General features: G+C 69.4%; 50 protein-coding genes, 2 tRNA genes and 2 pseudogenes (1 of these 54 cut by a window edge). 28 read left to right on the top strand and 26 right to left on the bottom strand.

Translation table 11 applies throughout. The features are described from left to right. The 7 genes from SSPN_RS0100265 to SSPN_RS0100235 form a co-directional block, all read left to right on the top strand. Positions 1-3,439: the 3' portion of an ABC transporter transmembrane domain-containing protein gene (locus tag SSPN_RS0100265; RefSeq protein ID WP_010304882.1), read on the top strand. 236 nt of this gene lie to the left of the window's left edge; only the last 3,439 of its 3,675 coding nucleotides appear in the window; the start codon falls outside the window, past its left edge; the stop codon is at positions 3,437-3,439. A gap of 690 nt (positions 3,440-4,129) precedes the next feature. Next, the gene (locus SSPN_RS0100260; RefSeq protein WP_044573109.1) at positions 4,130-7,753 is read left to right on the top strand and encodes a multifunctional oxoglutarate decarboxylase/oxoglutarate dehydrogenase thiamine pyrophosphate-binding subunit/dihydrolipoyllysine-residue succinyltransferase subunit; all 3,624 of its coding nucleotides are present in this window, start codon (positions 4,130-4,132) and stop codon (positions 7,751-7,753) included. A 329-nt stretch (positions 7,754-8,082) separates the two neighbouring features. Further along, entirely contained in the window at positions 8,083-8,259 is a 177-nt protein-coding gene (locus SSPN_RS57460; RefSeq protein WP_010304877.1) for a DUF6104 family protein, read from the top strand. Between the two features lie 836 nt (positions 8,260-9,095). Next, entirely contained in the window at positions 9,096-9,401 is a 306-nt protein-coding gene (locus SSPN_RS0100250; protein ID WP_010304876.1) for a hypothetical protein, read from the top strand. 154 nt (positions 9,402-9,555) lie between these two features. Next, positions 9,556-10,596, top strand: a complete 1,041-nt coding sequence (tdh, locus tag SSPN_RS0100245) for an L-threonine 3-dehydrogenase (RefSeq protein WP_029534803.1) — start codon at positions 9,556-9,558, stop codon at positions 10,594-10,596. Continuing rightward, positions 10,596-11,783, top strand: coding sequence for a glycine C-acetyltransferase (locus SSPN_RS0100240; RefSeq protein ID WP_010304869.1), 1,188 nt, complete (start codon positions 10,596-10,598; stop codon positions 11,781-11,783). The genes tdh and SSPN_RS0100240 overlap by 1 nt, the downstream gene beginning before the upstream one ends. Beyond that, a complete protein-coding gene (locus SSPN_RS0100235) occupies positions 11,780-12,706 on the top strand; it encodes a LysR family transcriptional regulator (RefSeq protein WP_010304866.1) in 927 nt (308 codons plus the stop codon). Before SSPN_RS0100240 ends, SSPN_RS0100235 begins: the two co-directional genes overlap by 4 nt. A 100-nt stretch (positions 12,707-12,806) precedes the next feature. Here the strand turns inward: SSPN_RS0100235 and SSPN_RS0100230 are convergent, their stop codons facing one another. The 6 genes from SSPN_RS0100230 to hutH form a co-directional block, all read right to left on the bottom strand. Beyond that, positions 12,807-13,016 carry an HAD family hydrolase gene (locus SSPN_RS0100230; RefSeq protein ID WP_010304864.1) on the bottom strand — a complete coding sequence of 70 codons (210 nt, stop codon included), beginning with the start codon at positions 13,014-13,016 and terminating at the stop codon, positions 12,807-12,809. A gap of 636 nt (positions 13,017-13,652) precedes the next feature. Further along, positions 13,653-14,810 carry an imidazolonepropionase gene (gene hutI, locus SSPN_RS0100225; RefSeq protein WP_010304857.1) on the bottom strand — a complete coding sequence of 386 codons (1,158 nt, stop codon included), beginning with the start codon at positions 14,808-14,810 and terminating at the stop codon, positions 13,653-13,655. Positions 14,811-14,846: 36 nt separating this feature from the next. Continuing rightward, positions 14,847-16,163 (bottom strand): formimidoylglutamate deiminase, encoded by a 1,317-nt coding sequence (locus SSPN_RS0100220; protein WP_044573107.1) that lies wholly within the window; start codon positions 16,161-16,163, stop codon positions 14,847-14,849. A gap of 5 nt (positions 16,164-16,168) precedes the next feature. Continuing rightward, positions 16,169-17,350: an allantoate amidohydrolase gene (locus SSPN_RS0100215; RefSeq protein ID WP_044573105.1), complete on the bottom strand. Its 1,182-nt coding sequence runs from the start codon at positions 17,348-17,350 to the stop codon at positions 16,169-16,171. A 136-nt stretch (positions 17,351-17,486) separates the two neighbouring features. Then, positions 17,487-19,139: a urocanate hydratase gene (hutU, locus tag SSPN_RS0100210; RefSeq protein WP_010304850.1), complete on the bottom strand. Its 1,653-nt coding sequence runs from the start codon at positions 19,137-19,139 to the stop codon at positions 17,487-17,489. Further along, positions 19,136-20,695 carry a histidine ammonia-lyase gene (gene hutH / locus SSPN_RS0100205; RefSeq protein ID WP_010304847.1) on the bottom strand — a complete coding sequence of 520 codons (1,560 nt, stop codon included), beginning with the start codon at positions 20,693-20,695 and terminating at the stop codon, positions 19,136-19,138. Before hutH ends, hutU begins: the two co-directional genes overlap by 4 nt. A 92-nt stretch (positions 20,696-20,787) precedes the next feature. Here hutH and SSPN_RS0100200 point away from each other — a divergent pair, with 92 nt between their 5' ends. Next, positions 20,788-21,579, top strand: coding sequence for an IclR family transcriptional regulator (locus tag SSPN_RS0100200; RefSeq protein ID WP_010304846.1), 792 nt, complete (start codon positions 20,788-20,790; stop codon positions 21,577-21,579). Positions 21,580-21,659: 80 nt separating this feature from the next. Here SSPN_RS0100200 and SSPN_RS0100195 read toward each other — a convergent pair whose 3' ends face one another. The 4 genes from SSPN_RS0100195 to SSPN_RS0100180 are packed head-to-tail and all read right to left on the bottom strand — an operon-like array spanning position 21,660 to position 24,965. Next, positions 21,660-22,538: an ABC transporter substrate-binding protein gene (locus SSPN_RS0100195; protein ID WP_010304843.1), complete on the bottom strand. Its 879-nt coding sequence runs from the start codon at positions 22,536-22,538 to the stop codon at positions 21,660-21,662. Further along, on the bottom strand, positions 22,538-23,218 hold the full coding sequence (locus SSPN_RS0100190) for an ABC transporter permease (protein ID WP_029534802.1): 681 nt from the start codon (positions 23,216-23,218) through the stop codon (positions 22,538-22,540). Before SSPN_RS0100190 ends, SSPN_RS0100195 begins: the two co-directional genes overlap by 1 nt. Beyond that, positions 23,215-23,871, bottom strand: coding sequence for an ABC transporter permease (locus SSPN_RS0100185; protein WP_010304839.1), 657 nt, complete (start codon positions 23,869-23,871; stop codon positions 23,215-23,217). Before SSPN_RS0100185 ends, SSPN_RS0100190 begins: the two co-directional genes overlap by 4 nt. Further along, positions 23,868-24,965 carry an ABC transporter ATP-binding protein gene (locus SSPN_RS0100180; protein WP_010304835.1) on the bottom strand — a complete coding sequence of 366 codons (1,098 nt, stop codon included), beginning with the start codon at positions 24,963-24,965 and terminating at the stop codon, positions 23,868-23,870. Before SSPN_RS0100180 ends, SSPN_RS0100185 begins: the two co-directional genes overlap by 4 nt. A gap of 185 nt (positions 24,966-25,150) precedes the next feature. Between SSPN_RS0100180 and SSPN_RS0100175 the strand changes: the two genes are divergently transcribed. Then, positions 25,151-26,689 carry a bis-aminopropyl spermidine synthase family protein gene (locus tag SSPN_RS0100175; protein ID WP_010304832.1) on the top strand — a complete coding sequence of 513 codons (1,539 nt, stop codon included), beginning with the start codon at positions 25,151-25,153 and terminating at the stop codon, positions 26,687-26,689. Between the two features lie 316 nt (positions 26,690-27,005). Here the strand turns inward: SSPN_RS0100175 and SSPN_RS0100170 are convergent, their stop codons facing one another. Both SSPN_RS0100170 and SSPN_RS0100165 read right to left on the bottom strand, forming a co-directional pair. Continuing rightward, positions 27,006-29,819: a sensor domain-containing protein gene (locus tag SSPN_RS0100170; protein ID WP_010304830.1), complete on the bottom strand. Its 2,814-nt coding sequence runs from the start codon at positions 29,817-29,819 to the stop codon at positions 27,006-27,008. A gap of 315 nt (positions 29,820-30,134) precedes the next feature. Further along, positions 30,135-31,334 carry an NAD(P)-dependent malic enzyme gene (locus SSPN_RS0100165; RefSeq protein ID WP_010304827.1) on the bottom strand — a complete coding sequence of 400 codons (1,200 nt, stop codon included), beginning with the start codon at positions 31,332-31,334 and terminating at the stop codon, positions 30,135-30,137. Between the two features lie 437 nt (positions 31,335-31,771). Here SSPN_RS0100165 and SSPN_RS0100160 point away from each other — a divergent pair, with 437 nt between their 5' ends. Then, on the top strand, positions 31,772-32,380 hold the full coding sequence (locus SSPN_RS0100160; protein WP_010304825.1) for a dTDP-4-dehydrorhamnose 3,5-epimerase family protein: 609 nt from the start codon (positions 31,772-31,774) through the stop codon (positions 32,378-32,380). A gap of 4 nt (positions 32,381-32,384) precedes the next feature. Here the strand turns inward: SSPN_RS0100160 and SSPN_RS0100155 are convergent, their stop codons facing one another. Beyond that, positions 32,385-32,699, bottom strand: coding sequence for a S24/S26 family peptidase (locus SSPN_RS0100155; RefSeq protein ID WP_085982082.1), 315 nt, complete (start codon positions 32,697-32,699; stop codon positions 32,385-32,387). A gap of 78 nt (positions 32,700-32,777) precedes the next feature. Between SSPN_RS0100155 and sodN the strand changes: the two genes are divergently transcribed. Next, on the top strand, positions 32,778-33,185 hold the full coding sequence (sodN, locus tag SSPN_RS0100150; RefSeq protein WP_010304815.1) for a superoxide dismutase, Ni: 408 nt from the start codon (positions 32,778-32,780) through the stop codon (positions 33,183-33,185). A gap of 466 nt (positions 33,186-33,651) precedes the next feature. Further along, on the top strand, positions 33,652-33,966 hold the full coding sequence (locus SSPN_RS56325) for an ANTAR domain-containing protein (RefSeq protein ID WP_010304812.1): 315 nt from the start codon (positions 33,652-33,654) through the stop codon (positions 33,964-33,966). 193 nt (positions 33,967-34,159) lie between these two features. Here the strand turns inward: SSPN_RS56325 and SSPN_RS41845 are convergent, their stop codons facing one another. Beyond that, positions 34,160-35,035 carry an HD domain-containing protein gene (locus tag SSPN_RS41845; protein WP_158309516.1) on the bottom strand — a complete coding sequence of 292 codons (876 nt, stop codon included), beginning with the start codon at positions 35,033-35,035 and terminating at the stop codon, positions 34,160-34,162. Between the two features lie 145 nt (positions 35,036-35,180). Here SSPN_RS41845 and SSPN_RS0100135 point away from each other — a divergent pair, with 145 nt between their 5' ends. From SSPN_RS0100135 to SSPN_RS0100125, 3 genes are read left to right on the top strand one after another with little or no spacing between them, the layout of a single operon-like run. Beyond that, positions 35,181-35,627 carry a hypothetical protein gene (locus tag SSPN_RS0100135; protein WP_010304804.1) on the top strand — a complete coding sequence of 149 codons (447 nt, stop codon included), beginning with the start codon at positions 35,181-35,183 and terminating at the stop codon, positions 35,625-35,627. Next, on the top strand, positions 35,624-36,973 hold the full coding sequence (locus tag SSPN_RS0100130) for a replication initiator (protein WP_010304801.1): 1,350 nt from the start codon (positions 35,624-35,626) through the stop codon (positions 36,971-36,973). The genes SSPN_RS0100135 and SSPN_RS0100130 overlap by 4 nt, the downstream gene beginning before the upstream one ends. Further along, positions 36,966-38,090 (top strand): tyrosine-type recombinase/integrase, encoded by a 1,125-nt coding sequence (locus tag SSPN_RS0100125; RefSeq protein WP_010304798.1) that lies wholly within the window; start codon positions 36,966-36,968, stop codon positions 38,088-38,090. Before SSPN_RS0100130 ends, SSPN_RS0100125 begins: the two co-directional genes overlap by 8 nt. Before the next feature lie 41 nt (positions 38,091-38,131). Here the strand turns inward: SSPN_RS0100125 and SSPN_RS54155 are convergent. After that, positions 38,132-38,197, bottom strand: a tRNA-OTHER gene (locus tag SSPN_RS54155). 45 nt (positions 38,198-38,242) lie between these two features. Continuing rightward, a tRNA-OTHER gene (locus SSPN_RS54150) sits at positions 38,243-38,306 on the bottom strand. Positions 38,307-38,610: 304 nt separating this feature from the next. Between SSPN_RS54150 and SSPN_RS0100120 the strand changes: the two genes are divergently transcribed. The 4 genes from SSPN_RS0100120 to SSPN_RS0100105 all read left to right on the top strand — a co-directional run bounded on the left by SSPN_RS0100120 (position 38,611) and on the right by SSPN_RS0100105 (position 41,357). Then, entirely contained in the window at positions 38,611-39,561 is a 951-nt protein-coding gene (locus tag SSPN_RS0100120; RefSeq protein WP_010304796.1) for a GlxA family transcriptional regulator, read from the top strand. A gap of 12 nt (positions 39,562-39,573) precedes the next feature. Next, on the top strand, positions 39,574-40,188 hold the full coding sequence (locus SSPN_RS0100115) for a DJ-1/PfpI family protein (RefSeq protein WP_010304794.1): 615 nt from the start codon (positions 39,574-39,576) through the stop codon (positions 40,186-40,188). Between the two features lie 30 nt (positions 40,189-40,218). After that, positions 40,219-40,815, top strand: coding sequence for a histidine phosphatase family protein (locus tag SSPN_RS0100110; RefSeq protein WP_010304793.1), 597 nt, complete (start codon positions 40,219-40,221; stop codon positions 40,813-40,815). 74 nt (positions 40,816-40,889) lie between these two features. Further along, on the top strand, positions 40,890-41,357 hold the full coding sequence (locus SSPN_RS0100105; protein ID WP_010304791.1) for a GNAT family N-acetyltransferase: 468 nt from the start codon (positions 40,890-40,892) through the stop codon (positions 41,355-41,357). Positions 41,358-41,366: 9 nt separating this feature from the next. On the opposite strand, the gene SSPN_RS0100100 is transcribed toward SSPN_RS0100105, so the two are convergent. Further along, on the bottom strand, positions 41,367-41,804 hold the full coding sequence (locus tag SSPN_RS0100100) for a hypothetical protein (RefSeq protein WP_010304789.1): 438 nt from the start codon (positions 41,802-41,804) through the stop codon (positions 41,367-41,369). A gap of 420 nt (positions 41,805-42,224) precedes the next feature. On the opposite strand from SSPN_RS0100100, the gene SSPN_RS0100090 reads away from it, so the two are divergent. Together SSPN_RS0100090 and SSPN_RS0100085 are read left to right on the top strand one after the other, a co-directional pair. Then, entirely contained in the window at positions 42,225-43,151 is a 927-nt protein-coding gene (locus SSPN_RS0100090) for a diacylglycerol/lipid kinase family protein (protein WP_010304785.1), read from the top strand. Between the two features lie 219 nt (positions 43,152-43,370). Beyond that, positions 43,371-43,625: a WhiB family transcriptional regulator gene (locus SSPN_RS0100085; RefSeq protein ID WP_010304783.1), complete on the top strand. Its 255-nt coding sequence runs from the start codon at positions 43,371-43,373 to the stop codon at positions 43,623-43,625. Positions 43,626-43,910: 285 nt separating this feature from the next. On the opposite strand, the gene SSPN_RS0100080 is transcribed toward SSPN_RS0100085, so the two are convergent. Beyond that, the gene (locus SSPN_RS0100080; protein ID WP_010304781.1) at positions 43,911-45,404 is read right to left on the bottom strand and encodes a sensor histidine kinase; all 1,494 of its coding nucleotides are present in this window, start codon (positions 45,402-45,404) and stop codon (positions 43,911-43,913) included. A gap of 30 nt (positions 45,405-45,434) precedes the next feature. Continuing rightward, entirely contained in the window at positions 45,435-45,650 is a 216-nt protein-coding gene (locus tag SSPN_RS0100075) for a biotin/lipoyl-binding carrier protein (protein WP_010304778.1), read from the bottom strand. Between the two features lie 188 nt (positions 45,651-45,838). On the opposite strand from SSPN_RS0100075, the gene SSPN_RS62385 reads away from it, so the two are divergent. Next, positions 45,839-45,916, top strand: coding sequence for a 50S ribosomal protein bL37 (locus SSPN_RS62385; protein ID WP_371812874.1), 78 nt, complete (start codon positions 45,839-45,841; stop codon positions 45,914-45,916). Positions 45,917-45,990: 74 nt separating this feature from the next. On the opposite strand, the gene rsrA is transcribed toward SSPN_RS62385, so the two are convergent. Then, positions 45,991-46,323, bottom strand: a complete 333-nt coding sequence (gene rsrA / locus SSPN_RS0100065; RefSeq protein WP_010304774.1) for a mycothiol system anti-sigma-R factor — start codon at positions 46,321-46,323, stop codon at positions 45,991-45,993. Further along, positions 46,320-47,024 carry a sigma-70 family RNA polymerase sigma factor gene (locus SSPN_RS0100060; protein WP_010304771.1) on the bottom strand — a complete coding sequence of 235 codons (705 nt, stop codon included), beginning with the start codon at positions 47,022-47,024 and terminating at the stop codon, positions 46,320-46,322. Before SSPN_RS0100060 ends, rsrA begins: the two co-directional genes overlap by 4 nt. Positions 47,025-47,251: 227 nt before the next feature. Between SSPN_RS0100060 and ybaK the strand changes: the two genes are divergently transcribed. Beyond that, complete coding sequence (gene ybaK, locus SSPN_RS0100055) at positions 47,252-47,728, top strand: Cys-tRNA(Pro) deacylase (protein ID WP_010304764.1); 477 nt, start codon at positions 47,252-47,254, stop codon at positions 47,726-47,728. A 250-nt stretch (positions 47,729-47,978) separates the two neighbouring features. Here ybaK and SSPN_RS0100050 read toward each other — a convergent pair whose 3' ends face one another. Genes SSPN_RS0100050 through SSPN_RS0100040 form a run of 3 tightly spaced genes read right to left on the bottom strand, consistent with a single transcriptional unit; the run spans position 47,979 to position 50,106 of the window. Then, positions 47,979-48,590 (bottom strand): alpha/beta hydrolase family protein, encoded by a 612-nt coding sequence (locus tag SSPN_RS0100050; protein ID WP_010304760.1) that lies wholly within the window; start codon positions 48,588-48,590, stop codon positions 47,979-47,981. Continuing rightward, positions 48,587-49,303: an SOS response-associated peptidase gene (locus SSPN_RS0100045; RefSeq protein ID WP_010304756.1), complete on the bottom strand. Its 717-nt coding sequence runs from the start codon at positions 49,301-49,303 to the stop codon at positions 48,587-48,589. Before SSPN_RS0100045 ends, SSPN_RS0100050 begins: the two co-directional genes overlap by 4 nt. A gap of 38 nt (positions 49,304-49,341) precedes the next feature. After that, positions 49,342-50,106 carry an SOS response-associated peptidase gene (locus SSPN_RS0100040; RefSeq protein ID WP_010304753.1) on the bottom strand — a complete coding sequence of 255 codons (765 nt, stop codon included), beginning with the start codon at positions 50,104-50,106 and terminating at the stop codon, positions 49,342-49,344. 207 nt (positions 50,107-50,313) lie between these two features. Between SSPN_RS0100040 and aroA the strand changes: the two genes are divergently transcribed. The 4 genes and pseudogenes from aroA to SSPN_RS0100020 all read left to right on the top strand — a co-directional run bounded on the left by aroA (position 50,314) and on the right by SSPN_RS0100020 (position 54,506). Continuing rightward, positions 50,314-51,582, top strand: coding sequence for a 3-phosphoshikimate 1-carboxyvinyltransferase (gene aroA, locus SSPN_RS0100035; protein ID WP_010304749.1), 1,269 nt, complete (start codon positions 50,314-50,316; stop codon positions 51,580-51,582). A 19-nt stretch (positions 51,583-51,601) separates the two neighbouring features. Next, positions 51,602-52,608: pseudogene (gene rsgA, locus SSPN_RS41840) on the top strand (ribosome small subunit-dependent GTPase A). 158 nt (positions 52,609-52,766) lie between these two features. Continuing rightward, entirely contained in the window at positions 52,767-53,627 is an 861-nt protein-coding gene (locus tag SSPN_RS0100025; RefSeq protein WP_010304746.1) for an SCO4651 family lipoprotein, read from the top strand. 84 nt (positions 53,628-53,711) lie between these two features. Further along, the gene (locus SSPN_RS0100020; RefSeq protein ID WP_010304742.1) at positions 53,712-54,506 is read left to right on the top strand and encodes an SCO4651 family lipoprotein; all 795 of its coding nucleotides are present in this window, start codon (positions 53,712-53,714) and stop codon (positions 54,504-54,506) included. Between the two features lie 91 nt (positions 54,507-54,597). On the opposite strand, the gene SSPN_RS0100015 is transcribed toward SSPN_RS0100020, so the two are convergent. Together SSPN_RS0100015 and SSPN_RS41835 are read right to left on the bottom strand one after the other, a co-directional pair. Further along, entirely contained in the window at positions 54,598-55,101 is a 504-nt protein-coding gene (locus tag SSPN_RS0100015) for a DUF6912 family protein (protein WP_010304739.1), read from the bottom strand. After that, positions 55,098-56,514 (bottom strand): annotated as a pseudogene (locus tag SSPN_RS41835) (WS/DGAT/MGAT family O-acyltransferase). The gene SSPN_RS0100015 and the pseudogene SSPN_RS41835 overlap by 4 nt, the downstream one beginning before the upstream one ends. 69 nt (positions 56,515-56,583) lie before the next feature. Here SSPN_RS41835 and SSPN_RS0100005 point away from each other — a divergent pair. Continuing rightward, positions 56,584-57,363, top strand: a complete 780-nt coding sequence (locus SSPN_RS0100005) for a TrmH family RNA methyltransferase (protein ID WP_010304731.1) — start codon at positions 56,584-56,586, stop codon at positions 57,361-57,363. Positions 57,364-57,460 lie beyond the last annotated feature (97 nt).

The raw sequence follows: 57,460 nt of genomic DNA, 5'->3' as shown, positions 1-57,460 counted from the left end.
GCTGGACGGCGGAAAGCAGGATGCGCTGCGCACCGGGCAGGTCGTTTCCCGCTCCATCAGCGATCTGCAGATGGTGAACTCGCTGCTGTCGATGCTGCCGCTGGCGGCCGGAACCGCGGTGCTCGCGTTTTTCGCGATCGTGGCGATGTTGTGGCTGTCGCCGCTGCTCACGGTGGTGTCGCTGGTCGTGGCGCCGCTGATCGCGGTGGTTTCGGCGCGCAGCAAGAAGAGCCTGTTCCCGGCGACCTGGTCGGCGCAGCAGCGGGCCGCGGACATCGCGCAGCACGTCGAGGAAACCGTCACCGGTGTCCGGGTCGTGAAGGGCTTCGGCCAGGAAGACCGCGAGGTCGGGCGGCTGGAGCGCCGTGCTCGTCGGCTGTTCGGCGAGCGGCTGCGCGCGGCCCGGATGACTTCCACGCCCGCGGCGAGCTTGGCCGCGCTGCCCGCCGCCGGGCAGGTCGGGGTGCTCGGCCTGGGCGGCTGGATGGTGCTGCAGGACCAGGTGAGCCTCGGGACGTTCGTGGCGTTCGCCGGGTACGTGGCGATGTTGGCCGGTCCGGCCCGGATGTTGTCGAGCGTGATGATCCAGGCGCAGCTCGCGCGTGCCGGTGTCGAACGCATCCACGAGCTGATCGATTCGCAGCCCGAGGTGCAGGAGAAGCCCGGAGCGGCAACGCTGCCGGAAGGGCCGCTGCAGGTCCGGCTTGACGACGCGAGCTTCGGCTACACCCGTGATCAGCCGGTCCTCTGCAACGCGTCGTTGCAGGTCCGCCCAGGTGAGACGGTGGCCCTGGTCGGCCCCGCCGGATCGGGCAAGTCGACGGTGTCGCTGCTGCTGCCGCGCTTCTACGACCTGCACTCGGGGAGCATCAAGATCGGTCCCGCCGACGACGGCTCGGCGAGCCACGACATCCGCGACCTGAGGCTGGATTCGCTGCGCGCCGCGGTCGGTGTGGTGTTCGAGGAGGCGTTCCTGTTCTCCGACACCATTCGCGGCAACATCGCTTACGGCCGTCCTGACGCTTCGGAAGCCGACGTGATCACCGCTGCGAAAGCGGCCGAAGCACACGAGTTCATCACCACTCTCCCCGACGGATACGACACGACGGTCGGCGAGCGCGGCCTGACGCTGTCCGGCGGGCAACGCCAACGCGTGGCGCTCGCACGGGCGCTGCTTTCGAACCCGCGCATCCTGGTGCTCGACGACGCGACGTCGGCGGTGGATCCGGCGACGGAAGCGGCCATCCACGACACCCTCCGATCGGTCACCGCGCAGCGCACCACCCTGCTGATCGCGCACCGCCGGTCGACGCTGGCCCTGGCCGACCGGATCGCGGTGCTCGACGAAGGGCACGTCGTCGACATCGGCACCGAGGACGAGCTGAACCAGCGCTGCGAGCTGTTCCGGTCACTGCTAGCCGGGCCTGGGGAATCGATCGACAACCGCTGCGACGGCCGGGTCGTGCCCGGTTCGGAAGGCATCACGCCGGAGCTCTGGCCACCGGAGGACGACGCCGATCCGACGGTCACCGGCAACGCCGCCACGACGCCCGGATCGCGCGGCATGGGCGGCATGACGATGCCGCCCACACCCGAGTTGATCGAAGGCATCCGTAAGCTGCCGCCCGCGACCGACCGGCCCGATCTGCGCAGCGAAGACCCCCCGGCGCCGGACCCGGACTTCAAGCTCTCCCGGCTGCTGCGGCCGATCCGCTGGGGCCTGCTGCTGACAGTGCTGCTGGTAGCCGGGGACGCGCTGACGTCGATCGCGTTGCCGTCGCTGGTCCGCCACGGCATCGACGGCGGTGTGAGCACCGGCGACCTCGATGCGCTGTGGATTGCCACGGGCCTGGGCGCCGTGATCGTCGCCGGGGGTTGGCTGGTGGTCAAGCTGCAGACCATCATCGCCTCGCGAACCGGCGAGACCCTGCTCTACCTGCTGCGATTGCGCAGTTTCGGACACCTGCAGCGGCTCGGGCTGGACTACTACGAGCGCGAGCTCGCCGGCCGGATCATGACTCGGATGACCACCGACGTCGACGCGCTGTCGACGTTCCTGCAGACCGGGCTGGCGACCTTCGTGGTCAGCGTGCTGACGTTGTTCGGCATCGCGGGCGCACTGCTGATCACCGATGTTTCGCTGGCGCTGGTGGCGATGGCGGTGCTGCCGGTTCTGCTGGTGGCCACCTTGATCTTCCGCAAAGTCTCGGCGACCGCCTACGCCGAGGCGCGCGAGCGGGTGAGCACCGTCAACGCGGACCTGCAGGAGAACGTCTCCGGGATGCGGGTGGCGCAGGCGCACCGCCGCGAAGGGCACGCCGCGAAGGTGTTCGCGCAACGCAGCGACGCCTACCGGCGGTCCCGGCTGCGCGCCCAGCGCTACATCGCGACCTACTTCCCGTTCGTCGCGCTGCTGTCGGAGATCGCGCAGGCGGTGGTGCTGGGGGTAGGCGCGGCGCGAGTCGCGTCGGGCGACCTGACCGCCGGGGTGCTGGTCGCGTTCCTGCTCTACCTCGGTCTGTTCTTCTCGCCCGTGCAGCAGCTGTCCGGGGTTTTCGACGGCTACCAGCAGGCCAAGGTGGGGTTGCAGCGGATCGGGGAACTGCTGCGGACGCCCACCTCGGTGCCCGCCGCCGCCGACCCCACCCCGGTGCCGGAACGGTTCGAAGGCGGCATCGAGCTGCGGTCGGTGTCGTTCCGCTACCCCGGCACCGACCAGTTCGCGCTGCGCGACATCGCGCTGCGGGTGCGGCCCGGCGAGACCGTGGCGCTGGTCGGCGCGACCGGCGCCGGGAAGTCGACGCTGATCAAGTTGATCGCCCGGTTCTACGACGCCACCGACGGCGCGGTGCTGGTCGACGGGCAGGACATCCGAAGCTACGACCTGGCGGCGTTCCACCGTCGGCTCGCCGTGGTCCCGCAGGAAGGCCACCTGTTCACCGGGGACATCGCCACCAACATCGCCTACGCGCGCCCGGACGCCGACCCGGCCGAGGTCGAGACTGCGGCCCGGGCGGTGGGGGCGCTGCCGGGGATCGCCATGCTGCCGCGAGGCTTCCGGCAGCAGGTGGGAGAGCGCGGGCGCGGACTGTCTGCGGGCCAGCGGCAGCTGGTCGCGCTTGCGCGGGCGGAACTGGTCGACCCCGACGTCCTGCTGCTCGACGAGGCAACCGCGGCGCTCGACCCCGCGACGGAATCGATGGTGGTTGCGGCGAGCAACCAGGTCGCGGCTCAGCGCACGACGTTCGTCGTCGCGCACCGGCTCGCCACCGCCGCCCGCGCCGATCGCATCGTGGTCGTCGACGGAGGCCGGATCGTCGAGCAGGGCAGCCACGCCGAACTACTCGCGGACAACGGTCACTACGCGCGCCTGTGGCGGGCGTCGGACCGTGCGCCGAGCGAGGAGCCCCCGGACATCGGCGAGACCAACATCGCCTGACCGGACGCGAGCAGGAGAACCTTCCTGTCACGAGCCTGCGGTCACGCACGTGGCCCCTGTGACGAGAGAACCTTCCCGCCATCCACCCATCCACACCGGCCCGTGTGATGTGAGGAAGGCAACCTTCCCGTCATTCCACGCCCAAGCGTCTCGGCGTGGCGCTGGAGTGGTGGAAGGGAACCTTCCTGTCACCACCCCGCAGCGGACGGCAGAGACTCAGAGGCGCACGGAAGGGAACTTTTCGGACACGCTCCGCAACCGCGAGCGGGATTCGTCACACCGCCCCGGGGCGAGTGGGACTGGAGTGCCGCGCTGTCCGAAATGCGAGAAACCTCGCCCACAGGACAGGAACACAGCGTGTCGATGAAACGTCATACTGGTGTTGGACGAAAACCCAGATGGAGCAGTACCGAGCAAAGTCGACTTCGAGTGGGGCATTTCGAGTGCGGTCGATGATCATTGACGCGAGTGGACCGGGGCTCATTCCCCGCAAGCTGGTCTTTCCTGATCGATTTTGTGACCGACCTCGTCGAACGAACGGCCGTACTGTGTGTCAACCTCGCGAATCGGGCCGCTAGCCTGGTACCTGAGTGTGTCTGTAAATCACGAGCATATGGATCGAGGCGAACGCCAGCCGTGTCCAGCAGCCCTGCGTCACAGTTCGGCCCCAACGAGTGGTTGATCGAGGAGATGTACGAACAGTTCCTCCACGATCCCACCTCCGTAGACTCGGCGTGGCACGAATTCTTCGCCGACTACAAGCCGGGCCAGGCAGCAACCGAGAACACCGCTGCTGCGTCCGCCGCTGCAGCGGCTCCGACGACTACGGCCACGGCGACGCGCCCCAGTGCGACCAATGGTCAGGCCCCGCCAGCCACCGCCACGACCGCGCCCCCGGCGAGCAAGCCCGCGCCCAAGCCGTCGCCGCAGCAGGCTGCCAAGGCCGCTCCGGTGAAGGAGCCGCAGGCCGGCGGGGACGTCAAGACGCTTCGCGGGGCCGCTGCCGCGATCGCCAAGAACATGGATCAGTCGCTGACCGTGCCGACCGCGACGAGCGTGCGCGCGGTGCCGGCCAAGCTGCTGTTCGACAACCGCATCGTCATCAACAACCACCTCAAGCGGAACAAGGGCGGCAAGGTCTCCTTCACGCACCTGATCGGCTATGCGCTGATCCGGGCGGTCCGGGACTTCCCGAACATGAACCGCCACTACGGCGAGGACGCCAAGGGCAAGCCCGCTGCCGTCACGCCGGAGCACATCAACCTGGGCCTGGCGATCGACATGCCGGCCAAGGACGGGTCTCGCAACCTCGTGGTCGCCTCCATCAAGGGCTGCGAGGACATGACGTTCCACCAGTTCTGGCAGGCCTACGAGGACATCATCCGCAAGGCCCGCAGCAACGCCCTGACCGCCGACGACTTCGCCGGCACCACGGTCTCGCTGACCAACCCCGGCCCGTCCGGCACCAACCACTCGGTGCCGCGGCTGACCAAGGGTCAGAGCGCGATCATCGGCGTCGGCGCGATGGACTACCCGGCGGAGTTCCAGGGCGCCAGCGAGAAGACGCTGGTCGACATGGGCATCAGCAAGATCGTGACGCTGACGTCCACCTACGACCACCGGGTCATCCAGGGTGCGGAGTCCGGCGACTTCCTCCGCAAGATGCACCAGCTGCTGCTGGGCGAGGACGGGTTCTTCGACGACATCTTCGCCTCGCTGCGCATCCCGTACGAGCCGGTGCGCTGGACGCAGGACATCCCCGAGGGCGCGGTGGACAAGACCGCCCGCGTGCTTGAGCTGATCGACGCGTACCGCACCCGCGGCCACCTGATGGCCGACATCGACCCGCTGAACTACCGGCAGCGGCGGCACGAGGACCTCGACGTCCTCTCGCACAGCCTCACCCTGTGGGACCTGGACCGGGAGTTCGCCGTCGGCGGCTTCGCCGGCAAAGAGCACATGAAGCTCCGCGACGTACTGGGCGTGCTACGCGACTCCTACTGCCGCACTGTCGGCGTCGAGTACATGCACATCCTCGAACCCGACGAGCGCGAATGGCTGCAGCAGCGGGTCGAGAAGCCGCACACCAAGCCCGAGCCGTCCGAGCAGAAGTACATCCTGTCGAAGCTCAACGCGGCCGAGGCGTTCGAGACGTTCCTGCAGACCAAGTACGTCGGGCAGAAGCGGTTCTCGCTGGAAGGCGCCGAGACCGTGGTGCCGCTGCTGGACGCAGTGCTGGACACCTCGGCGGCGCACGAGCTCGACGAGGTCGTCATCGGCATGCCGCACCGCGGTCGGCTGAACGTGCTGGCCAACATCGTCGGCAAGCCGATCTCGCAGATCTTCCGGGAGTTCGAGGGCAACCTGGACCCCGGGCAGGCGCACGGTTCCGGCGACGTCAAGTACCACCTCGGTGCCGAGGGCAAGTACTTCCGGATGTTCGGCGACGGCGAGACGAAGGTGTCGCTGACGTCGAACCCGTCGCACCTGGAAGCCGTCGACCCGGTGCTCGAGGGCATCGTCCGCGCCAAGCAGGACATCCTGGACAAGGGCCAGGAGGGCTTCACCGTCTTGCCGGTGCTGCTGCACGGTGACGCCGCGTTCGCCGGTCAGGGCGTGGTCGCCGAGACGCTGAACCTGTCGCTGCTGCGGGGCTACCGCACCGGTGGCACGGTGCACGTGATCGTCAACAACCAGGTCGGTTACACCACTGCGCCGGAGCACTCGCGCTCCAGCAAGTACTGCACCGACGTGGCGAAGATGATCGGTGCCCCGGTGTTCCACGTCAACGGTGACGACCCGGAGGCCTGTGTCTGGGTCGCCAAGCTGGCCGTGGCGTACCGCCAGGCGTTCGGCAAGGACGTCGTGATCGACATGGTCTGCTACCGCCGCCGCGGGCACAACGAGGGCGACGACCCGTCGATGACGCAGCCGAAGATCTACGACGCGATCGACAAGATGCGCAGCGTCCGCAAGGTCTACACCGAGGCTCTGATCGGCCGCGGCGACATCACCGTCGAAGAGGCCGAGAAGGCTCTGAAGGACTACGCCGCTCAGCTGGAGCACGTGTTCAACGAGGTCCGCGAGTTGGAGAAGCACCCGCCGGCGCCGAGCCCGTCGGTTGAGTCCGAGCAGCTGGTGCCGCGTGGACTGACGACCGCGATCCCGCAGGAGACCTTGGAGCACATCGCTGATTCGCACATCAACCTGCCCGAGGGCTTCACCCCGCACCCGCGGGTCAAGCCGGTGCTGGAGCGGCGCGCGAAGATGGGCCGCGAGGGCGGCATCGACTGGGCCTTCGGCGAGCTGCTGGCGTTCGGCTCGCTGGTCATGGAGGGCCGCCAGGTCCGCCTGACGGGTCAGGACAGCCGGCGAGGCACGTTCGTCCAGCGGCACTCGGTGCTCATCGACCGCAAGGACAACTCCGAGTTCACTCCGTTGCAGAACCTGTCGGACGACCAGGCGAAGTTCCTGGTCTACGACTCGGCGCTGTCGGAGTTCGCGGCCGTGGGCTTCGAGTACGGCTACTCGGTCGGCAACCCCGACTCCTTGGTGCTGTGGGAAGCGCAGTTCGGCGACTTCTTCAACGGCGCCCAGTCGATCATCGACGAGTTCATCTCGTCCGGTGAGGCGAAGTGGGGCCAGCGGTCCGACGTGGTCATGCTGCTGCCGCACGGGCACGAGGGCCAGGGCCCGGACCACACTTCCGGTCGCATCGAGCGGTGGCTGCAGCTGTGCGCCGAGGGGTCGATGACGGTCGCGATGCCTTCGACTCCGGCGAACTACTTCCACCTGCTGCGCCGTCACGCGCTGGACGGCATCCACCGCCCGCTGGTGGTGTTCACGCCGAAGTCGATGCTGCGGTTGAAGGCCGCGACCAGCCCGGTCGAGGACTTCACCGAAGGCAAGTTCACCTCGGTGATCGACGACCCGACGCAGCCCGACCCGGCTGCGGTGCGAAACGTGGTGCTGTGCACCGGCAAGCTGTACTACGAGTTGGCGGCGCACCGGGACAAGCACGGCATCACCGACACCGCGATCGTCCGGCTGGAGCAGCTCTACCCGCTGCCGCACCGCAAGCTGGGCACGCTGTTCGAGCGGTACTCCAACGCCACGTCGATCCGGTGGACGCAGGAAGAGCCAGCCAACCAGGGTGCCTGGCCGTTCCTGGGCCTGGCCCTGCCGGATCTGTTCCCGCAGCTGGTCGGCAAGCTGCAGCGGGTCTCGCGCCGTCCGATGGCCGCCCCGGCCACCGGTCTTGCCAAGGTCCACGAGGTCGAGCAGGCCGAGGTCGTGCAGAACGCCTTCGCCTGATCCGCGGCTGGAGCGGGCCGCCGGTTCCACCCGGAACCGGCGGCCCGTTTTTGCGCTGTGCCACTGCCGAACCCGCGCCGCGGCGACTTGTGGGTTACAGGAAGGTTTCCATCTTCACTTCAGGCTCCCCGGCTGGGAGCAGTTCGGGGCGGCGGCATAGAGTTCGGCTCCCGGTCTCCGGCGGACAGGCCGGAAACGGCCGTGGAGCACGGGAACCTTCCACCGAACACTCGTGGTTCCAGTGCTGCGTCCATCGAGGCGTTTCGTACTCTGCTGTTCTGCCAACCCTGATCGCACCGGTCACGGACGAACAAAATTAGGAGGACACGGTGTACTTCACCGACCGCGGCATTGAGGAACTCGAAGATCGTCGCGGTGACGACGAGGTCACGTTGGCCTGGGTCGCCGACCGGATGCGGGCCTTCGTGGACCTCAACCCCGATTTCGAGGATGCCACCGAACGCCTCGCCACCTTTCTCGCCCGCGACGACGCCGACGACGAGTGACGGCGAAAGCCACAACTGGAAGAGCCCTGCCCCGACCACGCCCGTGGCAGCAGGGCTCGTCCCCTCTCGGCGCCGCGGCCACGAGGACGAATCCGAATGATCGCGCGCGAGGGCCTGCTAGCAGTTTTCGGCGCTGAGAACGTCGTCCACCTCGCCGCGCCGCCTGCGGGAACAAGATCCGCACGCCTTTCGCGCTCCTGAAGCCTGGTCGCTGATGCTGATCGCCGGCCATCGGCGGAGCAAAGCGGAGCAGGCACTCGTGAAGGCTGCCGGTCTGGACGTTTGCTCTCCGGGTGCGACCGGCCAGTTGGCGCGGCACATGCCGCCCCGCGCGCTTTGCAGCTCGACGTGGAATGGCCCGGTTTCCCGGGTTGCCCAGCGGGCTGCGGCCTCGCCTCGTCTGCCCATTCCTCGAGCTCGGGCGCGATCTGGCCGCACGCGTCGTCGGCCACCTGTCGCCGTCGCCGCAGGTCCGCCGGCAGCACCCACCACCCAGAACCCGTGACCGGCGCCGCGCACGACAGGAAGGTTCCCTTCCTCCAACCCGCCGCGCCCCGAACCGTGGCCGTAGACAGGAAGGTTCCCTTCCCCCACAGCCGCTTCCGCAGACTTGCTGTGCCAGGAAGGTTCCCTTGCTCGCGTCGCTCATGCGCGACCGTTGGCGACGGGAAGGTTCCCTTGCTCTGGACCGGCGCGGCGGATGAGTCGAGGGGTGCTCCCCTGGCCGGGTGGCTGGGCGGGGTGCTTGATCCACTACGGAGTGATGTGCGCGGCGAGCACGGCCGATGTGTGATCGCCTCGGCGCTGGCAATTCCAACGCACTTCGGAGGATTTTCATGCGACGTCTTCTCGCCGGCGCCCTGCTCACTGGTCTCGCCGCGCTGGGGGCTGCCGGAACGGCCGCGGCCAGCGACGCCCCGCAGCCGTCGACCCCGGACCAGATCCTCGCCGCTATCGCCGGTGCCGTCGACGGGCCGCAGGGGCCGACCAAGCACGGCCAGGTGAGCGTGAACGAGCAGCACAAGCACCAGAAAACGCAACAGCACCACACCCAGTCGTCCACCCCGCGCGGGCAGCAGCACTTCCAGTCGTCCACCCAGCAGGCACAGACGCTGCAGGGCGGGTCGTCCTGGAAGGGATGACCATCCGGCGGCGCCGCGCCCCACTCGTCGAAGGCGGGTGGGGCTCGTCGTGCTGTGCAGTGCCGCTAACCAGCCAGTGCAGAAAGTCGCGATGGACCTGCCCACCGCACCGGGACAGACTCCGTTGCGACAAGCCGTCGAGAGCGGAGGAACCTTGCGCGCTCTGGTGAAGACCTCACCCGCGCCCGGCCTGGAGCTGACCGAATTCCCCGACCCGGCGCCCGGCCCGGACGAGGTCGTGGTGCGGGTGATGCGCACCGGGATCTGTGGCACGGACCTGCACATCGCGTCGTGGGACGAGTGGGCGGCCCGCACCGTGCCGACCCCGCTTGTGGTGGGGCACGAATTCGCCGGTGAGGTGGTGGCCACCGGTGCTGCGGTCACCCGGGCAGCGGTCGGCGACTTCGTCAGCGGCGAGGGTCACCTGGTGTGCGGCATGTGCCGCAACTGCCTCGCCGGCCGTCGTCATCTGTGCGCGCACGCGGAAGGTCTCGGGGTGCACCGCAACGGCGCGTTCGCCGAGTTCGCGGTGCTGCCGGAGCAGAACGTCTGGGTTCATCGCGGCGAGGTCGATCCGGACGTGGCGGCGATCTTCGACCCGTTCGGCAACGCGGTGCACACCGCGCTCAGCTTCCCGGTCGTCGGCGAGGACGTGCTGATCACCGGTGCCGGACCGATCGGGTTGATGGCGGCGAGCGTGGCCAAGCACGCGGGCGCGCGGCACGTGGTGATCACCGACATCAGCGCGCACCGGTTGGAGCTGGCGCGCCGCGTCGGTGTGGATCTTGCCGTGGACGTTTCGCAGGCGCGGGTCGCCGACGCGCAGCAACAGCTCGGGCTGAGCGAGGGCTTCGACGTGGCGATGGAGGTTTCCGGGAAGCCCGAGGCGTTGCGGGAGGTCGTGGCGAACATGGCGCACGGCGGCCGGATCGCGATGCTGGGGCTGCCGGCCGAGGACTTCTCGCTGGACTGGAGCGCGGTGGTGTTCAAGATGCTCACCGTCAAGGGCATCTACGGGCGCGAGATGTTCGAGACCTGGTACTCGATGTCGGTGCTGCTGGAGTCCGGGCTGGACCTGACGCCGGTGATCACGCACCGCTTCCCGTACACGGAGCACGCCGAGGCGTTCGAGACGGCTCGCAGCGGTCGCTGCGGCAAGGTCATCCTTGACTGGACAACGAAGGGGTCCGCCTGATGTACACGATCGCTGACGACGTCCGGGCCGAGCTGGCCGAGATCCGGGCCGCCGGGCTGTACAAGGACGAGCGGGTGCTGGATTCGCCGCAAAGCGCGCGAGTGAGTGTCGGCGGCGCCGAGCTGCTGAACTTCTGCGCCAACAACTACCTGGGCTTGGCGGATCATCCCGCGCTGCTCGCCGCCGCCGAGGAGGCGCTGGCGAAGTGGGGTTTCGGGATGGCTTCGGTGCGATTCATCTGCGGCACGCAGGCCCCGCACAAAGAGTTGGAGCGGCGGCTCTCGAGGTTCCTCGGCACCGATGACACGATCCTGTACAGCTCGTGCTTCGACGCCAACGGCGGGGTTTTCGAGACCCTGCTCGACGATCGCGACGCGGTGATCTCCGATGAGCTCAACCACGCGAGCATCATCGACGGCATCCGGCTGTCCAAGGCCCGCCGCGGCCGGTACCGGAATCGCGACATGGCCGACCTGGAGCGGCTGTTGCAGGAGAACGCCGACGCGCGGCGCAAGCTCGTCGTCACCGATGGCGTGTTCTCGATGGACGGCTACCTGGCGCCGCTGGACGAAATCTGCGCGCTCGCCGAGAAGTACGGGGCGCTGGTGATGGTCGACGATTCGCACGCGGTCGGGTTCACCGGGCCGACCGGGGCGGGCACCCCGGACCTGTTCGGCGTCTCCGACCGGGTCGACGTCGTCACCGGGACGCTGGGCAAGGCGCTCGGCGGGGCCAGCGGCGGCTACGTGTCCGGGCGGGCCGAGATCGTCGAGCTGTTGCGGCAGCGCTCCCGGCCTTACCTGTTCTCGAACTCGCTCGCGCCGTCGATCGTGGCGGCTTCGCTGGCCGCGCTGGACTTGGTGGCCGCGCAGCCGGAGTTGCGGAAGCGGCTGCGGGACAACAGTGCGCTGTTCCGGCGCCGCATGGCGGAGGAGGGCTTCGACCTGCTGCCGGGTGAGCACCCGATCATTCCGGTGATGATCGGCGACGCTGCCGAGGCCGCGCAGATGGCGGACTTGCTGCTGGCGGAGGGCGTCTACGTCATCGGCTTTTCCTACCCGGTGGTGCCCGTGGGCAAGGCCCGCATCCGCACCCAGATGTCGGCCGCGCACCGTACCGACGACGTGGAACGCGCGGTTTCGGCGTTCGTCGCGGCCCGCGAACGGATGGGTACCATCGCCCAGTGATTGACCCGCGGCGGCTTCTGGTGCTCCGCGCGCTCGCCGACCACGGCACCGTGCGCGCTGCTGCGGAGAAGCTGTACCTGACGCCGTCGGCGGTGTCGCAGCAGCTCACCGCGTTCGAGAACGAGGTCGGGCAGTCTCTGCTGGTCCGGCAGGGTCGTCGTGTCCGGCTAACCGCGGCCGGTGAGCTGCTGGTCGAGCACGCCAAGGCGGTGCTGGCCGAGTTGGAGCGAGCGGAGGCGAGCTTGGCGGCCTGCGCGGCGGGCATCGTCGGCACGGTGGAGGTGGCGTCGTTCGCGTCGGCGATCACCCAGTTCGTGGCGCCGTCGATCGTCGCGTTGCGGCAGCAGGCACCCGATGTGCGGGTGCTGGTACGCGATGCCGAGGCACACAACAGCCTCATGATGCTGCTGGCCGGGGAGATCGACATCGCGATCTCGATGGAGTACACCTCGACGCTGCAGGCCGATGCCCGGCGGGTGAGCCGGTTTCCGCTCTACGCCGAGCCGTTCGACGTCGTGCTGCCACCGCAGCATCGGCTCAGCGCAGCGGACGCCGTCGCGCTCGACGAGCTCCGCGACGACGACTGGATCGCGCCGCTGCCGGGCAACCCGTGCCGGGCGGTAGCGCAGGTGTGCTGCGAGAACGCGGGTTTCGTCCCGAACATCGCGCACACTTCCGATGATTTCCACGCCGTGGTGGCGCTGGTCGCGGCGGGCACCGGTGTCGCGCTGGTACCCCGCACGGCCATCGCTGGTGGTCAGGGCGTGGTTGCGCTACCGGTCGTGGGCAGGCCGCCGACCCGCCGCGTCTTCGCCGCGGTCCAGTGTGGGCGGGAGGACCATCCGCTGGTCCGCGTCGTGCTGGATGCGCTGCTGGTGAACAGGGAACACGGGACCGCCCGTCGCGAGGAAGCGGTCCCCTAGCACGCGTTGACCAGGAAGTTTCGCCGAATGGCCGCTTACCGTGGTCCAGTGTGGACGGAGGTGTTACCCGCTGGCTGGATGTGCCGCGGGTAACGCGGATCTATTCGTCTGCCATGAGGAATCGGGCGATCCTGGCGATGGTGTCGGCCGAGCCTGTGTAGTGGTGCCCTGTCAGACGGAGTTCCTCGGCGGCGGCGACACGGCCGGCGGTGTCGCCGATGAACAGGGCATCGCCCGCGACGGCACCGAGGCGTTGCAGCACGATCCGGTAGGGATCGCCCGGGGCGTGGTGCCGAGACGAACGGCCCACGTGAATGAGGCGAACGGACCATCCACGCCACCAACCGACACAAACAGGCCGTTCGCTCCACACCACCACAGCACAAACCCGGTGCGGAAGGGATGAGGCGAACGGACCATCCACGCCACGCAGTTTGGGGATCGCCCGGGCGCTGTTGAACTCACCTACAGTTTTGTTGCTCGCAGACCCGACAGTTTGGTTGGATCCACGCCAACGTGCTGGTCTACGGGACGTGATCGTTGATTTGGCGCGGCGTCAGACGGTTCTGGTCAGCACACACCTCCCCAAGGACGTGGCTGCGGTGGCCGACCACGTCGCGGTGCTGGACCAAGGCCGCGTGGTGTTCGACGGGGATCTTGCGGAGATCATTTGGGACCTTCCGCGTGGGCGCTTGTTAACGCCCAAGCGAACGGACCATCCACGCCACCTACCGACACAAACGGGCCGTTCGCTCCACACCGCCACAGCACAAACCCCGTGCGGAACGGATGAAGCGAACGGACCGTTCACGCCACCTACCGGCGCGAACGGGCCGTTCGCTCCTCACCACACAACGAGGACGCACGGCTGCCGCACAATGAGATCCCGAACAGGCCCCCATAGCCCGCGGGGTCCTGAACAGGCGCAACCGTTCTCTGCCAGCGTTCAGCGGATCCGGTTGCCGCGGCGCCAGACGGCGTGGGTGAGGGGGACGCCGGGGCGGTAGGCGAGCCAGGTCGTGCTCGGGGCGTCGAGGATGTGGACGTCCGCTCGTGCGCCGGGCCGGAGCACTCCGACCGCGCCATCGCCGGACTCCCGGCGCAGCGCACGTGCGCCTCCCCAGGTCGCCGCGCGCACCGCTTCCTCGATGCTCATCCGCATCTGCAGCACAGCCGTCGTCACACAGAACGCCATCGACGACGTGTAGGAAGAACCGGGATTGCAGTTGGATGCCAAGGCAACCGTGGTGCCGGCGTCGATGAGCGCCCGGGCGTCCGGCAACGGCTGCCGCGTCGACAGGTCACAAGCGGGCAGCAGCGTCGCCACGGTTTCAGATCCGGCCAGTGCGTCCACATCGGACTCCGCGAGATAGGTGCAGTGGTCCACGCTCGCGGCACCCATCTCGACGGCCAACCGCGCGCCGGGCCCGGGCGCGAGCTGGTTGCCGTGCACGCGCAAGCCCAGCCCGCGTTCCTTGGCCGCTTCCAGGATCCGCGTGGACTGGTCGACGTCGAATGCGCCCGTCTCGCAGAACACGTCGCACCAACCGACGTGTGGGGCCACCGCATCGAGCATTTCCCCGCACACCAGGTCTACGTAGGCGTTGGCGTCCTCGTCCGCTGGCACGAGGTGCGCGCCGAGGAATGTGACCTCGTCGGCTTCGGCGGCGATCTTCGCCGACCGCAACTCGTCGGCGACCGTCAACCCGTAGCCGGTCTTGGTCTCTATGCACGTCGTGCCCTGCGCCACCGCTTCGGCGATGTGCGTGCGCAGGTTGGCGGCCAGTTCCTCGTCGGTGGCGCCCCGCGTCGCCTCTACCGTCACCGCGATTCCGCCCGCCTGGTAGGGTTTTCCGGCCATCCGGGCGGCGAACTCCGCGGTACGATCCCCGGCGAACACCAGGTGCGTGTGGCTGTCGACCCAGCCCGGCAGGACCGCTCGCCCGGCGGCGTCGAACCGCTCGTCAGCGTCCGGGGCGCGAGCCGCGGGCCCGGCCCAGACGACCCGGTCACCGCCGATGACCAGCGCGGCGTCGGTGAGCGTGCCGAGCTCGTCGTCGTTCGTCGTCAGCTCGCCGATTCCAGTAATAACAGTGCTTGTCATCGTTGTTTGCTTTCCGTTCTTGGTATCGCCCATTGCTCACGCGCGGAGCGCGCTGATCGCGTCGTGGAGTTCTTCCGCCGCGTCGATCGCCTGGTGCCGGCCGCCCTGCACGATGCGGCGGCCATCGGCGATCACGACCCGCACGTCGTCGGCCCGCGCTACCGCCGGGACGGCCTCCGGCGCGACGCCCGTCAGCCGGGTCGACCCGAGATCCACGGCGACGAAGTCGGCGCGGGCGCCGACGCCGAGCCAGCCCGCATCGGGCCAGCCGAGCGACCGGTGCCCGGCCGTGGTCGCCATCTCCAGCAACTCGTCGGCCGCGAAGTGCCCACGGGTCTCGGTGTTCAGCCGCGTGTACGACTCGACGGCCTGGACTTCCGCGAACGGGTCGATCACCGAATGCCCGTCGCTGCCGATCGCGAGCGGGCTTCCCACGACGCGCAACGCCGCCGCCGGACCGATCCCGTCGGCCAGGTCGGCCTCGGTCGTCGGGCACAGGCACACCCCGGTACCGCTGTCGCCCAGCAGCGCCACATCGGATGCGGCCAGGTGGGTGGCGTGCACCGCCGTCACATCCGCGCCCAGCGCGCCGTACGATTCCAGCAGTTGGGTCGGCGTGCAGCCATGCGCCGCCAGACATGCTTCGTTCTCGGCGCGCTGCTCGGAAAGGTGCAGGTGCAACGGTGCCTCGCTCTTGCGAGCCCAGCCCGCCACCTCCGGGATCTCCTCGGCTGGCACCGCGCGGACCGAATGCAGCGCGGCTCCGAGGCGAACCCGGTCGTTGTCCACAGTGAACTGATCGATCCGGTCGATCCAGCTCGTCGCAGCGCCGTCCGAGAAGCGCAGCTGCACGCCGTCCGGCGGCCTGCCGAAACCGCCTGCCAGGTAGCAGGTGTCGAGGAGCGTGAGCCTGATCCCCGCGTCCTGCGCTGCCTGCACGAGGGCGTGGCCCATCGCGTTCGGGTCGTCGTAGCGGGTTCCGCTCGCGGCGTGGTGCACGTAGTGGAACTCGCCGACGCAGGTGATCCCGGCAAGTGCCATCTCGGCGTAGACGCCGCGGGCGAGCCGGTAGTAGCTGTCCGGGTCCAGCGCCGCCGCTACCTGGTACATCTGGTCGCGCCAGGTCCAGAAGGTGCCGCGTGCGCCGTTGTGCCAGCCGCGCAGCGCCCGGTGGAAGGCGTGGGAATGCGCGTTCGCGAGCCCGGGCAGCGTCATTCCCGGCAGCCGTTCGGCATGCTCGGGCGGGGTTCGCGCCGAACTTGCGGCGCTGATGCGGCCGCCATCGACGTCGAAGAGCACGCCCCGCTCCGGGCCGCACGGCAGCCAGGCCCATTCGCACCAGTACGTGGCCATCCACGTCACCCCGCGAGGTTTTCCAGGACCCGGGTGAGCGCGTGTGCACCGGAATCGCAGTCGTCGGGCTCCGCGTGCTCTTCCGGGGCGTGGCTGATGCCGGTCGGGTTGCGCACGAAGAGCATCGCGGTCGGCACCTCGGCGGCGAGGATCCCCGCGTCGTGCCCGGCCCCGGTCGGCAACGCCGGTGCGTCGTCGAGCAGGCCGCTGAGCTGGTCGCGGAACGCGGTGTCGAAGTGCACCGTGTCCCCGTAGGATTCCTCGACCACCTCGACCTGGCAGCCCTCCGCGGCAGCGAACTCCGCCGCCGACCCGGACAGGTCCTCGACGATGGACCTCGTTGACCGGTCGTCCGGCGATCGCGCGTCCAACCATACGTCCACAGTGGATGCGATGACGTTGGTGCCGCCGGGGTTCGGGACCAGCCGCCCCACCGTCGCCCGTCCGCCGTCGACGCCTTCAGCGATCCGGCGCGCTTCGAGGACGAGCCGCGACGCGGGCAGCATCGGGTCGTGGCGGTCGGCGATCAGCGTCGCGCCGGCGTGGTTTCCCTGACCGCCGAACCGGAATCGCCACCTGCCGTGCGCCAGGATCGACGATGCGACCGCCACCGGCCGCCCCAGGTCGATCAGGCCGCGCCCCTGCTCGACGTGCAGCTCGACGAACCGCCCGATGCGCCGCAACGCCTCCTCGTCCCGCCCCAGCCGCGCCGGGTCCGCGCCGAAGGAGCTCATGGCCTCGGCGAACGTCACCCCGTTCGGGTCGCGGAGCGCGCGGGCCCGGTCCGCGTCGATGATCCCGGCCAGCAGCCTGGACCCCAGGCACGGCACGCCGAACCGGCCGCCCTCCTCCTCCGCGAAGACCACCACCGCGAGCGGTTTGCGGGGCGTGAAACCCTTGGCCCGCAACAGGTCCACCGCGCTCAACGAGCTGACCACCCCCAGTGGCCCGTCGAACGCCCCGCCGCCGGGCACCGAGTCGAGGTGGCTGCCGGTCACCACCGCGGCATTGCCCGGCTCGCCCCACCACGCCCAGATGTTGGCGTTCCGGTCGGTGGTGACCCGCAAGTCGCGCGCCTCGGCCTGCTCGACGAACCACTCCCGCAACTGCCGCTCGGCGTCGTCGAAGACGTGCCGGGAGTACCCACCCCGGCGCCGGTCCTCGCCGACATCGGCGATGGCCGCCATCAACTCATTCGGTCCCGCCACGCCCGCTCCTTCCCGAACACCCGCGTCACGGGCAGAACTGCCCACGCTGGCTCTACTGTCAGTTTCCGGGGCCGTGAGCGTTTTGGTTGCTATAGCGCAAAACGCTCACGGGTGCTCAGCCGACGAGCGGGGTTCGGATGCCGCGTTCGGCGGCGATCTCGTCCGCTCGCTCGTAGCCGGCGTCGACGTGCCGGATCACGCCCATGCCCGGGTCGTTGGTCAGCACCCGCGCCAGCTTCTGCGCGGCCAGCTCGGTGCCGTCGGCGACCGTGACCTGGCCCGCGTGCAGCGACCGCCCCATGCCGACCCCGCCGCCGTGGTGCAGCGACACCCACGTCGCGCCGGAGGCCGTGTTGACCAGGGCGTTCAGCAGCGGCCAGTCCGCGACCGCGTCCGAGGTGTCCGCCATCGCCTCGGTCTCCCGGTACGGCGAGGCCACCGACCCGCAATCCAGGTGGTCCCGCCCGAGCACCAGCGGCGCCTCGAGCTCGCCGGAGGCCACCATCTCGTTGAACCGCAGGCCCGCCTCGGCCCGCTCGCCGTAGCCGAGCCAGCAGATCCGCGCGGGCAGCCCTTGGAACGAAACCTTCTCGCCGGCCAGCCGGATCCACCGCGCCAGGTGCTCGTCGTCGCCGAACAGGTCGAGGATCGCCCGGTCGGTCTTGGCGATGTCGGCCGGGTCGCCGGACAGCGCCGCCCACCGGAACGGGCCCTTGCCCTCGCAAAACAGCGGCCGGATGTAGGCGGGTACGAAGCCCGGGTAGGCGAAGGCCCGCTCGTAGCCGCCGAGCTCGGCCTCGCCGCGCAGCGAATTGCCGTAGTCGAAGACCTCGGCGCCGCCGTCGAGGAACCCGACCATCGCCTCGACGTGCTTGGCCATCGAATCGCGCGCCCGCTCGGTGAACTCGTCGGGCTTCTTGGCCGCGCAGTCGTGCCAGTCGTCCAGGTCGACGCCCAGCGGGAGGTAGGACAGCGGGTCGTGCGCGGAGGTCTGGTCGGTCACGATGTCTGCGGGCACGCCGCGCCGCAGCATCTCGGGCAGCAGCTCGGCGGCGTTGCCGATCACGGCGACCGAGTAGGCGCGCCGGTCGTTCTTCGCGGCGACGGCCTTCTCGGTCGCGGCGTCTAGGTCGTCGGCGACTTCGTCGAGGTAGCCGTGCCGGACCCGGCGGTGCGCGCGCTCGGGGTCGCACTCGACGACCAGGGCGACGCCGTCGTTCATCGTCACCGCCAGCGGCTGCGCGCCGCCCATGCCGCCGAGACCGGCGGTGATGGTCAGGGTGCCCGCGAGGCTGCCGCCGAAGCGGCGGGCCGCGATCGCCGCGAACGTCTCGTAGGTGCCCTGCAGGATGCCTTGGGTGCCGATGTAGATCCACGACCCGGCGGTCATCTGCCCGTACATCATCAGGCCGAGCGCGTCGAGGCGGCGGAACTCCGTCCAGTTCGCCCAGTCGCCGACCAGGTTGGAGTTGGCGATGAGCACCCGCGGCGCCCACTCGTGGGTCTGCAGGACGCCGACCGGCTTGCCGGACTGCACCAGCAGCGTCTCGTCCTCGCGCAGCGTGGTCAGTTCCCGGACCATCGCGTCGAACGAAGCCCAGTTCCGGGCCGCTTTGCCGGTGCCGCCGTAGACGACGAGGTCGCCGGGCCGCTCAGCGACCTCCGGATCGAGGTTGTTCTGCAGCATCCGCAGCGGCGCTTCGGTGCTCCAGCTGCGCGCGGTCAGCGTCGTCCCGCGCGGGGCGCGCACGGGTCGGGCTTCGCTCATGACATCCTCCGGTCCACTGTGGAATTCGTGGCGTCGGCAACGGCTTCGCGCACCGCGCCGGAACGGATCAGTTCTTCGGCCGCGGTGATCTCCGGCGCGATGTGGCGGTCGGCTCCGGGGCCTTGGACCCGGGTACGCAGCAGGTCCCGCACCGCGCCGGTGGCCGGGCCCGGCTCCAGCGGGGCGCGCAGGTCCAGGGCTCGCGCGGCGGTCAGCAGCTCGATCGCGAGCACGGTCGTCAGGCCGTCGATGCCGCGGCGGAGCTTGCGCGCGGCGGACCAGCCCATCGACACGTGGTCCTCCTGCATCGCGCTCGTCGGGATCGAATCGACCGACGCCGGGACCGCGAGCCGCTTCAGCTCGGCGACCACCCCTGCCTGCGTGTAGTGCGCGATCATGTGCCCGGAATCGACGCCCGGGTCATCGGCGAGGAACGCGGGCAGCCCGTGTGAACGCGCGACGTCGAGCATCCGGTCGGTGCGGCGATCGGCCATGCTCGCGACGTCCGCCACCGGAATGGCGAGGAAGTCCAGCGCATGGGCCAACGGGGCGCCGTGGAAGTTGCCGTTGGACTCCACCCGGCCGTCGTCGAGCACGACCGGGTTGTCGATGGCGGCCGCGAGCTCCCGATCCGCCACGGTCTCGGCGTAGCCGACGGCGTCCCGGGCCGAGCCGTGCACCTGCGGTGCGCACCGCAGCGAATACGCGTCCTGCACGCGCGTGCAATCGGGCCCGCGGTGACTGGCCACGATCGGCGAATCCGCCAGTAGCGCCAGCATCCGCGCCGCGGAAACCGCCTGCCCCGGGTGCGGGCGCAGGCGCTGCAGGTCGGCGGCGAACACGCGGTCGGTGCCCAGCAGCGCCTCCACGCTCATCGCCGCCGTCACATCGGCCACGTCCAGCAGCGCGGACAGGTCGTCCAGCGCGAGCACCAGCATGCCGAGCATGCCGTCGGTGCCGTTGGTCAGCGCCAGGCCTTCCTTCTCCGCGAGCACCACGGGCTCGATCCCGGCCTCGGCCAGCGCCTCGGCGGCCGGGCGGAGCCGCCCCGACGCGTCGAAAACATCGCCTTCGCCGGTCAGGGCGAGCGCGACGGCCGCCAGTGGCGCGAGGTCTCCGGAGCAACCGAGCGAACCGAATTCGTGCACCACCGGCACGATGCCGGCGTTGAGCATCCCGGCCAGCGCGTGCGCGGTTTCCGGGCGGACGCCGGTGCGCCCGGTCGCGATCGTGTGCAGGCGCAGCAGCATCTGGGCGCGCACCACCTCCGGTTCGACGGCCGGGCCGGCGCCCGCCGCGTGCGAGCGCACGAAGGACTGCTGCAAGGCGGCGCGCCGGTCGCTGGGGATGTGCCGCACGGCTAGCGCACCGAACCCGGTCGACACCCCGTAGATGGGGCGCTGCTCGGCGGCCAGCGCTTCGATGTGCTTCCGCGTCGCGGCTATGCCGTGCTCCGCGAGCCGGGTCAGTTCCACGCGCGTGCCGCCGCGGGCGACGTCGACGACCTCGTCGCGGTCGAGCGGCTCCGGACCGACATTGAGCACGTTGTCCTGCATAACTCCATATCAGCGCTACTGCGCCGTCGGCAGAAGCCCGGTTAGGGTGAGAGTGTCTGGAGTACCAGACACCAATCCCCGATCGGAGGGTCATGGGCGGCAGCAGCGACGTTCCGGCGCTGCGACGCGGGCTGGCCATCCTGCGGGTCCTCGCGGGCCGCGCCGGGCCGGTGTCGGCCGGGGTCATCGCCCGCGACCTGGACCTGCCCCGGTCGACGACCTACCACCTGCTGGCCGAGCTGGTCGCCGCCGGATTCGTGACCCACCTGCCGGAGGAGCGGCGCTACGGGCTGGGCATGGCGGCCTTCGAGCTCGGCTCGGCCTACCTGCGCCACGACCCGCTGGAACGCCTCGCCGGGCCGCTGCTGCGCCGGCTGGTGGACGAGGTGGGCCGCACCGCGCACCTGGGCGTCCTGCACGGTGGCGAGTCGCTCTACCTGATCAAGGAACGCCCGTCCCAGCCGCAGACGCTGGTAACCGATGTCGGCGTCCGGCTGCCCGCGCAGCTGACCGCGTCCGGGCGCGCGCTGCTCGCGCACTTGCCCGCCGCGCACGTGCGGGCCCTGCTGCCGTCGAGCGAGCGGTTCGTGCGGCGGACCGACCGGGGCCCGCGGAACCTGCCCGAACTGCGCCGGTTGCTGGCGGAGGAGCGCCGACGCGGCTGGGCGGTCGAGGACGGTTTCGTGACGGCGGGCTTCGCCTCGGTGGCGTGCGCGGTGTTCGACCACGGGGCGCGCCCCATCGCGGCGATCAGCGTCACCTTCCGCCACTTCTGCGACACCCCGGGCGGCGAACCCTGCGCCGAGACCTGGCCGAACGTGGCCACCCAGGTCCACCGAACGGCGGCGGAACTGACCACCAGGATCAGCGGCCGCTCGGCCTAGGAGGCTGCGTCACGTCTCCAGGCGTGCCGATCCACGCGACCGGCAAGCAGGACCCCGCAGGTGGCTGCCCGTGCGAGGGATCAGAGGCCGGCCGAGGCGACGAACTCCTTGGCGACATCGGCCGGGTTGGCCTTGTCGACCTCGATCTTCCGGTTGAGTTCCGTCAGCTTTTCCGTGTCGAGGGCGCGGGACACCTTGTTCAGCGCCTCGGCCTGCTGCGGGGTCAGCTTCCCCTTGTGCGCCAGCGGAACCACGTTCTGCGCCGGGAACATGTTCTTCGGGTCCGCCAGCTTCACCAGGTTGTTCGCCGCGATCTGCGACGAGGTGGTGAACAGGTTCGCCACCTGGATCTGGCCGGACGTCAACGCGTCCACCGTGATGGTGCCCGCCTCGACGGGGCGGATCTCCTTGAACCGGCAGCCGTAGTCCTCCGCGATCTTGGCTTCCCAGCGGGACTTCCACTCCGCTGGCGCGCCGAGCACGAACTCGCCGCAGCGCGGCCCGAGATCAGCCATCGACCGCACCCCGGTACCGGCGGTGGCGGCGGTGACGGTCAGCACGTCGGAGTCCTCGGCCGGGGACTGCTCCAGCAGCTCCATCTCACCCGGCACGGCCTGCTTGAGCTGCTCGTAGACCTGCTGGGTCTCGGTCGCCGACGCCTGCGGGTTCAGGTACTGCAGCAGGTTCCCGGTGTACTCGGGCACCACCGAGAGCTCCCCGTTGCGCACCGCGTTCACGTAGAACTCCCGGGCGCCGATGCGCGGCCGGGTCTCCACCTCGGCGCCGGTGGTCTTCAGCGCCTCGGCGTAGATGTTCATCAGCAGCTCGCTTTCGGCGAAGTCGGCCGAGCCGACCACCAGCGCGCCGCCCTGGTTCCGGTTGGCCTCCAACGGGTTCTGCGAACCGCAGCCGGTCAGCAGCAGAGCCACCGCCGCGGCGCACACCAGCAACCGCTTCATCAATCCTTACCTCCTCGTCGGGCGGCCAGCACCAGACCGCGCGGCACCAACAGCCAGGTCGCGCCGGCCAACACCAGGTCGAGCAGGACCGCGAGCACCGCGATGACGATCGCGGCCGAGGCCATCTGCGCGTAGTCGCTGATCTTCAACCCGTCCAGCAGGATCCGCCCCAGCCCGCCGAGCCCGACGTAGGCCGCGACCGCCGCGGTGGCGACAACCTGCAGCATCGCGCTGCGCACCCCGCCGAACAGCAGCGGCAACGCGGTCGGCAGCTCCACCTGCCACAACCGCTGCATGGGCGTCATCCCCATGCCCTTGGCCGCATCGACCGCGTCGGCGGGCGCGTTGCGGACCCCCGCGTAGGTGCCGGAGAGGATCGCCGGGATCGCGAGGACGACCAGCCCGGCCAGCGCCGGGCCCTCCCCGAGCCCGAAGCCCAGGACCAGCAGCGTTACCACGCCCAACGTCGGCAGCGCCCGCATCGCGTTGCTGATCCCCACCACGAGAACCGCGCCACGCCCGGTGTGTCCGATGTAGACACCCAGCGGCACGGCCACCACGGATGCGGCGGCGACGGAGACCACGCAGTAGTACAGGTGAAGCAGAGTCTGGGCCAGGATCCCGCCCGGCCCGGTCCAGTGCGCCGGGTCGGTCAACCAGGCGATCAGCTCGCCGATCATGCGCGGCTCACCCCCGCCCGCGCCCACGGCGTCAACCGCCGCCACAACGCCACCAGCAGCAGGTCGACCACCAGGGCCAGCAGCAGGGTCAGCACGATGCCGATGACGATCTGCTCCGGGTAGTCCAGTTGGAATCCGGCGGTGAACAACCGGCCCAGACCGCCGATGCCGACCAGCGCACCGACGCTGACCAGGCTGATGTTGCTGACCGACGCAACCCGGACCGCGGCGACCAGAACCGGCACCGCCAGCGGCAGCTCCACGGCGAGGAACCGCCGTCCGGGCCGGTACCCCATCGCCGTCGCGGCGGTGACGATGTGCGCGGGCACCGAATCCAGCGCGTCCCGGACCGGCCGCACCAGCAGTGCCGCGGTGTAGAACGTCAGGGCGATGATCACGTTGACCGAGGACAGCAGCGGCGTCCCCACCAGACCGGGGATGATCACGAACAGGGCCAGCGACGGGATCGTGTAGAAGACGTTGGCCCCGCCCTGCAACAAGCCGCGCAGCCAGCGCACCTGCTGCGCGAGGCGCCCCAGCGGCAGCGCCACCAGCACGCCGAGCAGCAGCGGCACCAGCGCGAGGTAGATGTGCTGGCCGAGCTGGCTGAGCACCATTTCCCGGTTGCTGGGACTTTCGAAGAAATCGATCATGGCAGCCCTTCGCCGACGCCGCGGCGGTGCTGTGCGATCACGTCGAGCACGTGGTCGGTGGTGATCACGCCGACCAACCGGCCATCGCCGTCGACGACGACACCCTGCCCGGACGGCGCGGACAGCGCCGCGTCGAGCGCGCCGCGCAGCGGGGTGTGCTCGGTGTAGAGCGACCCACCGGCGACGAGCTGCGCCTCGGCGAGCTCACCATCCACATTGGACCCGGGCGGGAGCCAGCCCCGCGGCCGGCCGTCTCCGTCCACCGCCAAGCGCCAGCGCGGTTCCGGCGGCACCTTCGTGCCCAACTCGACCGTGGCCACCGGCTCCGGGCGCACGCCGTCGGGGTCCACGAAGGACAGTCGCCGGTAGCCGCGGTCCCGGCCGACGAAGGCGGTCACGAAGTCGTCCGCCGGGTCGGCGAGCAGGTCGTCGGGCCGGGCGTACTGGGCGAGGTGCCCGCCCTGGCGCAGCACTGCGACCTTCTCGCCCAGCTTCACGGCTTCGTCGATGTCGTGGGTGACGAACAGCACCGTCTTGTCCAGCTCGTCCTGCAGTCGCAGCAGCTCGTCCTGCAGGCCCTCCCGCACCACCGGGTCCACCGCGCTGAACGGTTCGTCCATCAGCAGCACCGGCGGGTCGGCGGCCAATGCCCGGGCCACCCCGACGCGCTGCTGCTGACCACCGGAGAGCTGGGCCGGGTAGCGCTTGCCCAACTCCTGCGGCAGCCCCACCAGCTCCAGCAGCTCACCGGCTCGCCGCCGCGCCTCCTGCTTGCTGCGACCGTGCAGCAGCGGCACCGTCGCCACGTTGTCGAGCACGTTGCGGTGCGGGAACAGCCCGGCCTGCTGGATGACGTAGCCGATGCCGCGGCGCAGCTGAGCGGGATCGCGCTCACGCACGTCAGTGCCGCCCACCAGCACCTTCCCCGACGACGGCTCGATCATCCGGTTCACCATCCGCATCAAGGTGGTTTTGCCGCACCCGGACGGCCCCACCAGCACGGTGATAGTGCCGGTCTGCACCGACAGACTCAGCTCGTGGACGGCGACAGTGCCGTTGTCGTACTGCTTGCGCACGGCCTGGAACTCGATCAACCGAGCCCCCTCGTAGATCGTCGCGGTCCCCCAAACCTGGCCGACCCTAACTCGATCGGCGCAATCGTGCGATGGACCGATATCTACGCGTGATCTTCTCGGGGCGTCCCAGCTGCACCATCCCACCGACTGGGAGCCCGGCGCGGCGGCGGCGCCGCAGGGCACGCCGTAAGGTTGGGAATCCGATGAACACTGCTCAGCACCCCGCAACTCCCGAGCCCATCGACGCCGTGCACGCGGTGCTCGCCGACGCCGGAGTCCTCGCCCGACGGCTGCGCGAGATCCTCGCCCAGCTCGCCGAAGTCGCGCTGCCGCTCGACGAGTTGATCCGCAGGACGGCCGTCGCGCGGCGCACGGTCGAAGACCTGCTCGCCGCCGCCGGGCCCGACGTCGAAGCCACCGGCGCGACGTACCGGCTGACGCCGGAAGCGCGCGACCGCTACCGGCAGCGCTTCGCGCTGGACGAGCTGCGCCCCGCCCCGTCCACTGGGGCCGAACAGCTGGAGCGGATGCGAGGTTTCATCGAGAGCGGCCCGGCGCCCGCCGCAGCGCTCGACCACGTGACGGCTACGCCGGAAACCGCGCTACGCCGCGCCGAATGGCTGCGCGACAACTACGACCTGCGCGGCGCGCAGCTGCTCTGCCTGGGCGATCACGACCTGACGTCGTTGGCGTTGAGCTTGGTCGCGCCATCGGCGTCGGTGACCGTGGTGGACCTCGACGAGCGGATCCTGGCGCACATCGACTCCGTCGCGGCCAAACAGGGCTTCGCCATCCGCACCCTGCACGCCGACCTGCGGTTCGGGGTGCCGCCGGTGCTGGAAGGCTGCGCGGACCTGGTGTTCACCGATCCGCCCTACACCCCGGAGGGCGTCGGGCTGTTCGCCACGCGGGCCGCCGAATGCCTGGCGGGCCCGAACAGCCGGCTCCTGATCGCCTACGGCTACAGCACGCGGACCCCGGCGCTGGGGCACAAGGTGCAGCAGGAGTTGCTGCAGCTGGGCATGGTGTTCGAGGCGATCCTGCCCCGGTTCCACCGGTACTTCGGGGCACAGGCCATCGGCAGCGCGAGCGACCTGTACGTGTGCCAGCCGACCGCGCACACCCGAAAGCTGGCCCTGCGCCAAGCGCCGGGGATCTACACGCACGGCCCCCAGTCGGTGGAGGCGTTGGAGGCCTCGGCGCCGCCGGAGTTCCTGGCGGCGATCGGCGAGCGCGTCGGCGGCCCGGTCGCGACGTTGCGGGATCCCGGCTGGCCCCGGCCGATCCGGCAGCAGCAGGGCGCACCGGTGTTCGACCTGCGCAACGATCCGGGGCCGTGGCTGCTGCGGATGCTGTTGGCGTGCAACGCCGAACGCGCCGGATTCGTGGTCGACAACAACCACCCGGACATCACCAGCGAGCGCGCGCAGCACGCCCTGTTGGAGCTCGTCGCGGCGAAGTACCGGCTGCGGTTCCACCGCAGCAGCCCGGACTCGAAGCACGCGGTCGTGGTGGCGGACGCGGTGGAAACCCCGTCGGTGGCGCGCTACCTGCTGAACCACGGCAAGGGCGGCAACATCTGGCGGGAAGGCCTGATCACCTACTCCGACGAGAGCCTGACCAAGCGCGAGGCCAAGGACCGCATCGCCGAACTCGCGCCCAACGCGGACGACCTGGACCTGCGGCTGATCGACCTGCCCCGCCACCGCATCGCCGAACTCGTCCGCTCGACAACCGCATAACGCCCCATTTCCGCAGCGCAGCCCCGTGAGCCTGTGGGGTTGCCGCAGAGGCTGATTCGGAAGTGATCGTCCGAGTTGCGGTAGGGCGGGCTAGTGCCTTTGAAGCGGCGAAGCCGCTTGGCCCGCCCCGCAACCGGCACCGCCGCGTTCTCAGGCGTCGCCTGGCGAGGACAGCCGCAGCGTGGCGCACCGGGACACACACGAGTCGGAGATCCCGCACACCAGACGGCTTTTCAGGTTCCGGCCACCCGCACCGCCACGCATGACGAGCTTGAAACAGCCTCTACGGCTGCCCAACGGACTTACGGCCCTGTTCTCACGTTCCCGGGATGGGCAGCGGGCCTCGTTCGAGGAGGTCGCGGAACTCGCGGGCCGGGATCGCTCCGGAGAACAGCCACCCCTGGTAGGCGTCCACCCCGACCCCGCACAGCACGTGGAACTGCGTCGCCGTCTCCACGCCCTCGGCCACGCACAGGCGGCCCATCGCGCGGGCCATGTCCACGACCGCCCGCGCCACCGCGAAGTCCGAGGCGTCGCCGCCGACCCCGGCGACGAACCTGCGGTCCACCTTGATGATCTGCGCGGGCAAGTCCTTCAGCCGGGCCAGCGACGAGTAGCCGGTGCCGAAGTCGTCGACCGCGAACCGCACGCCGCGCGCGACCAGCTCGCCCATCTCGTGCCGGGTCCGCGACGGCAGGTCCACCAGCGCCGTCTCCACCAGCTCCAGGATCACCCGGTTCCAGGCGATGCCGGTCTCGGCGACGATGTCGGCGACCGCGTCGACGAACTCCGGCCCACCCGGCACCAGACCCGCCAGGTTCACCGCGACGCCCACCTGGCGGCCGCCGCGCGCAGGCCACGTCGCCGCCTCCCGGAGCGCGGTCCGCAGCACCCAGCGATCAAGCTCCCGTAACAGGTCGCCCTGCTCCGCGACCGGCAGGAACGCGTCCGGCGCGAGCATCCCGCGATCGGGATGCGGCCACCGCACCAGCGCTTCGGCGGTGACCACCGCGCCGTCGGAATTCACCACCGGCTGGTAGTGCAGGACGAGGCCGTCGTTGTTCAGCGCTTCCCGCAGCTGCCCCTCCAGGTGCAGCTGCCGGTCCGCCGAGGCCATCAGCGCGGGGCTGGCCAGCGAAACCTTGCCGGCGCCGCGGCGCTTCGCCTCGAACATCGCCGCATCGGCGAACCGCAACAGGTCCTCGCCGCCGGCACCCGACCCGTTGGGCACGGCGGCGCCGATCGACGCCGATACCCGGATCAGCTGGCCGTGCACCGGTACCGCGGTGCGCAGCAGCCCGGAAACCCTGGTGGCCAGGGAATCGACGCCGCCGACCGCGTCGATGTCCTGGCAGATGATCACGAACTCGTCGCCCGAAAGCCGGGCGGCCGTGCAACCGTCCGGCAGTCCGCCTTCCAGCCGCCGCGCCAGCGCGACCAGCAGCTCGTCCCCGGCGTCGTGGCCCAGCGAGTCGTTCACCCGCTTGAAGTTGTCGATATCGCAGAACAACACCGCGACGCGGTGCGAGTCGGCGCGCCCGAGCAGGTGGCTGAGCAGATCCTTGACCGCCGCCCGGTTCGGCAACCCGGTCAGGTCGTCGTGGGTGGCCTGGTAGCGCAGGGCTTCGGACGCACGCCGCCGCTCGGTGATGTCCTGGAACACCACCAGCCAGAACTGGGTGCCGTCGTCCTGCACCGACGAGGACGTGTGCAGCTCGCAGTACACCGGCTCGCCGTCGGAGCGCACCAACACCCGCTGCGGCACCCTGCGCCGGAGGCCCGGCCGCTCGGCGGGCGTGGGCAGGCCGGTCTCCCGCTCGCCCGGGTGCGTGATGTCCGGGACCGTCATGCCGCGCAGCTGCTCCAGGCGGTAGCCGAGCAGGTCGCACAGCGCGTCGTTTGCGTCGACCAGCCGCTCCGCCCGGTCGAACAGGCCGATCCCGACCGGCGTGATGCTGACCAGGTCGGTGAAGCGCTGGCTGGACCGCTCCATGCGGGTCACCACGGCGCGCTGCTCGGTGACGTCCTGGACGGTGCCGACCAGGACGGCCTGGCCTTCCTGGTCCCGGATCGCGGTGCCGTGCAGGCGGAGGATCCGCATCGTGCCGTCGATGCGCACGTAGCGGTGCTCGACCTCGATCGGCTCGTGGTGCTCCTTCAGCGGCTGCCACGCCTGCCGGACCCATTCCTGGTCGTCCGGGTGCACCCGTTCCAGGTAGGTGCCGAAGGTGGTGTGCGCGGTGGTGGGCTTGCCGATGATCTCGTGCAGCATCCGCGACAACCGGAAGACGTCGGTCCGCGGATCCCACTCCCACGTGCCGAGCCGGGCGATCCGCTGCGCGTCCTGCAGCTTGCGCCGCTCGTCGCGTAATTGGCGCTCCAGCGCTCGGTTCTCGGTGATGTCCTGAACGGTGCCCTGCACCCGCTCCACCCGGCCGGAGCGGTTGTACTCGGCGCGCCCGGTGCACAGGTAGATCCGCTTGCCGGGCAGGTCGCGGAGCTCGACCTCCAGCAGTTCGCCTTCGGGGGCGGTGAGCACCTCGGTGTAGAACTCCTCGGCGCGGTCCTGGTCCTCGGGATGGGTCGCCGCGATCATCGACAAGGCGTCGGTGGCGCCCTCCGCACCGGAGCCGCCGAGGAATTCCGTGAGCACCGGACTCTGGTACAGCTCACCGGTTTCCGGGTAGAACACCCAGCTGCCGACCTTCGCGATCCGCTGCGCCTCGATCAGCCAACGCCGTTCGTTCTCGGAGTCCCCGGACTTCTCCGGCGAGACCTCGGTCAGGTCCGAAACGTCGATCAGCACCGTGACGCGCAGCCGCTCGTCGTCGGCGTGCGGCCAGCTCAGCGGGCGGACCGGGACCCGGCCGCAGCGCGCCCGCAGCAGCGAAACCTGCCCGTCGCGCGCCACCAGATCCGCGAGCCGGCAGCCGACCAGGGTGGCGGGGCTGGTTTCGCCGGCGAGCTTCGCGGCCTGCTCCGTCGCCCGCACCACCACGCCGTCCTCGGTGCTGAGCAGGGCCGGTGCGGTCGGCAGGGGAACCAGCGCGAACGCTTCGGCACGGGCACCGGCCAGGCCGAGACCGCCGGAGGTCGTCCGGTTCCTCTCGCTCCGCTCGGTCAACAGCACCCCTCCTGCGTAGCAGCCGCCCGGCCGCCGCCAGCGGACGCCCGACACGCCACCGGGTGAGTGACGTGCAACACAGCTAACCGTGCAGCTGACCTTACCGGTCCACGCACCGGCAGTAACGTCACGGTGCCGGGGCGGGGACCGATTCCCTGGAGGGGTGACAGCCGTCGCCCGACATGATGACGCCGACCGACGAAATTCGGTTGTCGGCCGCCGATGCGGCGGGGCCGGGGGAGCCGCTGCCCGGCTCCCCCGGCCCCGCCACTGCAAGCCGAACCTACCGCTGTTCCGCCCCGGAACGACAGCCTCGACGGCTCATGCGGTTGCGACGCCGTCGGCTCGCGCCGCCTTCGCGACCGCCGCGCTGACCTCCGGCGCCACCCGCGGGTCCAGCGGGCTGGGCACGATGTGGTCCGCGCTGAGGTCGTCGGCGGCGACCGCCGCGATCGCCTCGGCCGCCGCGACCTTCATGCCGTCGGTGATCTCGCGAGCCCCGACGTCCAGCGCTCCCTTGAAGATGCCGGGGAACGCCAGCACGTTGTTGATCTGGTTCGGGAAGTCGCTGCGGCCGGTGGCGACCACCTTGGCGTGCCGCCGGGCGACGTCCGGGTGGATCTCCGGGTCCGGGTTGGAGAGCGCGAACACGATGGCGTCGTCGGACATCGTCGCCACGAATTCCTCCGCGAGCTGCCCGACCGAGACCCCGATCACCACGTCGGCGCCGCGCAGCGCCTCCGCGGGCCCGCCGGTGATGCCGCGCGGGTTGGTGAACTCGGCCAGTTCCTGCTTGATCGGCGTCAGGCCGTCCCGCGCGGAGTGGACCACCCCGCGCGAGTCGAGCACGATGATGTCCCCGACACCGGCGGTGTGCAGGATCTTCGCGCAGGCCACGCCGGCCGCGCCCGCGCCGGAGATCACCACTCGCAGCGATCCCAGCTCCCGGTCGACGACCTTGGCGGCGTTGCGCAGCGCGGCCAGCACGACCACTGCGGTGCCGTGCTGGTCGTCGTGCATGACCGGGCAGTCCAGCGCCTCGGCGACCCGGCGCTCCAGCTCGAAGCAGCGCGGCGCGGAGATGTCCTCCAGGTTGACCGCGCCGAACGACGGGCGCAGCCGGACCAGGGTCTCCACGATCTCGTCGACGTCGGTGGTGTCCAGCACCAGCGGGATCGAGTCGAGGCCGGCGAAGGTCTTGAACAGCGCCGACTTGCCCTCCATCACCGGCAGCGAGGCCCGCGGCCCGATGTCGCCCAGGCCGAGCACCGCCGTGCCGTCGCTGACCACGGCCACCAGCCGTTGCGTCCAGGTGTAGCGGTCGGCCAGCGCCGGGTCGCTGGCGATTGCGCGGCTGACCTGCGCCACGCCCGGGGTGTAAGCGATCGACAGATCCCGCGCGGAATCCAGCGGCGCGGTCACTCCGACGGCGAGCTTGCCGCCCTCGTGCGCCGCGAAGATCTCCTCGTTGGTCAATTCGGCACCGACTCCGCTCGCGGTGCTGTCGTTCACGGTGGTCACGGCGTCCCTCCTGTAGCCATGCCTGCGGCCCGGACGCATTCCAGGCCGGGCGGACCGGGTGGCACTTCGCCACCCGTGCGACGTCGCCTGCCCTTGCGTGCTGGACAGGCGAACGTCCTGAAATGACCGAGGCCTGCCGCCCTGGTCGGACAGCGGCTCGGCGGACGCTGCGGTTCAAACAGTGTGCCAGGCCGCGAGATCACTGTCAGCGACCGGGATCACACAACCTCACCAGCAGGTTCAACAATTTGTCAATCCCACTTGGCAGTACGCGCGTCCTTTTTGGATCGGGATTGCGGCAGTACGTGCACCCGGTTTCAGTGCCCCATTTCGCAGTACGTACGTCCGTTTTGAATATGGCGATCAATGGCTCGCATGACCCATATCAACTCCGCCCCACCGAACCGCATTCCAACCAACCTCATAGGCTTTCGGCCGTGCAGGTACGTCGACTTGACATCACGGGTGCATACGAGTTCACCCCGAAGGCCTTCCCCGACCACCGGGGCCTGTTCGTGGCCCCGTTCCAGGAGGCGGCGTTCATCGACGCCACGGGGCACCCGCTGCGAGTCGCGCAGACCAACCACAGCGTCTCGGCGCGCAACGTCATCCGCGGCGTGCACTTCTCGGACGTGCCGCCGGGCCAAGCGAAGTACGTGTACTGCCCGCAGGGCGCGCTGCTCGACGTGGTCATCGACATCCGGGTCGGTTCCCCGACCTTCGGCCGCTGGGAGGCGGTCCGGCTCGACGACACCGAGTACCGGGCCGTCTACCTAGCCGAAGGACTCGGGCACGCGTTCGCCGCGCTGACCGACGACACCGTGATGACCTACCTCTGCTCGACGCCCTACACCCCGGGCGCCGAGCACGGCATCGACCCGTTCGACCCGGAACTCGCGTTGCCGTGGTCCGACCTCGACGGTGAACCGGTCCTGTCCGAAAAGGACCGGACCGCCCCGAGCCTCGCGGAAGCCGCCGACAACGGCCTGCTTCCGGACTACGAAACATGCCTCGCCCACTACGAAGGCCTGCGCAGCCCCGGCTGAACGGTCACCGCAAGCGGCCCGGCTTCGGCCAGAGGCGCCACCGGATAATGCCGAGCACCTCGGCCGGGCCGAGCTCCCGCGAGTCCGTCGAGCCGAAGTTGTTGTCGCCCTCGACGTACCAGCCATCGCCCTCGCGGCGCAGCGCGCGCTTCACCGACAACTGCCCCGGGCGCTGGGCCCAACGCACCAGCACGACGTTCCCCGGCCGGGCGGAACCCCGAAGCCGCAGCAGCACCACGTCGCGATCCCGCAGGGTGGGAACCATAGACGGCCCGCGCACCAGCAACCGCCGCCAGGGCCAGCGCCCGAGGGATTTCACAGCCACCTCCAGTAGGACGTCGAGGATCTTCAAGAGTAGGGTCGGGCCTGTCGGAGCACTCACTGTCAGGGAGGAATCATGCGACTCCTGTCGCGAATCCTCAGCCCCCGCCTAGAGGCGACCGCGCACTGCGACCTGCCGTGCGGCGTGTACGACCCGGCGCAGGCGCGGATCGAAGCTGAGTCCATCAAGGCGATCCAGGAGAAGTACGCGGCCAATGAGGACCCGGAGTTCCGCACTCGCGCGATTCTGATCGCCGAGCAGCGCTCCGAGTTGGTCAAGCACCACCTGTGGGTGCTGTGGACCGACTACTTCAAGCCGCCGCACTTCGAGAAGTACCCGCAGCTGCACGAGCTGATCAACAAGGCCACCAAGGCCGCGGGCGCGGCCGGGACCAAGGGTTCTATGGAGGCCAAGTCCGGTCAGCAGCTGCTCGACTACATCGCCGAGGTCGACAAGATTTTCTGGGAGACCAAGCAGGGCTGAGGTCACAAGCTTGACCAAGACACCGACCAGCGAAAACACCTCTTCGTTGGTCGGTGTCTTTTTTCGTCTTTCGGCCTGCTTCGACCGCCTGACGGCGGCCCGACGGCCTGTTCACGGCCTGGAACTGTCCAATGGGGACTGTTCACCCTGGTCCGGCCGAACTCTGCGGTAAGACCTGGACGCTGCTCGGCCTGGCCGCAGGACCCGTCACGTGCGTTCGGGGTACGCGCCGCTCATAATGGGAACACGTGTTCGCAAGAGGCACGTCACCTGCGAGGCCCCAGCCCCGGAGGCTTTCGCGGAGCGCGCGGTGATGACCACATTGCCCGGCCGATGTCCCCGGCCGATGTCCGGTGCGTGGTCGCGGGATCCGCCAACCCCAATCCCAGCGCCCGCTGCGTTTTGCCGGGCCCAGTTTGCACAGACAGTGACATACTGGACGTCAGGGAAGGTCGGGTGGGGTCCTATGCAAACTCGCGACATCTCCGACCAGCAGCCGTGGGGAAGCTCTAGGGCGTGCGACAGCCTCGGCAACCTCGACGCGGCACTTCAGGGCCATCCGGCGATCGAGCAGGCCAAGGGCATGCTGAAGCTGGCCTTCGGACTCGATGACCACGACGCACTCGAGTTTCTTGCCGGGATGTCGCACGACACCGGTACCGACATGCGTGACGTGGCTCAGACGCTTGTAGAGCGGGTCACTGGCGCAGCGAGCGCGTCGACCATGAAGAGCGTAAGCGCCCGTGTCCTCGCGGAGTGGAAACGACTCAAAGAGTCCTAAGCCCCGCCTTGCAAAGGCGATCAAGGGGCCGGTGAGCGCAGCGAGCCGCACGCCCGGCCGGCCATCGGCGGCTTGACCGGGCTCGCATACAGCAAGGTCGGCGGCCTCGTCATGGCTTGCATACAGCAGGCAGGCGGCCCCGCAGGGGCCGCCCTTGATCCAGTAGAGAAAGTCTGAACACGTACGCCACGACTCAGGGCTTGAGTCCTTGCCGGGCTCGGGTGGTGGCCCTGAGTTCGTGGTAGCTCGATGCGAAGTTCATCCACCAGCCTCGCGCATCCGATGTGGTGATGGCCTGCGCGAGCTGCTTCGCGGATTCGGTCCGCAATGCCTGGATCGAGGTGTCCTGCCAGGGCTCGCTTCCGTATCCCTGGGTGGCGTACTCCGTTGCTTGGAGCAGGGTTTCGATCTTGTCGGCATCGTGTGCAACTTTCGATTCCAGGGTTTCCGTTTCCTCGTATTCGGCGGTCATCTCCTGGAACACCGTGGCCAGCTCGTCGGGCATTCCGGCTGTTTGGTGGGCCGTAACGGCCTGCGGAACGGCCGTGGTGACGTAGGCCCGGCCGACTGAAGGCACGTCACCAATGCGGGCCTCGTGCACGTCATGCATGAGGCAGAGGGCAGCGGTTCGGCCGGGGTCGGCACCTTCCATCGCAGCGAGGGCCATGCCAACAAGGCCAACGCGAAATGAGTGTTCAGCGACGCTTTCAGGCTGCCGGATGCCGAGAAGTAGCCAGCCAGAACGGGGCAGGTTCTTCAGGTGACCTGCCTCGTGCAGGAAAGCCCCTAGTCCGGTGAGTGGATGCACCTGCCCGGCTGGCACAGGCAAGCTCGCCTGTCCGGTGACGTACACGCCACCTCCGGGGCGGCTTTGCACGAAGCCCTCGTCGCGCAGCGTACGGATTGCAGACCCGATCGTCGCTCGGGTTACTCCGAAGAACTTGGCTAGCTCATCCCCTGTCGGCAACTGGGCTTCTGGTTCGAGCTCGCCGGACAGGATCGCTGCCCGGATGCTCGCCGCGATCTTGATGTACGGGCTCCGGGGATCGTCTAGGTCGATTGGCTGCATGCCGGGAGCGTACCTGCTTAAGCAAGTGGTCATCTTGCGCGACCTACTTGCCTTCTTGCTTATTCAAATCTAGAGTATGCTTAGACACGTTGGAAAGCTGAATAGTCAGCTTGCGTGACTCTGGAGAGGTCTCCCGGAGGTAGTCGTGACTGCTGTACCCAACGCCCCCACCGTGCAGCCGGTGTTTTCCCGCGCGGAGATCGAGTCGATGACCTCGTTCCGGTTCACCGACCCCAACCCGGAGATGGGCCGGACCTACGCCGAGTCGGCGTTCCGAGACCTGCCGGAATTCGTGCAGGACATCGTCGAAGACGTGATCGACCTGAGCGCGTGGAAGTGGAACGTGCTGGTGGAACTGGGCCAGGTGCTGGAGTTCACCGGCACGTTCCGCTACACGATCCCGCGTTCGCTGCCGTGCGTGCAGCGTCTGGCTCGGCGGGGTGAGGGCCGTTCGGGGTTCTGCCCGGAATGCGACGGGTCGCTAGTGATGATCGACACGGACGGCTCCTACACCGGGGAGTTGGGCACGCCGGTGATCTGCACGTGCGTCAACTGGGCCGTGCACCTGCACCGGCCGGAGGTGGCCGCGTGACGACCGCCGCATTGGTATCCGCGCTGCCTACGGCTGACGAGCTACTCAAGTACACGATCAAGGCGTCGGGGTTCGCCAAGTTCCGGGAGACGGTCCGCTCCGTGCGGGGATGTCTGCGGCCGGTGTGGCTGGCCGGTTCGTGGTCGGCGCAGCGGTCGGACGGCACCCCGGTCAAGGAGCATTCCGGGCAGATCGCGGTGGCGTGCAACAACCGTCGTGAGTCGGTGTGCCCGTCGTGCGCTGCCCGGTATGCCGGGGACGCCTACCAGCTCGTCAAGGCGGGCCTGTCCGGCGGCAAGGGTGTCCCCGACGAGGCGGCAAGGCATCTGCGGCTGTTCGTGACCCTGACCGGGCCATCGTTTGGGGCGGTGCACACCCGCGCGACGACGACTCGGGGCCGCGTGCGTCGCTGCACCTGCGGAGAGGTGCACCACCAGGCCGATACCCGGATCGGGTCCGCTGTGGACCCAGACTCCTACGACTACGCGGGTGCGGTGCTCTGGAACGCCCACGCCGGGCAGCTGTGGCACCGGTTCCGCATCTACCTCGCCCGGCTGGTCGCCGCATCACTGGGGATCAAGTCCAAGGACATTGCGCATACCTTCCGGCTGTCGTATTCCAAGGTGGCCGAGTATCAGCGGCGCGGCCTGGTGCACTTCCACGCTGTGATCCGCCTCGACGGCCCGGACGGCCCCGGCAGCCCAGCCCCGGACGGGGTCACCGCCCAGATGCTGGATGAGTTCATTCGGGTGGCCGTGTGGAAGACCTCGGTGGAAGTGGAGGCCACCGACACCTACCCGGCCACCGTGGTCACGTGGGGCCGTCAGGTCCAGATCGACCCCATTGCCGAGTCAGCGTCGGACGATGCGGCGGATGTGGTGGTCGATCAGCGGGTGGCGGGCTACATCGCGAAGTACTCGACCAAGGGCACCGGGGCAACCGAGGGCACCGACACCCGGATCCGCAGCGAAGCCCAAATCGATGAGCTGAACGTCTCCGAGCATCACCGTCGGATGATCCGCACCGCGTGGCGGCTGGGCTTGCGGCGGTGGGCGCACATGCTCGGCTTCGGCGGTCACTTCCTGACCAAATCCAAGTACTACTCCACCACCTTCACCGCGCTACGGGGAGTGCGCGCGGAACACCAGCGCGCCGAACACCTCGCGGCGCTGGGCATCGACGACACCGACGATGTGCGGATCGTCAACGACTGGACTTTCACCGGGATTGGCTGGGGAAACGCGGCACAACGCGAGCTCGCCGAAGCCATGTCCGAACGCCACCAGTACGCGCAACGAATCGAATACGACGCGCGAAAGGAGATCGACGGAGGTCAGCATGGCTGACATCGACGACCGGTGGCACCGGACCGGCCCAGACGGCAAGCCCGAACGCACCGACCGCTACGGGATCGGCGCGCGGTGGTTGGTCCGCTGGCGTGATCCTGACGGTAGGCAGCGCAAGAAGAGCTTCCGCCGCAAGGTAGATGCCGAGCAGTACGCCACGACCATCGAGCACGGCCTGCTCTCCGGCACCTACATCGCACCCGACGCGGGCAAGATCATGGTGGAGGAATGGGCGACGAAGTGGCTTGACGCTCAGGCGCACGTGAAGCCGACAACCCTGAACCGTTCGGCCGGCATCGTCCGAACCCATATCCTGCCGACGTGGGGGAAGTTTCGGCTTTCAGACATCACGCATGCGGCTGTGCAGTCGTGGGTGGGCGAACTGAGTCGTGCGCTATCGCCCGCTTCGGTCGCCAAGGTTCACCGGGTGCTCTCGCTGATCTTGGCTTGGGGCGTGCGGAATGATCGGCTGGCGAAGAACCCGGCGGAGGGTGTCAACCTCCCGCGCGTCGTAGCGCCAGAACACCGGTACCTCTCTCACCGGCAGGTCGCTGACCTCGCCGACGCCTGCGACATGGACGGTCTGGTCGTCTTGTTCCTGGCCTACACCGGTCTGCGCTGGGGTGAAATGGCCGCACTTCGCGTTCACCGCGTCGACCTCGACCGGCGTCGCGTCCTGGTCGCCGAATCGGTGACGGAGGTCAGTGGACGGCTGGTCTGGGGCACTCCGAAGAATCACGAGCGTCGGTCGGTCCCGCTGCCGAGGTTCGTTGCCGAACTGCTGGGCAAGCACCTGGTGGACAAGGTCGCTGAAGGTCTGGTGTTCACTGCGCCGCAAGGCGGCGTGCTTCGGGTTCGGAACTTCCGGCGAGCCGTGTTCAATCGCGCGGTTGCCGAAGTCGGTCCAGTCGGGTTCCACCCTCACGAGCTGCGCCACACAGCCGCGTCACTGGCAATCGCCTCTGGGGCGGACGTGAAGATCGTCCAGCAGATGTTGGGCCACAAGTCGGCGACGATGACGCTTGACCAGTACGGGCACCTATTCCCAGACCGGTTGAACGAGATTGCCGACCGGATGGATGCGGCGGTATGTGCCCCGAATGTGGCCCGTACATGATCACGCAAAAAGACCAGGCACTTTAACCTGGTCTTTTACGGTGGAGACGAGGGGAATCGAACCCCTAACCCCCGCCTCGCAAAGGCGGCCCCGAATGTGGCCCGTACATGATCACGCAAAAAGACCAGGCACTTTAACCTGGTCTTTTACGGTGGAGACGAGGGGAATCGAACCCCTAACCCCCGCCTCGCAAAGGCGATCAAGTGGCCCGGCTACCTCGGCCTTTCTGGGAGACCAAGCAGGGCTGAGCGCCGCACAGCAGGACCGCAACGCCGTCCGCCGACGAGCCGACAGCTCGGGTTCGGCACCGCCGCCGTCGCTGGGAGTTCGGTTGATCTCGGTGGGCCACCCCGGCTTCGGTGCCTCCGCCCCCAAACCCGGCCGCACGCTTCGCAACTGGGCCGACGACGTCGACGAATTCGCTGCCGGATCGGGGATCGCTCCCGGTCGTCACAGGTTGTCCTGATCGGTGGGGCGCTAGTCCTTGAGGACACCCGCGAAAGCGGCCAGGCTCGACCACGTGGTCAGGCACGAAGTGGTCATCGCGGTCTACGACGGCATCCAGCTCCTGGACGCCGCCGGGCCGCTGGAAGTCTTCGACGGCGCGGCGCAGGTCCTCGGCGGCGGCTACCGGGTGCGCCTGGCCTCGCCGGGCGGACGCGACGTGCGGACGTCGTCGCGGGTCCGGCTCGGCGCCGACACGGCCCTCGAAGAGGTCGACGAGATCGGCACGCTCGTCGTCGCCGGCGGTCGGGGATTCCGCGACGCGAAGTTCGACGCCGCGCTGATAGGCCAGATCCGCCGGTTGGCCGGGCGCGCCGAACGCACCACCTCGGTGTGCTCCGGCGCGTTCCTGCTGGCCGAGGCCGGGCTGCTCGACGGACGCCGGGCCACCACGCACTGGTCGATGTGCGACGAGCTTGCGGTGTCCTACCCGACTGTGACGGTCGAACCGGACGCGATCTACGTACGCGACGAACCGCTCGTGACGGCGGCCGGGGTGACCGCCGGCGTCGACCTCGCGCTGGCACTCGTCGAGGACGACCACGGCGCCGAGCTGGCCCGCAAGCTGGCGAAGTACCTGGTCGTGTTCCTGCAACGCCAGGGCGGGCAATCGCAGTTCAGCGTGTGGAACTCGGCGCCAGCGGTCACCGACCGCGCGCTCCGCGAGCTGCTCGGCGACATCACGGCGCGCCCGGCGGACAACTACAGCATCCCGGCGATGGCCGCGCGGCTGGCGAGGAGCCCGCGCCACTTCACCCGCCTGTTCACCAAGGAGGTCGGCACCAGCCCTGGCCGGTACGTCGAGCGGGCGCGCGTCGAAGCCGCCCGCGCGATGCTCGAAACCGGTCAGGGCGGCGTCGCCAGGCGCTGCGGGTTCGGCAGCGCCGAGACCATGCGGCGGGCGTTCCTCCGCCAGCTCGGCGTCCCGCCGAGCGCCTACCGAGACCGCTTCCGCACCGCAGGATGAAGGAGATCCACTGTGGACATCGCTTTCGCGCTCTACGACAAGTTCACCGCTCTCGACCTGATCGGCCCGTACGAGACCCTGGCCGGGCATCCGGACGTCACCCCGCACTTCGTCGCGGGGGACCTCAGCACCGTGCGTTGCAACTCCGGGCTGCCGATCCAGCCGACGACGACCTTCGCCGAACTCGACCGGCCCGACGTCGTGGTCGTCCCCGGCAGCCCCGCCTGGCGCGCGGCGCTGGACGACGAGGCACTGGTCTCGTGGCTCGCCGCGGTGCACCCGAGCACGACGTGGACGACCTCGGTGTGCACCGGTTCCCTGCTGCTGGCGAAGTCCGGTGCCCTGGCCGGGAAGCGCGCGACGACGCACTGGACGACGCGCGAGGCGCTGGCCGAGTTGGGCGCCGAAGTCGCAACCGAGCGGGTCGTCTTCGACGGAAAGGTCGTGACCGGCGCCGGGGTGTCCGCGGGCATCGACATGGCGCTGTCGCTGGCCGCCGAACTCTGGGGCGAGGACACCGCGAAGATGATCCAGCTGATGCTGGAGTACGACCCGCAGCCGCCGTTCGACACCGGCTCGCCCGAGAAGGCAGGTCCCGCGCTGGTGGCCACGGCGCTGGAGCGGTAGGCCCCGCTCAGCGCGGTTACGCTCGGAGCCGTGGCACAGGATGAGCACCGCGTTTACGTCCTCCGGCACGGCACGACCGAGTGGTCCCAGACCGGTCAGCACACCAGTCGTTCCGACATCCCGCTGACGGTCGAGGGCGAGCTGCGGGCGCGGCAGGCCGGGGAGACGCTTTCCGCGTTGCGCCCGGCCGGGCCGGCCGTAGTGTTCGCGAGCCCCCGGCAGCGCGCCCAGCGCACGGCGACGTTGGCCGGGCTGGCCGATGTGGTCACCGAACCGCTGCTCGCCGAGTGGGATTACGGCGACTACGAAGGCCTGACCACCCAGCAGATCCGCGAGCAGGTGCCCGACTGGACGGTGTGGACGCACCCCTGCCCGGGCGGGGAAACGGCGGCGGACGTCACCGCGCGCGCCGACAAGCTGCTGACTCGCATCACGCGCGCCGGTTACGACGTGGTCCTGGTGGGGCACGGCCACTTCAGCCGCTGCCTGATCGCGCGCTGGCTGGGGCTGCCTGCCACTTCAGGGGTGCACTTCGCGCTGGATCCCGCCGGGATCACGGTGCTCGGCCACGAGCGCGGCGTTCCGACGGTGGAGCGGTCGAACATCCCGCCCTGGCAGCAGGGCTGACCGGGTAATCCGTTGCGCCGGCTGGTGCGCGCCCCCGAATATCCTGGGGCGACGCAACTCATGTGGAGGTATCGATGATCCGCCGGGCGACCCGAGCCGACGTACGCGCAATGGTCGAGCTGGTGCACGAACTCGCGCGCTACGAGAAGGCGCCGGAGCTGTGCCACCTGACCGAGCAGCAGCTGCGGGACGCGCTGTTCGCCCCGACGCCGGCGCTGTTCGGCCACGTGGCCGAAGTGGACGGTGCGGTCGCGGGCCTTTCCCTGTGGTTCCTGAACTTCTCCACCTGGGAAGGCGTGCACGGCATCTACCTGGAGGACCTCTACGTCCGCCCCGAGCACCGCGGCTCCGGTCTCGGCAAGGCGCTGCTGCAGACCCTGGCGCAGGAGTGCGTCCAGCGCGGCTACGCCCGGCTGGAGTGGTCCGTGCTGAACTGGAACGAGCCTTCGATCAACTTCTACAAGGCGGTCGGCGCGATCCCGATGGACGAGTGGACCGCGTACCGCCTCACCGGCGACGCGCTGCGCAACTTCAGCGCCTGACGCGCCCGCTCATTCGTCGCGATCGGCGTCGGGCGCGGTGCTCGACGAGAAGGACCAGGCCCGCCCCTCCCGGTTGAACAGGAACCACACCACCGCGATCGCCGGCACCGCGATCACCAATGCGATCACCGGCTGCGAGGACGGCCCGAACGCGTACCAGGCGGTGCCCAGCAGCAGCAGCTGCATCAGCAGGGCGGGTGTGCGCGCCCAGTGCTTGCCCTTCCACAGGCCGATGCCCGCGGCCAGCACACCTCCTGCCAGCAGCGTGTAGTACCCGGCCTCGCCGTACATCTGGCCGCGCTCGAACTGCCCCGCTCCCCCGAGGTCGGGGGCGGTGCTGCGGACGAGCAGCGCCACGACGAAGATCAGCCCGGCCACCGCCTGCAGGGTGGTCAGGACACCCGCGATGCGGATGGTGCGCGGGACGACTTCGGTCGGCACGGTCACGGTCGCCTTTCCCGGATCAAAATCGGTGACTCTGCGTATGCGCCTCCGATGGTAATACCGCCCGAACGCCGCATGGCTGCCGCCACTGTCACGCGCAATGATCGACTCATGGCTGGAGCGGCGGTCGGGGATATCGGGGTGTCCTCGCGATCCGCCGTCGGCCGGGCAGGTACCGGCGGAAGACGGTCGGATGCGCTCCGGGGTTGCGCATCCGGGTTCCGCCGGATCTTGGTGGCAGTCAACGGCGCGGCGCACCCGTTCCTGGTGTCTCAGCCAGCCGACCCCACCGCAGCCCGGCGCGCCGGCCGGTCCGCGTGCGGCCCGCTGCGGAAGGGGGATCACCTGGAGATCTGAACCGCGGCGCGACGCCGAACACCGGACGGTGCGTCGGCCCGCACGGGCCTCGCCTAGGCTTCGGTTGTGCGCGCCGTACTCGTTGTCAACCCGCAGGCGACGTCCACCACTGCGGCTGGCCGGGATGTCATCGCCCACGCGCTGGCCAGCGAGCTGAAGCTGGACGTCGTCGAAACGCAGTACCGGGGCCACGCCTCCGACACCGCGCGAGCGGCCGTCGAGGACGGCGTTGACTTGGTGATCGCGCACGGCGGCGACGGCACGGTGAACGAGGTGGTCAACGGCATGTTCTCGGCCGCCGACCTCGGCGATCGGGTGATGCCGACGTTGGGCGTGGTGCCCGGCGGCTCCGCGAACGTGTTCGCCCGCGCGCTCGGTCTGCCCAGGGACCCTGTCGAGGCCACCCACCGGCTGCTGCGCGCGGTGGCGGACGACAGCGGGCGGATGGTCGGGCTCGGCAAGGCCGACGACCGGTGGTTCACCTTCAACGCCGGCGTCGGTTGGGACGCCGAGGTCGTCGCCGAGGTCGAGCGGCAACGCTCCCGCAGCCAGCACGTGACCCCCGCCCTGTACGCGCGCACCGCGTTAAGCTGCTACTTCCGCATGGCGCGCCAGGCCCCGTTGATCAGCTTGCAAATCGGTCACGAAGAACCGATCCATCAACTACACAGCGTGTTCGTTTCGAACACCGATCCGTGGACGTATCTCGGGTCACGTCCAGTGCGCATGAGCCCCGACACCAGCTTCGACACTGGTCTCGGGGTTTTCGCATTGCACAATATGCATGCTTACCCTGTGTTACAACATGTAGCGGCGATGCTACGCGGTAGAGGGAAACCACACCCTAGAAACTCAATTCAGCGTGCGGACGTAGGCCATCTCCGCGTAACCTGTACGGAGCCGTTGCGCCTGCAGGTCGACGGTGACTGCCTGGGGCAGCGTTCGGCGATCGAGTTTTTCTCCGTCCCGGATGCTCTCCGCGTCGCTGTATAACCTTCTCGTAACGGATGAACGTAGTTGTCGACTCGCGACCCCCATCTGCGATCGATGACGCACGGAAACCCCTGGTCAAGCCCTGTCGATCTTTCAGGTGAGTTCCCTCACCACACGAGATCGAACTCTTGACATCGCGGCAGTTCGTGAAAGTATTCACAAACACCCCGAACGAAACGAGCGGCGCGCGTGGGCGCGCCTAGCGAGGAGCAAGGAACGATGGACTGGCGCCACCGTGCGGTTTGCCGTGACGAGGACCCGGAGCTGTTCTTCCCTGTAGGGAACAGTGGTCCTGCTGTGCTGCAAATCGCCGAGGCGAAGGCCGTTTGCCGCCGTTGTCCGGTCGCCTCCGAGTGCCTGGCTTGGGCACTGGAGAGCGGGCAGGACGCCGGCGTATGGGGCGGTATGAGCGAAGACGAGCGGCGCGCGCTCAAGCGGCGCAACGCTCGCACCCGGGCCCGCACCAACGCCTGAGTCGCGAAGCTCGCTGAAAGCGTGCCGGGTCGGTCACACCCCCGGTGGCCGACCGCACGTTTTCGCCCCGGTCGAACGAACGGCCGTCGCACCCGACAATTCAAACCCCAACGAGATACCCGGCCGATCCGCGTCGATGTCGGCCCCGGCAGGAACCGCAAAGCTCTCCGCTCGATGAGCTGAGTTCCGCCAGGAACCCGACCCGATCGGCCACGACACGCCACCCAACCGGCATGTCACCGGAGATCGACGCACCAGCGCGGCACTCCCACCCACGGGACGGCATCAGCGCCGGTACTTCAGAGGCACCCGCAACACCGCCTCAGTACCGGGTTGCCGGCCGCGACCGCGCAAGCTCAACGACCCTCGGAGCTCGGATTCCACGAGGGTCCGCACGATCTGCAGGCCGAGACGTTCGGCGCGTTCGAGGGAGAAACCCTTCGGAAGGCCGCGACCGTCATCGGAGATGACGACGTCCAGCCAACGCGCCGAACGCTCCGCCTGCACAACGACTTCCCCGCCCTGGCCTTCCGGGAATGCGTGCTCGAAAGCGTTCTGCACCAATTCGGTGAGCACCATCACCAACGGCGTGGCCAGCTCCGCCGACACCACCCCGAAGCGACCCTCACGGCGCACCTTGACCCCGGTCTCCGCCGCGGCGACATCGCTCATCATCGGGATCACGCGATCGACCACGTCGTCGAGATCCACCCGCTCGTCCACCGACATCGACAGCGTCTCGTGGACCAACGCGATCGACGTGACCCGCCGGACCGACTCGTCCAAAGCAAGCCGAGCCTCGTTGTTCCCGGTCCGCCGCGCCTGCAGCCGCAGCAGAGCCGCCACCGTCTGCAGGTTGTTCTTGACGCGGTGGTGGATCTCGCGGATCATCGCGTCCTTGGACATCAGCGCACGGTCCCGGCGCTTGACCTCGGTCACGTCGCGCACCAGCACCAACGCGCCGGCCTGCTGCCCGCGCGGCCGCAGCGGCAACGCCCGGAACAGCACCGTCGCACCCCGCGCCTCGGCCTCGATGCGCATGCTGGGCTGTCCGCCCATCGCCCGGCGGACGCGCTGCGCGACCTCGTCCGCGTCGAACGGATCGTTGAGCAGCGACCGGGTCAGCGGGGCGAGCTGCGCCCCCACCAGATCCGCGGCGTGGCCCATCCGGTGGTACGCGGAAAGCGCGTTGGGGCTGGCGAACACCACCGTGCCGGAGCTGTCCAGGCGGATTAGACCGTCGCCGACCCGCGGGCTCGTGTGCACATCGGGCGCCGGCTCCGGGGTCGGGAAGGTCCCGTCCGCGACCATCTGGCACAGGTCGGCCGCGCTGCCCAGGTAGGAGATCTCCAGCGGCGACGGCACTCGCGGCACGGCCAGGTTGGTGTCCCGGCTGAGCACCGCGACGATCTCGTCACCCAGCTTCACCGGGATCGTCTCCCGGCGCACCGGCACGCCCAGGTGCCAGCGCGGATCCTCCTCGCGGCAGATCCGGCCCTCCAGGGCGGCGCGCCGCAGCTGCGGGTGCTCTTCCTGGGTGACCTCGGTGCTGACGACGTCTTCCGGGTGGGCCGTGGGCGCCGTGGTAGGCCGCGCCTGCGCAACGCACAGGAACCGGCTTTCCGGCGCGGCCTGCGGGCCGATCGGGACCCAGAGCAGGAAGTCCGCGAAGGACAGGTCTGACAGCAGCTGCCATTCGGCGACCACGAGCTGCAGGTGGTCGGCCGCGGTGCCGGACAGTCCGGTGTGCTCGGCGAGCAGATCACTCAGCGTGGACAAGATCCGCCTCTCTTCGTCGGCGCGGCCGCGTCATTCCACGACCGCGATGAGATCGCCTTCCTGGACCACGTCGCCGGGCTTGACCGCCATCGCGCTGACCGTGCCCGCGATCTCGCTGAGCACCGGGATCTCCATCTTCATGGACTCCAGCAGCACCAGCGAGTCGCCGTCGCCGACCGAGTCGCCCTCGCCGACCGACACCGCCATCACGTTGGCGACCATCTCGGCGCGGATCTCCTCGGCCATCACGTTCCTCCTCGTCGTGGGCCCGGGGGGCCCCTGATTAGGAAACCACGACCGGAACCACCCGCCAGCGGCAGGTGGTGGCCATGTCAAACTGGATGCTCGAAACCCCAGCGGAGACCGGGTGGTACGCGCGAACGCCCATCCCCCGGTCGGACTGGTCGGACAGGCGAACTTTAGGGAGAGGCCACATGGGTAAGCGGGCCCGCAAGAAGAAGGACCGGCGCAAGAACAAGGCCAACCACGGCAAGCGCCCCAACGGCTCGTGAATTCGGCGGCGCCAGCCGTCGGACGCGAGAATGGCCCCGGACCGGGCGGTCCGGGGCCATTCGTCGTTTTGCGGTCATTCCGCCGATGTTCGCTTGGTCCGCACCTCCACCGAGGTGCCTTCCGGGCCGCGCTCGACGGTCACCTCCGCCTTCCGCAGCACTGCCTCCCGAATGGAGGCCCGAAGCCGGTCCTTCAGCTCCGTGGGGGCGTGCTCACCGCCGCACTTGCGATGCAGCAACGCCTTGATGTGCTCTTCGATGCCGAAGTGTTCTAGGCAGCTACCACAGCCGTCGAGATGCTGTTGCACCGCCGCGCGCCGTTGCTGGTCGCACTCGTTGTCCAGGAACAGCCACACTTCAGCGAGCACGTCCTCGCAGGAGTCTTCGTCGGGCCCGCCGCAATTCATTTAGTGCTCACCTCCCGCTTGGTCTCCCGCAAGAAGCCGCGATCACGGGCGACGTCGGTGAGCATCTCACGCAGTTGCCGGCGACCACGGTGCAGCCTCGACATCACCGTGCCGATCGGTGTGCCCATGATCTCGGCGATCTCCTTGTAAGCAAAGCCTTCCACGTCCGCGAGGTAGACGACCATGCGGAACTCTTCGGCCAACTGTTGGAGGGCTGCCTTCACGTCGGTGTCCGGCAACCGGTCCAGCGCTTCGACCTCGGCCGAGCGCAGGCCGCTGGAGGTGTGGTTCTCGGCCTGGGCGAGCTGCCAGTCGGCGATTTCGTCGGTCGGCTGCTGCTGGGGCTGCCGCTGCCGCTTGCGGTAACCGTTGATGTAGGTGTTCGTGAGGATCCGGTACAGCCAGGCCTTGAGGTTCGTGCCCTGCGCGAACGACTTGAAGGCAGAGAAGGCCTTGAGGTAGGTCTCCTGGACCAGGTCCTCGGCGTCCGGCGCGTTGCGGGTCATCCGAAGTGCCGCGCCGTAGAGCTGGTCCAGTAGCGGCATCGCGTCCCGTTCGAAGCGGGCCGCGCGCTGCTCGTCGGTCTCCTTGCTGCGGTCAACCTCGGAGGAGTCGACCGTCGGCTCAATGTCGGCAGTGCTGAGCCGCCCGGCATCGCCGGGCCGCCCGGTTGCGTCCGGGTGCTCTGGGGTGCTTGGCACCTGGCTCCTTTCCCGCCGCCTGGACGAGGTGACTGCAGGCGACGAACCCATGCGATCTTTCGCATGGTCCATATACGAGGATACCCGCGCCCGCCTGCTGATACCTGGTGCTGACAGCAGTGCACGCTCGGCGCAATCCAGCACGCAGGTGTTCGTCGAATCCATCGTCACGAACCGTGCAACGCGGTCTGCGTCAAGGGTTATTCCAGCCTTCTAGAGTGACGCGCATGGCAGGCAAGGGCACTCCGGCGACAGCGCTGTTGAGCAAGCGACGCATCTCTCACCGGGTGCACGCATACGAGCACGATCCACGTGCCGAGTCGTTCGGGCTGGAGGCGGCCGAGGCACTCGGCCAGCCGCCGGAGCGGATCTTCAAGACGCTGGTGGCGGAGGTCGATGGCAAGCTCACCGTCGGCGTGGTCCCGGTCACCGGGCAGCTCGACCTGAAGGCGCTCGCCGCTGCCGCCGGCGGGAAGAAGGCGAAAATGGCCGAGGTCGCCGACGCCGAACGCGCCACCGGCTACGTCGCGGGCGGGATCTCACCGCTCGGCCAGAAGAAGCGGCTGCCGGTGGTGATCGACAAGTCGGCGACGGGGTTCGAAACGATCTACTGCAGCGCCGGGCGGCGAGGCCTGGAGATCGAGCTGGCGGCCGACGACCTGGTCCGGCTGCTCGACGCCCGCATCGCCGATATCGCCAGCTGACCCCGACACCACGTTTACCGCAATTTCAAATGGAAATCGGCCATTCGATTGCCTTTGAGCCTTTTCCATCCTGGCCGATCCGCCGCCGTGCCGCTGGAAGTCCCACAAGGACAGCCGCGTATCGCGGTTATACACAAGTCCGTGATCCCACCGCCAAGAAGACCGCTGAGGTTCCGCTACCCGCAACGCAACGCAAGAAGAGGTTGGAAAACGCTTCATTGAAATCGCGGCCGGAACCGGAGCCGAGCACTCAGTCGAGGAGGCGGAGGACTCGTTGGAGCCACTCCTGGGCCGCGCGGAAGACCGCGTCCACATCGCCCTTCAGCGAGTGGTCGCCGGGAACCAGCACCACTTCGCGGTTGTGCGACGGTTCCGGCTGGCCGAAGGCGTCCCGCTCGCCCTGCACCACCAGCACCGGAGCTTCCACCCCGTCGAGCTCACCGAGCCTCGACTTCTCCGGCTTGCCCGGCGGATGCACCGGGAACGCCAGGCACAACACCGCCGACGCCGCGCCCGCCTCCGCGGTTCGGCAAGCCACCCGCGCCCCGGACGACCTACCGCCGAAGATCAGCGGCAGATCCGGGAACCAGCGCTCGCCGAGGTCTTCCACCACCGCGAGCCACGCCGTGTCGAGCTGCTTGGCCGGGGCGGGCGCCCGGCGGCCCGCGACCCGGTAGGGCTGCTCGATCAGCGCCACGTGCACCCCGGCTTCGGTCGCGGCCCGAGTCACCGCCACCAGGTCGGGGGCGGCGATGCCACCGCCCGCGCCATGTCCGAGCAGCAGCGCGGCGCGGCCCTCTTCGGCGCAGTGCAGTTCGGCCCAGGCCGGGCCGTGCGGCGTCTCGACCTCGACCCTGGTCATGACTCGAACAGCGCGGCTTGTTCGGCGGGTTCGGGCAGCGGCTCGACCCGTTCCAGCAGGTCTGGATGGTTGTTGCGCATGCTGTTCACCTCGGTGGAGACGGGGTGGATCGCCAGTTCGCCGAGCACCTCCCGCTCGGGTTCCAGCAGGTCCGCGATCTCGGTGCGCTGCGGGTCGAGCCAGTCGGCCCAGCGGTGCTCGGACAGCACCAGCGGCATGCGGTGGTGAATGCCGGCCAGCTCGCCAACGGCATCGGTGGTGACGACCGCGCAGGTCACCAACGGCTGATCGGTGGAGTTCGGCGCCCACCAGGCGGAGAACACCGCGGCCATCGCCAGGCTGGTGCCGCTCTCGCGGGTGCACAGGTACGGCTGCCGACGCCGATCCCCGGGACGCCACTCGTACCAGCCGGTGGCGGGCATCAGGCAGCGGCGGCGGCGCGCCGAGTCCGCGAAGGCCGGCTTGACGGTGATCGACTCGGCCCGAGCGTTGATCATGGGCGGGCCGCTGCCGAGCTCCTTCGCCCAGGTCGGCACCAGGCCCCAGCGCACCGGCCGGACGCTGCGTTCGGCACCGCGCTGCACGACGATCGGCACCGTCTTGGTCGGTGTCACGTTGAAATCCGCGCCCACCGCACCGGCCGTGCGATCCGCCGCCGCGAACTCCTCGGCCAGCGCCGCCGGGTCGTGCCCGACGGCGTACCGACCACACATCAGAACTCACCCCGCGTTCGCCCGGCGCCCGAGCCGGCTCACTTCATGTCCGAATCCAAACCTACCGCCTGCGGTTGCTCGTCGAGCGACACGCGCTCCAGGAGCTTCGCGCCGTTGTTGCGGACGCTGTTGACCGCAGTCGACACCGGTCGGATCTCCAGTCCGTCGACCAGCTCCCGCGGCGGCGGGCCGAGCAGATCGGTGACGTCCGGCAGGTCCGGGTCGAGCCACTGCTCCCACGCCGTCGCCGGCAGCAACAGGGGCATCCGGTCGTGCACGTCGGCCAGCTGCCCGATCGCGCTGGTGGTGAGCACCGAGCAGGTCACCAACGGCGGCGCATCCTCGGCCTGGGGGTCGCGCCAGGACGCGTAGATCCCGGCCATCGCCAGGCTGGACCCGTCCGGGGACGTCATGAAGAACGGTTGCTTCCGGCCGCCCTCGCGCTTCCACTCATACCAGCCGTCGGCGGGCAGCAGGCACCGGTAGCGCTTGATCGAGCTGCGGAAGGCGGGTTTGGTGGTCACCGTCTCCGACTTGGCATTGATCATCCGGCTGCCGATGGTCTTCTCCTTCGCCCACATCGGCACCAAGCCCCACCGCATCACCCGGATGGTGCGTTCGGTCCGTTCGAGGTCCCGATCACCGGCATCGTCGCGGGGGTGCCGCTGCACGACGCTGAACACGTTCTTGGTCGGCGCGACGTTGAAGTCCGCGCCCGGGGCTGCCCCGCCGGTGGCGTCCAACGCCGCGAACTCGGCCGCGAGCTTGCCCGGATCCTTCGTGGAGGCGTACCTGCCGCACATGCCTGGTCGAACCTCCGTCACCTCGTAGCGGAACGGTCGACCTCATCCTTGCAGCCCGGATCGCCGCAGGCGAGCGACATCGCTACCCGAACCGCGACGCCCATCACTGGCGCAACTCGCGCCGCCACGCGAACCGACCTGCGCAGATGCACCACCGGGTGGCCCCCACCGCTGAAAACGCGGAGCCGGGTGGGGGATCATTGCCCTATGACCCAGCTCTGGCCTGCTCCGGTCGCCCGCGGCGCGGTGCGCGCGACCGTCCCGGTGCCCGGTTCGAAGTCCATCACCAACCGTGCGCTGGTGCTCGCCGCGCTCGCCGAGGGCCCGTCGTCCCTGTGCGCCCCGCTGCGCAGCAGGGACACCGAGCTGATGGCCGGGGCGCTGCGTTCCCTCGGGGTCGAGGTGCAGGACGGACCGGACGGCTCGTGGCTGGTCACCCCGTCCACGCTGCACGGACCGGCCGAAGTCGGCTGCGGCCTGGCCGGCACGGTCATGCGGTTCGTCCCGCCGGTCGCTGCCCTGGCAGTCGGACGGATCACCTTCGACGGTGACCCGCAGGCCCGCCAGCGCCCGCTGGGCACGGTGCTCGACGCGCTGCGCGAGCTGGGGGCCGAGATCGACGGCAACGCCCTGCCGTTCGACGTGCACGGCACCGGGAAGCTCGCCGGGGGCACGGTCACCATCGATGCGTCCGCGTCGTCGCAGTTCGTCTCCGGGCTGCTGCTGTCCGCGCCGCGGTTCGAGCAGGGCGTCACGGTGCTGCACCAAGGCAAGCCGGTCCCGTCGCTGCCGCACATCGAGATGACGGTGTCGATGCTGCGCGCCGCCGGTGTCGACGTCGACGACCAGGAACCGAACACCTGGCGGGTGGCACCGGGCAAGATCCACGCGCTGGACGTCGACATCGAACCCGACCTGTCCAACGCCACCCCGTTCCTCGCCGCCGCAGCGGTGACGGGCGGCACCGTGACCGTGCCCGGTTGGCCGGCGCAGACCACGCAGGCCGGCGACGCCATCCGCGAAATCCTCCGCCAGATGGGCGCGCACGTGCAGCGGACCGACGCCGGTCTGACCGTCACCGGCCCCGACGAACTCACCCCGATCGACATCGACCTGCACGACGTCGGCGAGCTCACCCCGACGGTCGCGGCGCTGGCGGCGCTAGCCCCCGGCCGCTCGCAGCTGCGCGGCATCGCGCACCTGCGCGGCCACGAGACCGACCGGCTCGCCGCGCTGCAGAACGAGCTCAACAAGCTGGGCGGCGCGGTCGAGCAGACCGCGGACGGGCTGCTGATAGAGCCCAGGCCGCTGACCGGCGGGAACTGGCACTCCTACGCCGACCACCGGATGGCCACGGCTGGCGCGATCCTCGGGCTGAGGGTGCCCGGCGTGGCCGTCGAGGACATCGCGACGACCGCCAAGACGATCCCCGACTTCCCGGGGATGTGGGCGACGATGCTCGGGGAAACGGCGTGAGCGCGGGGGCGGCGATCTGATGCGCAAGCGCGGTTGGCGGGATCTGGACGAGTCCGATGTGCGGGTGCGCCCCGGACGCCGCGGCAGCCGTCCGCGCAGCAAGCAACGCCCCAAGCACGCCGACGCCACGGCCGCGATGGTCGTCGCGGTCGACCGCGGGCGGTGGACCTGCGCGTTGGAGGGCAATCCCGACCAGCTGGTCACCGCCATGCGGGCCCGCGAACTCGGCCGCACACCGGTGGTCGTCGGGGACCGGGTCGACCTCGTCGGCGACATCTCCGGCAAACCCGACACGCTGGCTCGCATCGTGCGGGTCGCCGACCGCACCAGCGTGCTGCGCCGCACCGCCGACGACACCGACCCCTACGAGCGGGTCGTGGTCGCCAACGCCGAACAGCTGGTCATCGTGACCGCGCTGGCCGATCCGCCGCCGCGCCCCGGCTTCATCGACCGCTGCCTGGTCGCCGCCTACGCGGGCGGGCTGACCCCGGTGCTGTGCCTGACCAAAGCCGACCTCGCCGACCCCGGCGAGTGGATCGACACGTACTCCTCGCTGGATATGCCGATCACGATCACCCGGCTGGACGCCGAACCCGAGGAGCTGCGCGCCCTGCTCACCGACCGGGTCTCCGCGCTGGTCGGCCACTCCGGGGTCGGCAAGTCCACATTGGTCAACCGGCTGGTGCCGGCCGCGGACCGGGCGACCGGCGAGGTCAGCGGGGTCGGCAAGGGCCGGCATCCCCCCCGGCGGTCGCCCTGCCGCTGCCCGAGCGGGGCGGCTGGGTGGTGGACACCCCGGGCATCCGCTCGTTCGGCTTGGCGCACGTCACCGCGGACGACGTGATCGCCGCGTTCGAGGGCTTCGCCGAAGCGGCTGAGGAATGCCCGCCGAACTGCGGTCACCTCGGCGGTTCCGACGATCCGGACTGCCACCTGGACACCTACGCGTCCGACGGCGGGAGCGTCGAACAACTCGCCTCGCTGCGCCGCCTGCTGCGCTCCCGCGCCGGACTCGACGAAGCCTGATCCCCCCGAACGAGTCGCGATCGTCCCCTGTGGTCTCACGACATCGTTGCTAGCGTGGGATTCGGTCTGCGCGGGTCGTTCTCACTCCCGCGCGGCCAATATGGCGTGCGGACAACCGCACGAGCACAGTGCCGCCACCGGCCCGAGGAGCTCGCCCGATGCCACGAGCCAGCAGGACCGCGGTGTTGTCCGCTGGTCTCGCCCTGATCGCCGCACTCAGCGCCTGCGGCACCGAACCACTCCCGCAGGCCAGGGCGCTGATGGCCACCCAACCCGACCCTCGACCCGCTGCGAGCACGATGTTGTCGCAGGTGATCGGCAAGATCAACGAACGCGGCAGCGTGCGCAGCAGCGTTCGCGGAAGCCTCGGCATGGTGGGCGAACTGGCCGCGGAAGGCACCGTCCACTACCGGGGCCCGCTGGCCGATCTCGCGTTCAGCGGCCAGACCCGCGCCCCCGGGAACAAACCGCAGCAAATCGAGCTGTCCATCGTGGACGGTGTCGGGTACCTGCAGACCCCGTTGACGCGGCCCGCACCCGACAAGCCGTGGCTCAAGATCACCCCCGGCGGCGCAGATTTCGGCGCAAAACTCCTCAGTCCCGCACTGCACCAGCTACACGAAGCCGTCGACCCGCGCGCCACCTTCAGCGGCGTCGAAACCGCCACCCGCATCCAGCAGAGCGCGCCCGACACCGTCGACGGCAAGCCGGCCACCCGCTACGAACTGCGGGTCATCACGTCGCAGGCCGCCGACGTGTCCGCCGACCCGCAACAGCGCGCCCAGTTCCGGCAGGCCGCCCAAGACGGGGAACCGGAACTCGGATACCAGCTGTGGCTGGACGAATCCGGCCTGCCAGCGCGGTTCGCGGCCAGCCAGGAAGTCGCGCAGGCCGGCAAGGTGTCGCTGACTTCGACCTACCGCGACTGGGGCGCGCCCACCGAGATCCCGGTCCCGCCGGCCGGACAGGTCGGCGTCTTCGAGGACCTGCCGAGGCAGGCCCAACAACCGCCGCGCTGACCGGGCTTCCACAAAACACCCTAAAAGGGCAACGCGGAATGTTACGTTCTGGGCATCGCAATCTTCGTCCAGAGAGGAATTCCCTTGCGCCGCACCGCAGTCGCCCTGTCCGCAGCCGCATTAACAATCACCCTGGGCGCCTGCAGCCAGGGCGGGTCCCCGGCCGCCCCGGACAACCCCGGACAGCAGCAGACCGAGAACTCCGGCTCCTCGTTCAAGGACATCTCGTCGCTGGTCAGCTCCGCGAAGTCCAGCATGAGCGAGAAGAAGACCGTGACGGTGTCCTTCGAGGGCACCGGCGCCATCCAGAGCCTCGGCTCCACGAAGTGCCAGCTGGACATCGCGCAGACCGAGATGGCCTGCACCGGACCGACCGAGATGGTGTTCACCCGCGACGGCCTGTACATCAAGAGCCCGCAGCTGGCGCAGCTCTCCGGCGACCCGAGCAAGCCGTGGCTGAAGATGTCCGCCAACGACTCGATGGCGCAGCAGCTCGGACAGCTGGGCAAGATCAACGACTTCGGAGCCATGCTGCCGCCCGGCTCCACCATCACCGCCAGCACCAAGGAGCAGGTCGACGGCCAGGACGCGACCCGCTACGAGATCGTGACCGACCTCAAGGCGGCCGTCGTCGGCGCCAAAGCCGAGGAGAAGGCGGCGTACGAGGCCCTGGTCGGCGCCGGGGTCTCCGAGATCAAGCAGACCGTGTGGCTGGACGCCGAGGGCCTGCCGATCAAGGCCAACTCGACCACACCCGCCCTCAACGTGGCCGGCCAGCAGATCCCCGAGTCGACCATGACGGTGCGCTACAGCGACTGGGGCAAGCCGGTTCAGATCAACATCCCGCCAGCGGACCAGGTCCAGGAAAAGCAGCAGTGACACCGCGGTGCGGCCCGAGGCACCCCGCCCCGGGCCGCACCATCCGGTCCACGCCGCAACGCGACGCTTCGCCGCTTTCGCGTGGAATCGGCTACATCAGTTCCAGCAGGAACGGCACTTCCTGAGGCGCGTACCAGGCCAGCTCGTGGTCCTCGGCCTCGCCGAGGGTGAAGTCCGCATCCGGGTCGCCGAGATCAGCCGCGTCGATGACCTCAGCCGCGGCGCGCACCGCCTCCTCGGCTTCCGTGGCGTCCACGTGCACCGCCGCGAGCTGCCGCCACTGCACCGGCCCGGACACCTTCACGACAGCGTGGTCCAGGTCCGGTCGCAGAGTCACGTCTTCGACATCGGCGGAGATCACCACCCGCCGGAGCTCCACCTTCTCGCCCGCGCCCAGGTCACCGGCGATCAACCGCAGCGACGCCCGAGCGGCCTCCCGCATCGCCGCGTACTCCATTTCCTCCGTGTCGCCGCTGGCGTAGGACTCGCGCAGCGCCGGTGTCAACGCGAACGCTGTCCCGCCCAACGGCTGCAACTGCTTCTCCTCCACCAACCGCCGCAACATCGGCACCGTGGCGGGCAGGTAAACCCTCATGCGTCGACCGTCCCGATCATCTCGTCCACTGCTTCTCCGATCATCGCCGCGAGCACGTCCACATCGGGCATCGCATCCCGATCCGCGTTCAACCCGAAGTACACGCCGCCGTCGTAGGAGGTAACGCCAACCGACAGCGACTGGTTTTTGGCCAACGGCACCACCGGGAACATTTCCATCATCCTCGCCCCCGCCGCGTACAACGGCACCTGCGGTCCCGGAACGTTCGTCACCAACACGTTGAACAGCCGGTCGGAGAACTGGTTCGCGACCCGCGCACCCAACGCGTGCAGGGTCGGCGGCGCGAACCCGGACACCTTGACCAGCGCACCGGCCGCCACCGACTCGCCGGACTCCGCGTGCGCCCGCATCGCATGACTGACCTGGTGCAGCCGAACGATGGGGTTACCCTCGCCGACCGGCAGGTCCACGAGGTAAGCCGACACCTTGCTGCCGACCGATCCGACCGGCAGGCTGCCAGTCTCCGGGTACGTCGCCCGCGCCTCGTCGTCGTCGGAGCGAACCGACACCGGGACCATCGCGCGCACCGTCGTCGACGGGGTCACCACCTCACCGCGGGACAACAGCCAGTTCCGCAAGGCACCGGTCACTACCGCCAGCACCACATCGTTGACCGTGCTGCCGTGGGCCCGGCGAACGGCGCGGAGATCGTCGAGCTTGGCCCTCGCGACGGCGAAACGGCGCTGGGTGGAAGTCGGCGCGTTCAGCGGCCCGCTCGGTGCCGGGACCACTGCCGTCCGCAGTGCCGAGGCGACACCGCCGAGCGCCCTCGTGACCTTCTGCACCGTCGCGGTCGCGTCGGCCACCGCTGACCGGACGTTCTCCACCACTTCACCGGGCCGCTGCACCGCATCGGTCATCGCCTCGACCAGCAGCTCGGCCAGGCTCGGCTCTGGACGCGGCATCCACAGCTCGTCGGCGTCCGGGACCTCCCGGTCGCGTTCCACGTCCAGGATCACCTGGCCGATGTCGATCGCGCCGATGCCGTCGACCATCGCCTGGTGGGTCTTGGTGATCACCGCCACACGGTTCTTGGACAGGCCCTCAACCAGGTAGATCTCCCACAGCGGGCGGGTGTGGTCGAGCTTCCGGGACATCAGCCGGGCCGCCAGGTCGTGCAGCTGGCCGTCGTTACCCGGCTTGGGCAGCGCCGAGCGACGCACATGGTAGGTGATGTCGAAATCCTGGTCGTCCACCCACACCGGGCGGACGAGCCCACCCGGAACCTGCATCACCCGCTGCCGGTAGCGCGGCACGAAGCCCAGGCGGCGGTCGATCAGCGCCAGCACGTTGTCGTAGTCGAACCCGGTGCGCGGCCGCCGGAACACCGCGCGTCGTGTAGTCCTCCAGGTAGAGGAAGGAGGCGTCGACTGCGGAGAGACGATCGGACATGACCGCGATCCTGGCACACAACCGGCCCGATCCCGAGGGGTTCCAGTCGAGGTGGGCGCGGCAGCACATGTGACACTTGGAACCGTGACCAGCGAAGTTTCCCCGAAAGATCGATTCGTCACCGTATACGGCCGAAAGCCGGTGTTGGAGGCGTTGGCGGACTACGACCTGCGCGTGGACAAGGTGATCCTCGCCGAGGGGCTGCGCGGGCCGATCATCGAGGAGATCAAGGACGCCGCCGCCGACCGCGCGGTGAAGATCCAGCGGGCGAGCGCGCACCGGGTGAAGGTGCTGGCCGGGAACGGCCGGCACGACCAGGGCGTGGTGGCCGACGTGGTGGCGCGGAAGATGCGGCCGCTCTCGGACGCGCTCGCCGAGCCTGCCCACGCGCCGCAAACCATTCTGCTGCTCGACGGCCTGACGACACCGGCGAATGTCGGGATGATCCTGCGCACCGCGACCGCGGCCGGGATCGACGGAATCGTGGTGCCGCACCGCGGGGTCGCCAGCCTCGATCCGCTGGTCATCAAGGCGTCGGCCGGCGTAGCGTTCCACGCTCCGGTGCTGCGGACCAGGACGGCCGGCGAGGCAGCGGAAATGCTGAGCGAGGCGGGTTATCCGCTGTTCGCGCTGGAGGCGTCCGCAGCGGAGAGCATCTTCGACGCCGACTTCGGGTCGCGCGCGGTGTTCGTGCTGGGCAGCGAAACCGCCGGGCTTTCGGAGGACGTACAGACCCGCATCGCGCAGCCGCTGGCCATTCCGATGGCTGGAGGCGTGGAATCGCTCAACGTCGCCAGCGCCGCGGCGGTGCTGTGTTTCGAACTGCTCCGGCGCAAGCTGACTTCATGAGTCGCGGGTGGTAATGGTCGTCATCGCGCCGGCCATTACCACCCGCATTGACGCGCAATGGGGATGCAGAAATGGGAAGGGGCCCCTTCTTCCGGAA

It is taken from the genome of Saccharopolyspora spinosa NRRL 18395, from assembly GCF_000194155.1.
Lineage (GTDB): Bacteria > Actinomycetota > Actinomycetes > Mycobacteriales > Pseudonocardiaceae > Saccharopolyspora > Saccharopolyspora spinosa.
This window is presented reverse-complemented; position numbering and strand designations above follow the sequence as displayed.

Bases quoted from the DNA above. Each gene is read 5' to 3' on its own strand.
- SSPN_RS0100260 (WP_044573109.1), top strand. From the start codon at position 4,130: ATGTACGAACAGTTCCTCCACGATCCCACCTCCGTAGACTCGGCGTGG.
- SSPN_RS0100250 (WP_010304876.1), top strand. From the start codon at position 9,096: ATGCGACGTCTTCTCGCCGGCGCCCTGCTCACTGGTCTCGCCGCGCTG.
- SSPN_RS0100240 (WP_010304869.1), top strand. From the start codon at position 10,596: ATGTACACGATCGCTGACGACGTCCGGGCCGAGCTGGCCGAGATCCGG.
- hutI (WP_010304857.1), bottom strand. From the start codon at position 14,810: ATGACAAGCACTGTTATTACTGGAATCGGCGAGCTGACGACGAACGAC.
- SSPN_RS0100220 (WP_044573107.1), bottom strand. From the start codon at position 16,163: ATGGCCACGTACTGGTGCGAATGGGCCTGGCTGCCGTGCGGCCCGGAG.
- SSPN_RS0100215 (WP_044573105.1), bottom strand. From the start codon at position 17,350: ATGGCGGCCATCGCCGATGTCGGCGAGGACCGGCGCCGGGGTGGGTAC.
- hutU (WP_010304850.1), bottom strand. From the start codon at position 19,139: ATGAGCGAAGCCCGACCCGTGCGCGCCCCGCGCGGGACGACGCTGACC.
- hutH (WP_010304847.1), bottom strand. From the start codon at position 20,695: ATGCAGGACAACGTGCTCAATGTCGGTCCGGAGCCGCTCGACCGCGAC.
- SSPN_RS0100200 (WP_010304846.1), top strand. From the start codon at position 20,788: ATGGGCGGCAGCAGCGACGTTCCGGCGCTGCGACGCGGGCTGGCCATC.
- SSPN_RS0100195 (WP_010304843.1), bottom strand. From the start codon at position 22,538: ATGAAGCGGTTGCTGGTGTGCGCCGCGGCGGTGGCTCTGCTGCTGACC.
- SSPN_RS0100190 (WP_029534802.1), bottom strand. From the start codon at position 23,218: ATGATCGGCGAGCTGATCGCCTGGTTGACCGACCCGGCGCACTGGACC.
- SSPN_RS0100185 (WP_010304839.1), bottom strand. From the start codon at position 23,871: ATGATCGATTTCTTCGAAAGTCCCAGCAACCGGGAAATGGTGCTCAGC.
- SSPN_RS0100175 (WP_010304832.1), top strand. From the start codon at position 25,151: ATGAACACTGCTCAGCACCCCGCAACTCCCGAGCCCATCGACGCCGTG.
- sodN (WP_010304815.1), top strand. From the start codon at position 32,778: ATGCGACTCCTGTCGCGAATCCTCAGCCCCCGCCTAGAGGCGACCGCG.
- SSPN_RS56325 (WP_010304812.1), top strand. From the start codon at position 33,652: ATGCAAACTCGCGACATCTCCGACCAGCAGCCGTGGGGAAGCTCTAGG.
- SSPN_RS41845 (WP_158309516.1), bottom strand. From the start codon at position 35,035: ATGCAGCCAATCGACCTAGACGATCCCCGGAGCCCGTACATCAAGATC.
- SSPN_RS0100125 (WP_010304798.1), top strand. From the start codon at position 36,966: ATGGCTGACATCGACGACCGGTGGCACCGGACCGGCCCAGACGGCAAG.
- SSPN_RS0100105 (WP_010304791.1), top strand. From the start codon at position 40,890: ATGATCCGCCGGGCGACCCGAGCCGACGTACGCGCAATGGTCGAGCTG.
- SSPN_RS0100085 (WP_010304783.1), top strand. From the start codon at position 43,371: ATGGACTGGCGCCACCGTGCGGTTTGCCGTGACGAGGACCCGGAGCTG.
- SSPN_RS0100075 (WP_010304778.1), bottom strand. From the start codon at position 45,650: ATGGCCGAGGAGATCCGCGCCGAGATGGTCGCCAACGTGATGGCGGTG.
- SSPN_RS62385 (WP_371812874.1), top strand. From the start codon at position 45,839: ATGGGTAAGCGGGCCCGCAAGAAGAAGGACCGGCGCAAGAACAAGGCC.
- rsrA (WP_010304774.1), bottom strand. From the start codon at position 46,323: ATGAATTGCGGCGGGCCCGACGAAGACTCCTGCGAGGACGTGCTCGCT.
- ybaK (WP_010304764.1), top strand. From the start codon at position 47,252: ATGGCAGGCAAGGGCACTCCGGCGACAGCGCTGTTGAGCAAGCGACGC.
- SSPN_RS0100050 (WP_010304760.1), bottom strand. From the start codon at position 48,590: ATGACCAGGGTCGAGGTCGAGACGCCGCACGGCCCGGCCTGGGCCGAA.
- SSPN_RS0100045 (WP_010304756.1), bottom strand. From the start codon at position 49,303: ATGTGTGGTCGGTACGCCGTCGGGCACGACCCGGCGGCGCTGGCCGAG.
- SSPN_RS0100040 (WP_010304753.1), bottom strand. From the start codon at position 50,106: ATGTGCGGCAGGTACGCCTCCACGAAGGATCCGGGCAAGCTCGCGGCC.
- aroA (WP_010304749.1), top strand. From the start codon at position 50,314: ATGACCCAGCTCTGGCCTGCTCCGGTCGCCCGCGGCGCGGTGCGCGCG.
- SSPN_RS0100025 (WP_010304746.1), top strand. From the start codon at position 52,767: ATGCCACGAGCCAGCAGGACCGCGGTGTTGTCCGCTGGTCTCGCCCTG.
- SSPN_RS0100015 (WP_010304739.1), bottom strand. From the start codon at position 55,101: ATGAGGGTTTACCTGCCCGCCACGGTGCCGATGTTGCGGCGGTTGGTG.